The organism is Methylosinus sporium (assembly GCF_003113265.1).
GTDB classification, from domain to species: Bacteria; Pseudomonadota; Alphaproteobacteria; order Rhizobiales; family Beijerinckiaceae; genus Methylosinus; species Methylosinus sporium.
This window is the reverse complement of record NZ_PUIV01000008.1, coordinates 1-57,671: the sequence shown is the minus strand read 5'-3', so window position 1 is coordinate 57,671 and position 57,671 is coordinate 1. Positions and strand designations below refer to the sequence as shown.

The 57,671-nt window shown below is 64.1% G+C and carries 37 protein-coding genes and 1 pseudogene (1 of these 38 running past the window's edge); 21 read left to right on the top strand and 17 right to left on the bottom strand.

Annotated elements, in window-relative coordinates:
* The 11 genes from pvdQ to C5689_RS18835 form a co-directional block, all read right to left on the bottom strand.
* Positions 1-670 carry the beginning of a bifunctional acylase PvdQ gene (gene pvdQ, locus C5689_RS07875; protein ID WP_108916725.1) on the bottom strand. Its footprint begins 1,718 nt before the window's first position, so 670 of the gene's 2,388 nt are visible here — the first part of the coding sequence; it begins with the start codon at positions 668-670; its stop codon lies beyond the left edge, outside the window.
* 20 nt (positions 671-690) lie between these two features.
* Positions 691-2,313, bottom strand: coding sequence for a cyclic peptide export ABC transporter (locus tag C5689_RS07870; protein WP_108916769.1), 1,623 nt, complete (start codon positions 2,311-2,313; stop codon positions 691-693).
* Positions 2,314-2,411: 98 nt separating this feature from the next.
* Positions 2,412-6,620: a non-ribosomal peptide synthetase gene (locus C5689_RS07865; protein WP_108916724.1), complete on the bottom strand. Its 4,209-nt coding sequence runs from the start codon at positions 6,618-6,620 to the stop codon at positions 2,412-2,414.
* Complete coding sequence (locus C5689_RS07860) at positions 6,617-13,147, bottom strand: non-ribosomal peptide synthetase (protein WP_146188357.1); 6,531 nt, start codon at positions 13,145-13,147, stop codon at positions 6,617-6,619. The genes C5689_RS07865 and C5689_RS07860 overlap by 4 nt, the downstream gene beginning before the upstream one ends.
* A 39-nt stretch (positions 13,148-13,186) precedes the next feature.
* A complete protein-coding gene (locus C5689_RS07855) occupies positions 13,187-14,785 on the bottom strand; it encodes an MBL fold metallo-hydrolase (protein WP_158271785.1) in 1,599 nt (532 codons plus the stop codon).
* Entirely contained in the window at positions 14,778-18,158 is a 3,381-nt protein-coding gene (locus C5689_RS07850) for a non-ribosomal peptide synthetase (protein WP_108916722.1), read from the bottom strand. The genes C5689_RS07855 and C5689_RS07850 overlap by 8 nt, the downstream gene beginning before the upstream one ends.
* Positions 18,159-18,222: 64 nt before the next feature.
* Positions 18,223-26,868: a non-ribosomal peptide synthetase gene (locus C5689_RS07845; RefSeq protein WP_158271784.1), complete on the bottom strand. Its 8,646-nt coding sequence runs from the start codon at positions 26,866-26,868 to the stop codon at positions 18,223-18,225.
* 51 nt (positions 26,869-26,919) lie between these two features.
* A complete protein-coding gene (locus tag C5689_RS07840) occupies positions 26,920-27,810 on the bottom strand; it encodes a cupin-like domain-containing protein (RefSeq protein ID WP_108916720.1) in 891 nt (296 codons plus the stop codon).
* Positions 27,811-27,953: 143 nt separating this feature from the next.
* A complete protein-coding gene (locus C5689_RS07835) occupies positions 27,954-28,178 on the bottom strand; it encodes an MbtH family protein (RefSeq protein ID WP_108916719.1) in 225 nt (74 codons plus the stop codon).
* 14 nt (positions 28,179-28,192) lie between these two features.
* Positions 28,193-29,680, bottom strand: coding sequence for a diaminobutyrate--2-oxoglutarate transaminase (locus C5689_RS07830; RefSeq protein WP_108916718.1), 1,488 nt, complete (start codon positions 29,678-29,680; stop codon positions 28,193-28,195).
* A 186-nt stretch (positions 29,681-29,866) separates the two neighbouring features.
* Positions 29,867-30,019: a hypothetical protein gene (locus tag C5689_RS18835; RefSeq protein ID WP_244594627.1), complete on the bottom strand. Its 153-nt coding sequence runs from the start codon at positions 30,017-30,019 to the stop codon at positions 29,867-29,869.
* Positions 30,020-30,469: 450 nt separating this feature from the next.
* Between C5689_RS18835 and dusA the strand changes: the two genes are divergently transcribed.
* Positions 30,470-31,471 carry a tRNA dihydrouridine(20/20a) synthase DusA gene (dusA, locus tag C5689_RS07820; protein ID WP_108916717.1) on the top strand — a complete coding sequence of 334 codons (1,002 nt, stop codon included), beginning with the start codon at positions 30,470-30,472 and terminating at the stop codon, positions 31,469-31,471.
* 4 nt (positions 31,472-31,475) lie between these two features.
* On the opposite strand, the gene cobS is transcribed toward dusA, so the two are convergent.
* Positions 31,476-32,249, bottom strand: coding sequence for an adenosylcobinamide-GDP ribazoletransferase (gene cobS, locus C5689_RS07815; RefSeq protein ID WP_108916716.1), 774 nt, complete (start codon positions 32,247-32,249; stop codon positions 31,476-31,478).
* Positions 32,250-32,470: 221 nt separating this feature from the next.
* Between cobS and C5689_RS07810 the strand changes: the two genes are divergently transcribed.
* The 12 genes from C5689_RS07810 to C5689_RS07755 all read left to right on the top strand — a co-directional run bounded on the left by C5689_RS07810 (position 32,471) and on the right by C5689_RS07755 (position 43,810).
* Entirely contained in the window at positions 32,471-33,451 is a 981-nt protein-coding gene (locus C5689_RS07810; RefSeq protein WP_108916715.1) for an SPFH domain-containing protein, read from the top strand.
* A 7-nt stretch (positions 33,452-33,458) separates the two neighbouring features.
* Positions 33,459-33,926, top strand: a complete 468-nt coding sequence (locus tag C5689_RS07805; protein WP_108916714.1) for an NfeD family protein — start codon at positions 33,459-33,461, stop codon at positions 33,924-33,926.
* A gap of 257 nt (positions 33,927-34,183) precedes the next feature.
* A complete protein-coding gene (lnt, locus tag C5689_RS07800; RefSeq protein ID WP_108916713.1) occupies positions 34,184-35,875 on the top strand; it encodes an apolipoprotein N-acyltransferase in 1,692 nt (563 codons plus the stop codon).
* A 122-nt stretch (positions 35,876-35,997) separates the two neighbouring features.
* Positions 35,998-36,441 (top strand): helix-turn-helix domain-containing protein, encoded by a 444-nt coding sequence (locus tag C5689_RS07795; protein WP_108916712.1) that lies wholly within the window; start codon positions 35,998-36,000, stop codon positions 36,439-36,441.
* Positions 36,442-36,594: 153 nt separating this feature from the next.
* Positions 36,595-37,782, top strand: coding sequence for a methionine adenosyltransferase (metK, locus tag C5689_RS07790; protein WP_108916767.1), 1,188 nt, complete (start codon positions 36,595-36,597; stop codon positions 37,780-37,782).
* Between the two features lie 51 nt (positions 37,783-37,833).
* Positions 37,834-38,568: a tRNA (guanosine(46)-N7)-methyltransferase TrmB gene (gene trmB, locus C5689_RS07785; protein ID WP_108916711.1), complete on the top strand. Its 735-nt coding sequence runs from the start codon at positions 37,834-37,836 to the stop codon at positions 38,566-38,568.
* 22 nt (positions 38,569-38,590) lie between these two features.
* A complete protein-coding gene (trxA, locus tag C5689_RS07780; protein ID WP_108916710.1) occupies positions 38,591-39,484 on the top strand; it encodes a thioredoxin in 894 nt (297 codons plus the stop codon).
* A gap of 46 nt (positions 39,485-39,530) precedes the next feature.
* Positions 39,531-40,199: an LON peptidase substrate-binding domain-containing protein gene (locus C5689_RS07775; protein ID WP_108916709.1), complete on the top strand. Its 669-nt coding sequence runs from the start codon at positions 39,531-39,533 to the stop codon at positions 40,197-40,199.
* Positions 40,200-40,363: 164 nt separating this feature from the next.
* Positions 40,364-40,588, top strand: a complete 225-nt coding sequence (locus tag C5689_RS07770) for a Trm112 family protein (protein ID WP_108916766.1) — start codon at positions 40,364-40,366, stop codon at positions 40,586-40,588.
* Positions 40,589-40,594: 6 nt separating this feature from the next.
* Positions 40,595-41,458, top strand: a complete 864-nt coding sequence (locus C5689_RS07765) for an acyl-CoA thioesterase (RefSeq protein ID WP_108916708.1) — start codon at positions 40,595-40,597, stop codon at positions 41,456-41,458.
* Positions 41,459-41,934: 476 nt separating this feature from the next.
* On the top strand, positions 41,935-42,273 hold the full coding sequence (locus tag C5689_RS07760) for a P-II family nitrogen regulator (RefSeq protein WP_108916707.1): 339 nt from the start codon (positions 41,935-41,937) through the stop codon (positions 42,271-42,273).
* A 31-nt stretch (positions 42,274-42,304) separates the two neighbouring features.
* Positions 42,305-43,810, top strand: a complete 1,506-nt coding sequence (locus C5689_RS07755; RefSeq protein ID WP_108916706.1) for an ammonium transporter — start codon at positions 42,305-42,307, stop codon at positions 43,808-43,810.
* A 109-nt stretch (positions 43,811-43,919) separates the two neighbouring features.
* Here C5689_RS07755 and hrcA read toward each other — a convergent pair whose 3' ends face one another.
* Positions 43,920-45,008 (bottom strand): heat-inducible transcriptional repressor HrcA, encoded by a 1,089-nt coding sequence (gene hrcA, locus C5689_RS07750; RefSeq protein ID WP_174800252.1) that lies wholly within the window; start codon positions 45,006-45,008, stop codon positions 43,920-43,922.
* A gap of 123 nt (positions 45,009-45,131) precedes the next feature.
* On the opposite strand from hrcA, the gene C5689_RS07745 reads away from it, so the two are divergent.
* The gene (locus C5689_RS07745; protein WP_108916704.1) at positions 45,132-46,148 is read left to right on the top strand and encodes a patatin-like phospholipase family protein; all 1,017 of its coding nucleotides are present in this window, start codon (positions 45,132-45,134) and stop codon (positions 46,146-46,148) included.
* Here the strand turns inward: C5689_RS07745 and C5689_RS07740 are convergent.
* Together C5689_RS07740 and C5689_RS07735 are read right to left on the bottom strand one after the other, a co-directional pair.
* Positions 46,139-47,383, bottom strand: coding sequence for a glycosyltransferase (locus tag C5689_RS07740; RefSeq protein ID WP_108916703.1), 1,245 nt, complete (start codon positions 47,381-47,383; stop codon positions 46,139-46,141). The genes C5689_RS07745 and C5689_RS07740 overlap by 10 nt on opposite strands.
* On the bottom strand, positions 47,380-48,567 hold the full coding sequence (locus C5689_RS07735; protein WP_108916702.1) for a glycosyltransferase: 1,188 nt from the start codon (positions 48,565-48,567) through the stop codon (positions 47,380-47,382). The genes C5689_RS07740 and C5689_RS07735 overlap by 4 nt, the downstream gene beginning before the upstream one ends.
* A gap of 282 nt (positions 48,568-48,849) precedes the next feature.
* Between C5689_RS07735 and C5689_RS07730 the strand changes: the two genes are divergently transcribed.
* Both C5689_RS07730 and C5689_RS07725 read left to right on the top strand, forming a co-directional pair.
* The gene (locus C5689_RS07730; protein ID WP_108916701.1) at positions 48,850-49,749 is read left to right on the top strand and encodes a hypothetical protein; all 900 of its coding nucleotides are present in this window, start codon (positions 48,850-48,852) and stop codon (positions 49,747-49,749) included.
* 81 nt (positions 49,750-49,830) lie between these two features.
* Positions 49,831-50,994 carry an LptF/LptG family permease gene (locus C5689_RS07725; RefSeq protein WP_108916700.1) on the top strand — a complete coding sequence of 388 codons (1,164 nt, stop codon included), beginning with the start codon at positions 49,831-49,833 and terminating at the stop codon, positions 50,992-50,994.
* Positions 50,995-51,049: 55 nt separating this feature from the next.
* Here C5689_RS07725 and C5689_RS07720 read toward each other — a convergent pair whose 3' ends face one another.
* The gene (locus C5689_RS07720; RefSeq protein WP_108916699.1) at positions 51,050-51,790 is read right to left on the bottom strand and encodes an ABC transporter ATP-binding protein; all 741 of its coding nucleotides are present in this window, start codon (positions 51,788-51,790) and stop codon (positions 51,050-51,052) included.
* Entirely contained in the window at positions 51,780-52,520 is a 741-nt protein-coding gene (locus C5689_RS07715) for an ABC transporter permease (protein WP_244594625.1), read from the bottom strand. The genes C5689_RS07720 and C5689_RS07715 overlap by 11 nt, the downstream gene beginning before the upstream one ends.
* 258 nt (positions 52,521-52,778) lie before the next feature.
* Here C5689_RS07715 and trxA (C5689_RS07710) point away from each other — a divergent pair, with 258 nt between their 5' ends.
* From trxA (C5689_RS07710) to C5689_RS07690, 5 genes and pseudogenes are all read left to right on the top strand, one after another.
* Entirely contained in the window at positions 52,779-53,105 is a 327-nt protein-coding gene (trxA, locus tag C5689_RS07710) for a thioredoxin (protein ID WP_108916697.1), read from the top strand.
* A gap of 40 nt (positions 53,106-53,145) precedes the next feature.
* The gene (modB, locus tag C5689_RS07705) at positions 53,146-53,865 is read left to right on the top strand and encodes a molybdate ABC transporter permease subunit (protein ID WP_108916696.1); all 720 of its coding nucleotides are present in this window, start codon (positions 53,146-53,148) and stop codon (positions 53,863-53,865) included.
* Positions 53,862-54,956, top strand: a complete 1,095-nt coding sequence (gene modC, locus C5689_RS07700) for a molybdenum ABC transporter ATP-binding protein (RefSeq protein WP_108916695.1) — start codon at positions 53,862-53,864, stop codon at positions 54,954-54,956. The genes modB and modC overlap by 4 nt, the downstream gene beginning before the upstream one ends.
* A 287-nt stretch (positions 54,957-55,243) precedes the next feature.
* Positions 55,244-56,461, top strand: a complete 1,218-nt coding sequence (locus C5689_RS07695; RefSeq protein ID WP_158271783.1) for a tetratricopeptide repeat protein — start codon at positions 55,244-55,246, stop codon at positions 56,459-56,461.
* A gap of 460 nt (positions 56,462-56,921) precedes the next feature.
* Positions 56,922-57,671 (top strand): annotated as a pseudogene (locus C5689_RS07690) (hypothetical protein); the annotation flags it as partial.

The following is a 57,671-nucleotide window of genomic DNA, read 5'->3' as shown; positions in this document are numbered from 1 at the left end:
CGTCCCGCCCTTCGACAAACCGTATGCGCTCGCTCGAAAGCTCGCCCGAACGGGATTTGGGGAGGTCGCTTCGACGCGGCGGCGCCGCGGCGACGATGGCGCTGGCAAAACGCCCGAGCCCGCTCCGCACGAGCAGACGGCGCATGTTTTTCAAGAGGTCGACATCGAAGATCGGCCGCACCCAATTCTTGTCCCGGCACGCCGAAGGCAATCCGGCGGCTCCCGTATCGCGCAGATAGCGATTGTACCCCGACGCATATCCTGCGAGCAGGTCGCGGATCTCTCTCGGCTGCGCCTCCAGCGTCGCCGTGATCGCCTCGTCATTGTTCAGCCATCGAAAGAAGAAATCGCTGTCGAGATTTGTGACCGTTGCGGACGCCATCGCATCCGCCCCGAGATATTTCGAGCGTTCGCCATTGACGGTGAGAATCTCTTCCGCCAGCAAGCAGACATTGTCCTGCGCATAGGCGTAGCCGATTCCAAAGCCGAGCCCTTTCTCGTCGACCGCCCTGATGTGTGGAACGCCATAGGACGTCCGACGGATTTCGACGGCCGCGTCCGAATGGGGAGTTCCCGCCCGATAAAATGTCGCGCCGCCGACGAGAACCGCGATCCCGGCGAATGCCGACAGTCCGGCTCGCGTGAAAGGGCCTTTCCAATTTCCCGACATCGGTCCATCCCCTCGAACAGTCATGCGGAGGCCGCTAAAGCCGGCCGCAATTCTTCTATTTGTCCCATCGTCAGCCGCAGCAATCGATCGGACATGTGAAAATACCGGTCGTCATGGGTGATCACAATGACCGTCTTGCCGCGCGCTTTCAGCTCCGGCAGCATCCGGCTATAAAAAAAGTCGCGAAAGACCGGGTCCTGCTCGGCCGCCCATTCGTCGAAGAGATAGAACGGCCGATCTGCGAGATAGGCGGAGAGCAAGGCAAGTCGCTTGCGCTGGCCGCGGGACAGGTCGACCGTGGAGCAGCGCCCGTTTTCGATCCGCAGCTTGTCGTCGAGCTGGAGAAGGACGAGCAATTCCTCGACGCGGGCCTGCAACTCGTCGTTCGAATAGCCCAAAAGCGAATCGAAGACGTAGGCGTCGGCGAAAACCGCGGAAAAATTCTGACGATAGGCGTCTCGCTGCTGCTGCGTGATCGGCTGTCCGCCGAGCCGGAGCTCGCCGGAATCCGGCGAGAACAGGCCGAGGATGATGAGCGCCAGCGTCGTCTTGCCGCTGCCGTTTCCTCCGGTCACGAAGACGAGCTCGCCAGGCGCGATGCGCAGGTTCAAAGGTCCCAGATGTTGACCTCTGCTCCCCTCGGCCTCCGGGTAGCGGTAGCTTACGTTCACGAGCTCGAGCGTGGAAGGCGTGGAAACGAGATCGATCGCTTCGGCGCCGGTTCCGACATCGGCCTCCGCCGAGGCGCCGAGTCCCAGTTTCTCGATGTTTTTGAGAGCGGCGACGCCTTTTCCGAGGGCGGGAGTCACATTGACGATCGCGGCGAGAGGAGCGCCGATGAAGAGGACCGTGAGCGTAAAACCCGTCAGGCTCTCTCTTTCGACCTGCTCGCCGAGCAATGGCAGAAAGAGGATTGCGCCGATCAGCAGGAAATACAGCGATTGGCTCCAGCGTCCGGCCAGAGCATAGATCAATGACGCCTTGTTGCGCCGTGTTCTGATCATATTCGCCGTCTCGCGCAATTCTCTATCGAGGAACGCGCGACGCCGGCGCGCATCCATCTTCAATTCCTTGAAGCCCTCGGTAATCGCCCGATAATGGCCGAACAACGCGTCGTCGGCCTCCCGCGCCAATTTCAGCCATCGCCGCGCCCATCTCTGTAAGAGATGCCAGCTCGTGAGACCAAAGACGAGAAAGCCGAACACCAGAATCAGCAATTTGTAGGAGATGAATCCCAGATAGACGAGCGCCGCCACGAGCTTCGCCCCTTCGACAAACAGCAGAGGTATCGCATCTTGTGCTTGAACGATGCTGCCGATGTCGTCCGTCAAGACCGCCATGAGCCTCTGCGGGCCGCACGAATACAAATCTTTCAGAGGCGTGGAGAGGATGCAGCGACTCAATCGGAGACGAAGATTGTAGTGATTGTCCTGCGCTATCCGCGACAACAGCGTCACGGACAGCACGCCGGAGAAAAACACCAGAAGACAGAGGCCGAAGAAGGAGACGGCGAGCGCCGAGGCGTTGCGTTGGCCGTCCTCGAGGGACCGATTGATGAACACCAGAAGGTAGGCCTGACTGGCCCCGGCGACGACGCCGGCGAGAGCCGACAGCGCGAACTGCGCCTTCGAGCCGCTCGTCATATATAAAAATCGCTTCGGCGAAACGCCGAATAGGTCCTGTGCGATGTTGCTTGTTTTCATCGATTCTTTTCCCTGCGCGCGCCTCGGCCGGCGCCTGCTCATCCGTTGACGCGGACATCCGCGCGAATGTTTTGGATGGATCGCAGGGCCGTTCTCAAGCTTGCGTGAAGCTCCGGCTTGCGAACGATTTCGTCGTGGTCGCCATCGATCACGTCGATCGTGACAGAGCCTCGCGTAAACGACCGCCAGTCGACGGGAAAGCCTCCTCCGTCCGCGAGCGAGCGACGCGCCCACCAGACGTGCATGGAGGCGCAAATCGGACGCAGCGCCGAGCCACGCGTCAATTCTTTCGCATTCTCGGCGTCCGAATAGAGAAAATTCACGAGATCGGCGGAAATGTTTCGCCAAAATCCCCGTTCCTGCCCCCACTGCGCGGCATAAACGAAGCGCTCTCGTTCGGACAGATCCGTCGAAACGCCTCGAATATGTTCATAGTCGTCGGGAGCGAGGAGGCCCTCTATCTCCTTGCCTTCGAATTTTGCAAACTGATCGAGATAATCGAGAACGGTACGGCTCGCCCTCCGCCTCTCGGACCAGAGCTGCGTATCGAGGAGACCCAGGAAGGCGACGTCTTCTCCCAGGTCTTCGAGCCTTGCCGTCATGGCCATGGCGATGACGCCCCCCATGCTCCACCCTAATAGATGATAAGGCCCCCGCGGCTGACGCCGGCGAACGGCGTCGACGTAAATCGCCGACATGTCTTCGATCGACGTGTCGAAATGGGTCGGATCGAAGATGGTTCTGGATTGAATTCCATAGACCGGAAGCACCCCGTCCAGTGCTTCGGCCAGGGCCTGATAGCGAATGATCGACCCTCCCGCGGGGTGAATGCAGTACAATGGCGAAACATCGTGGCCACGGCGCATCAGAACCAACGGGACATATCCTTGCTCTCCCGAAATCCAGCTCGACAGTTGCGCGATCGTCGGAGCCTGGAAAATCGCGGTGACGGGAAGGCTGCTGCACACAGCGCTTCTGATGCGGTCGACGAGCTTGACTCCCGATAGGGAGTTGCCTCCGAGATGGAAAAAATTGTCGTCGATCCCGATGGGAGAAACGTGCAGGACCTGTTCGAACTCCCGGGCGATGAGCCATTCGACCGGCGTTCGCGGCGCGACATATCGGCTGCTCGCCAGCGCCGCCGCGTCCGGAGCCGGCAGAGCCTTGCGGTCGATCTTGCCGTTCCTCGTCAAAGGCAGGGCGTCGAGGACGACGAAGGCCGAAGGAATCATAGGATCAGGCAAGGCCCTCCCCAGCGCCGCCCGCAGTTCGCCCGCCGACAGGGCGGCATTCTCCCGCCCCGCCACATAGGCGACGAGCCGCTTCTCCCCGGCATTATCCTCGCGCGCCATCACGACGGCGTCGCGCACGCCCGGAATCCGAGACAACGCCGTCTCGATTTCGCCGAGCTCGATCCGAAATCCGCGAATCTTCACCTGATTGTCGACGCGGCCCAAAAACTCGACGTTGCCGTCCGCTCGATAGCGGGCCAGATCGCCCGTGCGATACAGCCGCTCTCCCGCCGCGCCGAACGGGTCTGGAACAAACCGCTCCGCCGTGAGATCCGGTCGCCCGAGATAGCCCCGCGCCAATCCGACGCCGCCGATGTAGAGCTCGCCCGCGACGCCGATGGGCGACGGGCGCATATGCGCGTCGAGGAGGTAGACTTCGACGTTCCGAATCGGGCGGCCGATGGGCGGCGCGAGCGTCGACCGCCGCTCGGCGTTCAACGGCGACATCAAGGCCCCGATCGTCGTCTCGGTCGGTCCATAATGGTTGAATATTCGGCATTCGGAGCCGTTGAAAGCCACGGATTCCGCAAGCTCGCCGGATAGGGCCTCGCCTCCGAAAATGAGGGCTTTCCGCGGCTGAAGACGCGCGGCGCCGCCAGAATGCGTCAAGGCGCCATAGTGAGACGGCACGATCTTGAGCACGTCGATGGCGTGTCGCCGCATATAGTCCGCCATCGCGTTCGCGTCGGTCGCGGTCTCATAACCGATGACGTGCAGACATCCGCCGCTGGTCAGGGAGGGAAACAGCGCCGTGTTGCCGAGATCGGCGGCGAGCGTCGAGACCATTGCAAACCGAAGACGGCTTCCGTCCGCAAGCCGTTCGTTGATGGCCTGCGTGTAGTTCACAACGCCGCCATGCGCGACGGCGACTCCCTTCGGCTGTCCGGTCGAACCGGAGGTGTAGATGACGTAAGCGAGGTTCTGCGGCGTCACGCGCGCGGCGGGATTGTCCCGCGGCTCGCGCGCGATCGAGGTCCAATCGGCGTCGAGACGCAACGTCTGGATCGATTCCGGCAGACGCGCGCGCAGACGCTCCTGCGTCAGGACCAGCGCGGGACGCGCGTCCTCGATCACGTAAGCGAGACGCTCGCTCGGATAGTCGGGATCGAGCGGCAGATAGGCCCCGCCGGCCTTCAGCACGCCGAGCAGACCCACGACCATCTCCAAGGATCGCTCGACGCATATGCCGACCACTGTCTCCGCGCCGATCCCCAGGCCGACGAGGCGATGCGCCAGTCGGTTGGCTCTGGCGTTCAGCTCGTCATAGGTGAAATGCGTGTCCTCGAACGCCACGGCGACCGCGTCTGGCGTCTTCGCCGCCTGCTCCTCGAACAGTTGGTGAAGGCATTTGTCGCGCGGATCGTCCGTCGCCGTGTCGTTCCATTCGACCAGCAGCCGCCGCCGCTCGGCCTCGCACAGCATCGGCAGCTCGCTCGCGCGACGGTCGGGATCGGCGACGATCCCCGCGAGCAGGGCGCAATAGTGCCGCGCCAGCCCTTCGATGGTCTGCGGATCGAATAGCGCCGTCGCATAGTCGATCCGTCCGCTCAATCCGCCATCGGCCTCGACGAGAGAGAGGGTGAGATCGAACTTCGCCGTCCCGCTGTCCGTCGCCAGCGGCTCCACCTGCAGCCCGGGAAGCGTCAACTCGCGTCCCGGCGCGTTCTGCAAGACGAACAGCGTTTGAAACAACGGCGAACGGCTCATGTCACGCAGCGGCTGCAGCTCCTCGACCAGCCGTTCGAACGGCGCGTCCTGGTTTTCCTGCGCCCCCAGAGCCGTTTTGCGCACCCGGGCCAGCAGAACGCGAAATGTCGGATCTCCGAAAAGATCCGTCCGCAGCACGAGCGTGTTGACGAAACATCCGATCAGCCCTTCGAACTCCACTCGGCGGCGGTTCGCGACAGGCGTTCCGACGCAAATGTCGCTTTGGCCGCTGTATCGCGCCAGCAGAAGCTGAAACGCCGCCAATAGCGTCATGAACAGCGTCGCGCCCTCCTTTCGGCCGAGGCGGCGCAATCCTTCGGTCGTTTCTTTCGTCACGGCGAAACGACAAACCGCGCCCGCATGGTCCTGCGCCGCCGGTCGTGGACGGTCCGTCGGCAAATCCAGCGAGGGCGGCGCGCCCGCCAGCTCGTTCCGCCAATAGGCGAGCTGCCGTTCCAGAACCTCGCCTCCCAGCCAGTCGCGCTGCCATGCCGCGTAATCGGCATATTGGAGCGCGAGAGGCGGCAATGACGACGCGCCTCCTCCGACGACGGCCTCGTATAGAGCGGCGAACTCGCGAACCAGAATATCCGTCGACCAGCCGTCGGACACGATGTGATGCAGCGTGAAGGCCACGATATGTTCGCGCTCTCCCGTATCGGCGCGCGCTCCCAGATCGATCACCAATGTCCGCAACAACGGCCCCGTCGCCAAATCGAACGGACGACGCGCCTCCTCGTCCACCAGACGGCGCGCTCCCGCCTCGCGAGCCGTGGCGTCGACGCCGCTCAGGTCGATCATCGGAGCGGCAATCTCCAGCGCCAGCGCAACGGTCTGAACCGGCTCCCCGTCCCGCATCGTGAAAGTCGTTCGCAAGACCTCGTGACGCCGAACGAGCTCGTTGATCGCGGATATGAAGGCGGCGGAGTCGAAGCGTCCGGTCAGCCGCAGCGCCGCCGGCACGTTGTAGGAGGCGTTTCCGGGGTCGAGGCGATCCAAGAACCATAGTCGCCGTTGACCATACGAAAGCGGCGCCGGACGAAGTCGCGAATGCGGCTGGATCGCCGGAGGCGCATGCCGATGCGTCTGCGATAGGGCGGCGACGATGCTGCCTTTGTGCGTCGCCAACGCCTGGCGTATCTCTTCGGTGACGGCGCCGGCCGGAGCGGCGCAACGCACCCGCCCGTCGTCCAGATAGACCCGGATGCCGCGAGACTGCATTTCGCTCATGAGCTCCGCCGCGTTCATATCTCGAACTCCTCGAGTTCGACGGACGGCGCGTGTTCAGGTCGCTCGGGAGCATCGAGGCCGCGCAGAATTTCGACGGACTCGGCGACCGCCGAAAGCGTGTCGGCCTCATAGAACACCGACATCGGGAACGACACCCCGAGGTTCTGCCATATTCTGGAGATCGACTGCAGCGCCTTCAGCGAATGGCCGCCCAGCTCGAAGAAATTGTCCTCTATCCCGACGCGCTCCAGCCCCAGGACGTCGGCCCAGATATGACACAAGGCCTCCTCGGTCGGCGTGCGCGGGGCCACGTAACGGCGCGCGGACCGCGCCTCCGGCGCCGGCAGCGCCTTGCGGTCCGCCTTGCCGTTCGTGGTCAAAGGCAGGGCGTCGAGAACGACGAAAGCCGACGGCACCATATAGTCGGGCAAATCCCGTTGCAGAGCCGCCCGCAGCTCGGCTGTCGACAACTCCGCTCGATCGCGCCAGACCACATAGGCGACCAGCCGCATGTCGCCGGCCGCATCCTCGCGCGCCACGACCACCGCTTCGCGAATCTCGTCGAGGCCCGACAGCGCCGCCTCGATCTCGCCGAGCTCGATACGAAAGCCGCGGATCTTCACCTGATGGTCGATCCGACCCAGAAACTCGATGTTCCCATTCGCTCGGTAGCGCGCCGAATCTCCCGTGCGATACAGACGTTCTCCCGCCTCCCCGAACGGGTTCGGGACAAAGCGCTCCGCCGTGAGATCTGGACGACCGAGATAGCCGCGCGCCAGTCCCACGCCGCCGATATAGAGTTCTCCCGCCACGCCCATGGGCGCAGGCTCCAAATCGGCGTCGAGAAGATAAATCTGCGTGTTCCATATCGGCCGGCCGATCGGGATACGCGTCTGCGCCGTGTCGCGTCGGCACGCGTAGGCCGTCACGTCGATCGACGCCTCGGTCGGACCATAGAGGTTATGCAGCTCCGACGATTGCTGGAGATGAAACTGCTCCTCGAGTCCCGCCGGAAGCTCTTCTCCGCTGCATAGCACGCGGCGCACTGTCGTCAGCGGCGGCAAATCTGGAACGTTCAGGAAGGTTTGCAGCATCGAGGGCACGAAGTGCAGCGTCGTCACCTGCTCGCGCTCGATGATCGCTCTCAAGCTCCGCGGATCGCGGTGATCGTTCGGCGGCGCCAACGCCAATCGGGCTCCGACCGTCAACGGCCAGAAAAACTCCCAAACCGACACGTCGAACCCATAGGGCGTCTTCTGCAACACTGTGTCCGACTCGGTCAGCTCGTAACGAGCCTGCATCCACTCCAGACGATTGACGACGCCACGATGAGGGACGGCCACGCCCTTGGGTTTACCGGTCGAGCCGGATGTGTAGATGACATAGGCGAGATTGTGCGGAGCGGCGCGCAGGACGGGATTGCCGTCGCTCTCGATCGCCGTCCGATGGGCGTCGAGACACACTGTCTGGATCGTCGCCGGCAGACGCTCGCGCAAGCGCTCCTGCGTCAACACCAGCGCCGGGCGCGCGTCGGCAATCATATAGGCCAGCCGCTCGCTCGGATAATCCGGATCGAGCGGCAGATAGGCTCCGCCGGCCTTCAAGACGCCGAGCAGGCCCACCACCATTTCCAAGCAGCGCTCGGCGCAAATGCCGACGATCGTCTCGGCCACGACCCCCAGGCCGACGAGGCGATGCGCCAGCCGGTTGGCGCGCGCGTTCAATTCGCCATAAGTGAGACGCTCCTTTTCGAACACGACGGCGACCGCTTCGGGCGAACGCGCCGCCTGCGCTTCGAACAGCCCATGCAAGCATTTGTCTCGGGAATAATCCGCAGCCGTCGCATTCCATTCGACGAGCAGCTTTTGCCGCTCGGCCGGCGGAAGAACCTCGAGCTCGCGCGCCGGCGTCTCCGGCGCCGTCTCCAACGCCTCGACCAGTTCCTTCAGCGTGGTCCGCATGTAGACGCAGACCTGCGCCGGATCGATCGCCCCTCGCGTCTGCACGGCGAGATGAAAACCCTCGCCGAGATCGTCCACCGACAGCGTGAACGGATAATTGGTGCGTTCCTCGGCGTGGAGCGTTGTCACGCCCTCGACGATCGCGGATGCGTGTCGGGCGGCGTCGGACGAGGCCGGGTTGTGACGATAGTTCAACAGCGCCGAAAACAACGGCGCCGGGGCCTCGACTCCGCTGCAGCGCTGCGCCAGCGACAGGGAGGCGTGTTCGTGCCGCAACAGAGCGGTCAGCAGGCCGTGCATGCGCCGCACGCTCGCGGCTATTCCCTCCGCTCCGATCCGAACCCGCAACGGCAGGGTGTTGATGAACAGGCCCAGCGCCCGATCCGTTCCGACGCCGCCGTGCATGCGCCCGAACAGAACCGTGCCGAACACCACGTCCGAACGGCCCGAAGCCCTCGCCAGAAGCTGCGCGAAGGCCTGATGGCAAAGGCTCGCGGCGCTCACCCCCAGCCCCCGCGCGCGCGCGCGTAGCCGACGCGCCAAATCCGCATCCAGGGCGAGGCGCGCTTCCGCGACGCCCGAGCTGTCGCCTCGCACGTCCAAAAGTCCGAACGGCGCCGTCACCTCTTTCACATCGCCGAGCATCGCCTCGAAAAACGCCTCATGCTCCTCCCGACTCACTCCGAGCCGCGCCTGCGCCACGAAATCGCGGAATGGCGTCGCCGCCGGCAGGAGCGCCGATTTCCCCATGAGATGCGCCCGAGCCTCTTCGGCGGCGATCTCCAGCGTCGTGTGGTCCAACGCCAGATGATGCGCCAGTAACAGCAGGACCCAGCGCTCCCCTGCCGCGTCATGCGCCGCGAAGCCGCGCATCAGCGGCGCATGACGCACGTCGAGCCGGAACCGACGCGGATCGAAGCGCGCCCGCAGCTGTTCCGCGACATCGCCGGCCGCCGGGTCCAGGCGGACGTCCTCGACGCGCAGCGGCGCCTCGCGCCAGACCACCTGCATCGGCTCAGCCGAGCCCTCCCACGCGATCGACGTGCGCAAAATGTCGTGCCGCGCGACCACCGCCTGCAACGCCGCGACAAAACCGTCCAATCGCTCGCGCAGGTCGAACGAAAGCACATACGACAATAGATAAGGATCGCCTTCGAGCGCCATCAGATGATGGAACAGAATGCCTTCCTGCAGAGGCGCCAGAGGATAGATGTCTTGGACGTTTGCTGCTCCACCGGGAACCGCGCCGACGATGCGGTCGATTTCCGCTTGCGTCAGCGCCGCCAGCGGCAGCATCGCCGGCGTGATCGCCTCGCAACCACGCTCGATGAGGTTCGGCGGAACCACGACGGCGCGCTGGTCCCCGATCGCCGCCGCGAGCCTCGCCGGCGTCGGATGACCGAACAGCGCGCGCACGTCGGTCTGCAGCCCCTGCCGCCGCAGGCGTTCCAGCAACCTCACCGCCAACAGGGAATGACCGCCGAATTCGAAGAAATCGTCATCTATCCCGACGCGTTCGAGACCGAGCACGTCGGCCCATATTCGGCACAGCGTCTCTTCGACCGGCGTCCTCGGCGCGACATAGGCGCACGCGATCTGCGCCTCCACATCGGGAGCGGGCAGCGCCTTGCGGTCCACCTTGCCATTTTTGGTGAGAGGCAGGGCGTCGAGAACCACGAAGGCCGAAGGGACCATATAATCCGGCAGCTCTCGTTGCAGCGCCGCCCGCAATTCGGCGACGGACGCATCCGCTCCGACGCGCCCGACCACATAGGCGACCAGTCGCTTGTCGCCGGAAGCGTCTTCACGCGCGACCGCCACGGCTTCACGCACGCTTTCGACGCCCGACAGCGCCGCCTCGACCTCGCCGAGCTCGATGCGAAAGCCGCGGACTTTCACCTGGTGGTCGATCCGGCCCAGGAACTCGATGTCCCCGTCGGCCCGGTAGCGGGCCAAATCGCCCGTGCGATACAGTCGCTCTCCCGTATCGCCGAACGGATTTGGAACGAAGCGTTCCGCGGTCAGATCGGGGCGGCCGAGATAGCCGCGCGCCAAGCCGGCGCCGCCGATGTAGAGTTCGCCCGCCACCCCCGCCGGAACCGGCTCCAGCCCGGCGTCCAGAAGATAAATCTGCGTGTTCGAAATCGGCCGGCCGATGGGAGGATTCCGCCGGTCGTTCTTGTCCAGCACGGCGAAACTGGAATAAGTCGTGCATTCGGAAGGACCGTAGAGGTTGAACACGGCTTCCACACCTCGACGGTGGTTCAGCGTTCGCGCCAAGGATCGCGGCAAAGGCTCGCCGGCGAGATTGATAATTCTGGCGGAGGCCGGCACGCGATCGAGCCGGAGCAATTCGGCCATTACGGACGGAACCGTGTTGATCAATATGCCGTCGTGACGCTCGAACCGTCCCAGCTCGGTAATATCCTTCAACACGAATAGTTTTATGCCTCGGCACAAAGGCAGGAATATTTCGAACACCGACAAGTCGAAGCTCAAAGACGTCGCGGCGGCCAGTCCTTCTATCCGCTCGTCGCCGAACAGACCTTTTGCCCAATGCAGCATCGCCACGGCATTTCGATGCACAATAAGCGCGCCCTTGGGTCTTCCCGTGGAGCCGGAAGTGTAGATCACATAGGCGAGGTTTTGGGCGGTGGCGCGCGAGACGGGATTGGCTTCGCTCTCTCCTTCGATCGACGCCCAATCCGTATCCAGACACAGCGTCTCGACCGTGTCCGGGAGCCGCTCTCGCAGGCTCCGCTGGGTCAGCGCCAGCGCGGGCGAGGCGTCGTCGATCATATAGGCGAGCCGCTCGCTCGGATAATCGGGATCGAGCGGCAGATAGGCCCCGCCGGCCTTCAAGACGCCGAGCAGCGCCACGATCATCTCCAAGGACCGCTCGACACAAATGCCGACGACCGTCTCCGGTCCGACCCCCAGGCGGCAAAGACGATGCGCCAATCGATTGGCTTTGACGTTCAACTCGCCATAGGTGAGGCGGTCGCCCCCGAAGGCGACCGCTACCGCCTCCGGCATGCGCGCCACCTGTTCCTCGAACAGGTCGTGAATGGGCTCGTCGCGCGGATACGCCGCCGCCGTGTCGTTCCATTCGACGAGGAGCCGGCGACGTTCGTCGTCGCTCAGCATCGGCAATCGGCTGACACGACTGTGCGGATCTGCGACGATTCCTTCGAGTAGGTTCACATAGTGATCCGCCATTCGCGCAATCGTCTGCGCGTCGAACAGGGCCGTCGCATATTCGAACGACGCGATCAGCCCGTCGTCGCCTTCCTCCAGCGCCAAAGTGAGATCGAACTTCGCCGTCCGCCCTTCCAGCGCCACAGGCTCGACTCTCAGGCCCGGAAGCGCCAGCTCCCGGGTCGGCGCATTCTGCAGAACGAACATCGCCTGAAAGAGCGCACTGCGGTTGTCCCGCGCAGGCTGCAGCTCTTCCACGAGCCGCTCGAAGGGCAGGTCCTGATGCTCCTGCGCGCCCAGCGCGGTCTCACGCGTTTGCGCCAGAAAGGCGAGGAATGTCGGATCGCCGGAGAGATCTGCGCGCAACACTAGAGTGTTCACGAAAAACCCGATCAGTCCCTCGAGTTCCGCCCGGCGGCGATTCGCGATCGGCGTTCCGACGCAAATGTCGCGCTGACCGCTGTGTCGCGACAGCAGAAGCTGGAACCCCGCCAACAGAACCATGAACAAGGTCGCCCCTTGCCGACGGCCGAGACTGCGCAGCCGGTCGGCAAGCTCTTTCGAAACGCCAAAACGATAAGTCGTTCCGCCATGGTCGAGCGCCGGCGGACGTGGACGATCCGTCGGCAGATCGAGCGCCGACGGCGCATCCGCCAACCGATCCCGCCAATAGTCGAGCTGCCGCTCCAGAACCTCTCCTTGCAGCCAGTCCCGCTGCCACGCCGCATAGTCGGCGTATTGGATGGCGAGGTCCGGCAGCGGCGACGATCGTCCCGCGACGAAGGCTTCATACAAGGCGACGAACTCGCGGATCAGAATATCCGTCGACCAGCCATCCGACACGATATGATGCAAAGTGAATGTCACGACATATTCGCGCTGTCCCGTCACAGGATGCGCGCCGAGATCCAACACCAGCGTCCGCAACAACGGCCCTTTCGTCAGGTCGAACGGCCGAAGCGCCTCCTCGTCGACGAGGCGCCGCGCCTCTTCCTCGCGGCGTTCCGCGTCCAGCCGGCCGAGGTCGATCACCGGCGCCGCAATCTTCAGTTCCGAGTGAACAGCCTGAATCGGACCGCCGTCTCGCATCACGAAAGTCGTTCGCAAGACCTCGTGCCGGCGTATGATCTCGTTGATCGCCGCCACGAAGACGCCGAGCTCGAGCTCGCCCGACATGCGAAACGCGCCGATGTTGTTGTAGTGAGCGCCGCCGGGCTCGATCTGATCGACGAACCACAGTCGCTGCTGCGCGAAGGACAGGGGCTTTGCGGAGCCGCTCGTCCTGGCGCCGATCGCTTCGGCGGCTGCCTTCTCCCCCAAACGCCTCATCAACAGCGCACGCTTTTCCGGAGAGAGGCGCGCCATGCGCTCGACGAACTGATCCATTTCGATTTCCTCGAACAATTCTTTCGCCGGATGACGAGGTCACATGTAGAATTCGGCCTTGCCGAACAGCCGCCGGGCCTCGACTTGAGCCTCTTCCTCGAGACGTCGAGCGAATGATCCGATCTCGGTCATGTAGACGTCGTCGTCGGACGGTTCGAGCGCCAGCAGATATCTGACCCACGGCTCCCGTCCCACCGCATAGACGAAGGCCCGCCGACATTGGATGGCTCGCGCCAGCTCGAAGGCCGCCGCCGAATTGCAGCCGTTAGAACGGCGATCCTTGCTGTGGCGATGATCGGGCTTGATCGGCAGGATCGGCCCGTAGACCCAAGCGAGCGGCGCGCCGACGCACTCCATTCCCACGAACAGCGTATCGATCGGGCCGGTGATCCGACAGACATGCGCATAAATGGCGGGATCGAGGCAGTTGGAATCGGCGGCGAACAGCAACGTCTGCCCGCATATTCGAATGAAATACGCCGATTTGGCGCTCGGCAGATCATTGTGCTCCCCGAGGAACGGAATGGCGATGATCTGTCCGTCGGCGATGGCGAGCTCGTCGAGACACTCCACCTCGCGCACATCGCGAAAACCAAGCTGCCTCGCCAGAAGGCGCAACGACATATCTGCGAAGAATGCGTCGCAGTTCTTCGGCACGACCAGCGTTTTGATCTTGTGACGCAGCCGCAGAAGCGTCTCTATGACGAAATGGTCGTGGTGGCCGTGAGTTATGAGCGCATAGTCGATCTGGTCGGGAAGGTCGTCGTAGCTGAACCGCTCGATGTCGCAGCTTTCCGGCCGGACAGCGATCAAGGGATCGATCAATATCGAAACATCGGCGCTTTCCACCAGGACGCAGGCGTGGCCGAAATAGCGGATGCGAACTCCACTCCCGCGCCAACCCTCCCGCCGCTCCGGACGGACCTCCTGCAACAGCCCCGCCAACCGCCCCTCATCCTCGGGCGACAGATCCAACAGCTCTCTGATTTCTCCAAAGCTCCGCGGCCGACAATCCAATCCGAACAGCTCGTCGACTCTAGGATCGTCGAAACGCACATGCCAATCGATGGCGTTCTCGTCGACAAGCCTCGGCGTGCTCATATAATAGGGGCGGGAGTGATCATGCTCTTGTCGAAACAGCCGAAACGATTGCAGATCTCTCTTATAGTAAGGACTGTTGTAGAGCATTCCCTCCAGGCACCGCACGATCGGCCGGTTGTAATAATCATACACGAGTTCGACATATCCGCGCAGCGCGGAAGGAAGCCGGCGATAATAGCCCTCGAGACTCTCCCCCTTCGCCTCTCTCACGAGCCAATTGTGGAACTCGGTGAGCGCATTGGCGAAATCGACATTTTCTTTGAGAGAGTCTTCCATGTCCCGCAGCAGCGCCGCGACCTCGGGCGTTCTCTCGCTCGGAATATCGACGAATGCGCCGCCCAGGAGTCGCGGGTCGCGGCACGATTTCTCATGTAGACCGGGATTGTCCAGATAGGACCGCAATGTCTTTACCTGATAATTCACCAGATGCAGGCTGAAAGCCGCCGGCGCCATCACATGCGCCCATGCCGGCCAGCGCCCGACCAGCGGCTCGACGCAGGCGCTTCCCGCCAAAGCGAACACCACGCCGTCAGACATGGCGAACCTCCTCGTCGAGCCCGCGGCCCGAGACCACCGACAATCCCGGTTCCGGAGCCTCTTCGATTTCCGCCAGCAGCGCGTTCAATTCATCGTCGGCGAATTCTCCTTTGGCGCACAGCTCGACTTCCAGAACGAATGCTCGAAACGCGCCGTCGTCGAAAATGCTGGCGATCGGAATGTCTTTGCCGAGCAGTTGCTGGGCGCGCGCGATCACCCGGATCGCCGATAAGGAGTTGCCGCCGAGATCGAAGAAATTGTCGTCATCGCCGACGTCCTCGATCGAGAGCACCTCGCGCCAGATTTCAGCCATCAGCGCCGCAATGGCGCTCGACGGCTCGCTCGCTCTCGCCGAGCTGTTCGACGTAGGCGATGTCGCCGGCAATGCGCCGCGGTCGATCTTGCCGTTGGGCAATCTCGGAAGAGAGTCCAATATGACGACGCTGTCTGGAACCATATAGTCCGGCAGATGTTCCGACAGATATTGTTTGAAAACGGCGTCGCGCTCCTGCGCGCCGGCGGCCGTGACGAGATAGGCGAGGAGCTTCGCGCCGCCAGTCTTGTCGGATGACGCGATGACGACAACGTCTCGCGCGGAGGGATGACGCAGAAGCGCCTTCTCGATTTCGGCGGGCTCGATGCGATAGCCCCGCACCTTGACCTGACTGTCGACGCGGCCGAGAAATTCGATGTCGCCGTCGGCGCGGAGACGAACCCGATCGCCGGTTCGATACAGCCGCTCGCCCGCCTCGCCGAAAGGGTTCGGCAAAAAGCGCTCCGCCGTCAAATCCGCGCGTCCGCGATAGCCTCTCGCCAGCCCTTGTCCGCCGACATATAGCTCGCCGGGCACGCCCGGCGGCAGCAAAGTCCCGCCCGGGCCGACCACGAACGCTTGCGCGCCGGGTATCGGCCTTCCGATGCTTATCGGCGCATCCGCTCGATCCTCGGATTTGATCTCGTGAACCGTGCTCCAGACCGCGCATTCGGTCGGTCCATATTCATTGAATAGAGCCGCGCGGGGGACGCGGTCGAAATGACGCGCCACCACCTCGCCTTTGCATTCTTCGCCCGCGACGATGACACATTCGAGAGATGCGCAATTCGTCGGCGACGCGAGGCTCGACAGGACCGAATACAGCGACGGAAGGCACAAGAGATGAGAGACGGCCTCTTGCTCGATCATCCGGATCAACGCGCTCGGGTCGCGCCGGATCTTCTCGCCGGGAATGCAGAGCCGGCCGCCCTCGAACAAGGTCCAGAAAATGCCCGCGACCGAACTGTCGAATGCGATCGACGACAATAGGAGATAGGTCTTTACGGGCGCGGCGTAGAATTGCCGGCGCGCGAGGGTCGAGGCGACCGCGTTGCGATGCGAGACCATCACGCCCTTCGGCAACCCCGTCGAGCCGGACGTATAGATCAGATAGGCCAAATTGTCCGGCCCAGCGCGGCTGGGAGCGGCGCGCGTTGGATTGGCGCCGATAATCGCCGCGTCCGTATCCAAAAAAACGACGGGCGTCGAAATGTCGGGGAGACCGGCGGCCGTCCGCCGCGTCGTTATCACCGCCGCAGCGTTGGAGTCCGCCAAAATATGCTGGATGCGGGCCGCCGGATAGGAGGGATCGATCGGAACATAGGCGCCATCCGCCTTGAGCGCGCCGAGGATCGCGACGATCATGTCGATGGACGGCTCCAGGAAGACACCCACCGGAACATCGGGGCCGACGCCCATATTCGCGAGGTGATGCGCGAGCCGATTGGAGCGCTCGACGAGTTCGCCGTAAGTGAGGCTTTCTCTGCCCGCGGTCACGGCGATGGCGCCGGCCTCGGCGGCGATGTCTATCGACTGGTGGAGAAGCGGTCGATCGGGGAAAATCGTCAGCTTTGCGCTCGACTTGTCGATAAGCTGCCGCTCCTGCTCCGGAGCCGATAGGGAGTGCGCCGAGATTCGAGAGCCGGGATGCGTCATGACGCTTAGCGCCAGCGCGTCGAAATGTGACGCCATTCGAACGATTGTCGCGTGATCGAAGAGCTCCGAATCATATTCGAGCCTCGCCTTCAATCCCGGACGTTCGTCGAAGATGTGAAGCACGAGATCGAATGTCGCCGAGTCCGTGCTCGTCTCCTCGACGCGGATCGTCAGTCCCGGCAGCTCGAGCTTCTCCGAAGGAAGATTGTGCAGAACGAAGGCGATCTGAAACAGCGGATTGTGGCTCAATCCGCGTTTGGGAGCCAATTCCTCGACCAGCTTCTCGAACGGCATATCCTGGTTCGATTGCGCGCCGAGGGCAGTCTCGTGGACGCGCGCAAGCAATGTCTCGAACGATGGATCATCGCCGAGCTGTGTGCGAAGGACCAAGGCGTTCGCGAAAAATCCAAGCAGGCTTTCCAGTTCCGATCGCGTACGGAACGCGATAGTCGTTCCGACCGCGAGGTCGCTCTGGCCCGTGTAATGGAACAGGAGCGCCTTGAATGTCGCGAGCAAGACGACGAACAACGTCGTGTCGTTGCCGCGGGCCAAATTCGTAAATCCATCGCGCAGGCTCTCCGACAAACGCCATGAATGGGTCGAGCCGCGATGAGCTTGCTTCGCCGCGCGCGGCCGGTCTGTCGGCAAAGCCGACATATCCGGCAGGCCTTCGAGGCGCTTTTTCCAGTAGGCGATTTGCTCGGAGCCGCTCTCGCTCTCCATCGTCCGCCGATGCCAATAGGCGAAATCGCCATATTGAATCGGCAGCGGCGCCAACGGACTGGGCGAATGAGACAGCGTCGCCGTATAGAGCTGACAAATCTCCCGGATCAGCAGTCCGCTCGACCACCCATCCCAGACGATGTGATGCACCGTCAGGAGGAGCGCGTGTCGCGCCGGGCCGAGCTTCAACAGCATCACCCGAAGGAGCGGCGGATGTGCGAGATCGAACGCCTTGCGCGCTTCCACCCCGGCTCGCGCTCGAACTTCACTTTCTTGCGACGCAGGATCGATGTCCTGAAGGTCGACATGCCCGATCGCCAGCTCGACATGCGGCGATATGATCTGGACCGGCGCGCCGTTCTTTCTCTCGAAGCCGGAGCGCAGAACCTCATGGCGGCGGATCACTTCGTTCAGACCGGCTTCGAGCGCTCGCACATCCAGGTGTCCGTCGAGCCAAGCCAGCAGCGGGATATGATACAATGCTGCGTTCGACGTCACCTGGCATTGGAACCAAATGCGTTCCTGGCCGAACGACAGCGGATTTTGTGATGGCGGGCGAACCGATATTTCGTTGCGCGTGACGTTGGGACGACGTCCCCGCAGCTTTATTTCGAGAAGTTCTCGCTTGGCTGGGGACAATCGTCCCTTTCTATCCTCGCCGGCGATGGGGGTCGCGCTCATTTCTTCCACACTCCAGTCGTGGGCGATTGCTTCGACTCGGCGAAGCGACAGGCGTTTTGCGAGACTATTCCGCCATCTGCTCACGGAGGCTCGCGGCCTCCTCGTCGCTGACGGCTTCGAGGGTCGCGATCAGAGTCTCCTCGATCTGTTCCGCGAGCGCGGCGATCGTCGTGGCTTCGAATAAATTGCGAAGCGGAATCTCGACGTCGAACGCCGCTCTTATTCTCGATCGCACCTGGATGGCGAGAAGCGAGTGGCCGCCGAGCTCGAAGAAATTGTCTTCGACGCCGACGCGCTCCACCCGGAGCACGTCCGACCATATCTCACACAACAGCTCCTCGGTCGCATTGCGCGGCGGCGCATATCGTTGCGCAAGCAGGCGAGCGGCGTCGAGGTCGGGCAGCCGTTTGCGGTCGACCTTGCCGTTCGGCGTCAACGGCAAGGCCTCGAGGAACAGGAACGCCGCGGGCGCCATGAACTCGGGCAGGGTCTGGAGAATATACTCGCGCAACGCGCGCTCGTCCGACGCGCTCCCGACGACATAGGCCACGAGACGGTAGACGCCTTTCGAAACTTCCCGCGCTACGACGCAGACGTCCTCGACCGTGGGGTGGTTCAGGAGGCAGGCTTCGATCTCTCCCGGCTCGATGCGATTGCCTCGTATTTTCACCTGGTGATCGACTCGTCCAAGAAATTCGATGACCCCGTCGGAGCGATAACGGCCGAGATCGCCGGTGCGATAGAGTCGTCCGCCCGCCGGACCGAACGGATCGGGCAGAAACGCCGCGGCGGTGAGATCGGTACGATTCAGATAGCCGCGTCCGACCTGGACGCCCGCGACGCATATTTCGCCGGCCACGCCGATGGGCGTCGGTTCGAGCCAACGGTTGAGAATATAGAGCTGCGTGTTGTCCACCGGCCGGCCGATCGGAACGCTCAGATCATTGCCTTGCGGCGGCGCTTCGATCGGATAGTAAGAAACATCGTCCGAGCATTCAGCAGGGCCATAGGCGTTGAGCAGACGCACATGCGGATAGCGTTCCATGAAGCGCCGGCAGAGCTCGGGAGCGAGGGCTTCACCGCAGGGCAGGAGCCATCGCAGGCTCGCAAGCTCCTCGCCGGTTTCGGACGCGTCGAGCAGCGCCCTTATCATCGACGGAACCGCTTCGAGAATGGTGACGCCATTGGCTTCGATCTCTTTCAGCAAGCGCTGCGGATCACGAGAAATGTCGTCCCGAAAAACTTCGACGCGCGCCCCCAGCGCCAGAGCTGTCAGGAATTGCCACACGGATATGTCGAAGCATTGAGACGCCGTCTGTGCGATGACGTCGTCGGCCGTGAGGCCGAGCGCTCTCTCCTTGGTGATGAGATTGTTGAACATCCCGCCGTGTTCCACCACGGCTCCCTTCGGCTTGCCGGTCGAGCCGGAGGTGTAGATCACGAAGGCGAGATTGCTCGGGCCATGGCGGCGAGCCGGAACGGCGCATTCGCCCCCGCGCGCCTCCAATGCGGCGAGGTTCAGAAGGCGAGGCGCCACCGTTTCGAGAATAGCGAGCACGGCGCGGGCGCGTTCATGGTGAGCCGATCCGGCGAGCGCCCAGCCGACCTGCGCCTCTTCGAAAACCTGGGCGATGCGACCGTCCGGATAGGCGGGATCGAGCGGAAGATAGCCGGCGCCAGCCTTGAAGACGCCCAGCATCATCACGAGAAAATCGAGACCGCGCTCGTCTAGCAGAGCGACGATGTCGTCCGGCTTCACGCCTTCGTCGATCAGAGCGGAGGCGATGCGATCGGCGCGTCGGTCGAGTTCACGATAGGTGAGCGTCGCGCCGTCACAGCGCACCGCGACCGCGTCGGGCCGTCTTCGAACCTGCCCTTCGAATCGTCCGATAATGTCGCGCGGCTCGGCGTAGGCGTGAGCTGTTTCGTTCCAGTCCTCGAGAAGCAGGCGACGCTCCTCGTCGCTCACCACGGCGAAGTCGCCCAATCGGGCCTCTGGACGCCGGATCATTTGTTCGAGGAGCCCGCGATAATGGGAGAGAAGTCGTCGCGCGCCGGCCGCATCGACACGATCGCGCGCATAGGTGATCTGCAAATGGAGACGCGGTCCGGGAATGACCACGAAGGTGATCGGATAGTTCGTATGCGTGCGGTGCCAGCAATCCGTGAACCGCCAGCTTCCTCTCGATTCCAGCAGGTCCGGATCGACGGGCGCATTTTCGAAGGTCAGGAGATATTGGAACAGCTCCGTCCCACGCGGGATCTCGCTCCATTCCTGAACTTGCGTGAGCGAAACATATTCATAGTCCCGGATCGCATAATTGCGCTCGAGCACCTCTTTCAGAAATGACGACAGGGATTGCTTCATGTCGACGGCGACGCGCAGCGGCAAGCCGTTGATGAACAAGCCGAGGATGGATTCGACCTGCGGAAGATCCGCGGGACGTCCCGAAACGGTGACTCCGAACACGACCTCCGCACGACTGGCGTATTGCGCCAGCAGCAGAGCCAGAGCGGCTTGCGCGAAGGTGTTGGGCGTCACTCGAAAGCGCTGGGAGAGCTGTTTCAGCTTCGCCGTATCGTCCGCCGAAAGATGCAGGACGACGTCCTCGATCTCCGCGCCATCGAGGCCTCCATCGCCGCTCGAACGGCTCGCGAAAAACGGCGTCGGCTCGTCGAAGCCTCGCAGATAGTCTCGCCAGAACGGTTCCGCGGCGCCGGCGTCCCGGCGCCGTAGCCAGGCGATATAGTCTCGAAAGCCTCGATGAGCCCGCTCCGGCAAGGCGCGTCGCGCGACCAATGCCTCGTAATTCGATTGAAGCTCTTTCAAGATGAGCGAGGTGCACCAAGCGTCGAACAGGATGTGATGGTGACTGCGGACCAATAGATAGCGACGTGTCTCCAAACGGAAGAGTCGAATTCTGACGAGCGGAGCGCGGCCGAGATCGAATCCCCGCGACCTTTCTTCCGCCAGCAGCGCGTTCAGGCGGCTTTCCTGCTCGGCTTCATTCAGCTCCCGCCAGTCGAAAAAATCGAATGGCAATTCGATCCGCCGATGGACGAGCTGTTGGGAGCTCGACAAATTTTCCCAAGCGAATGACGTCCTGAAAATCGGGTGGGCATCGGCGACGGCCTGCCACGCGCGCCGAAACACGTCGACGTCGATCTCTCCCTCGATCCAATACCGATGTTGCATCACATAGACGCCGGAATTGGGCAGCGACAGCGTGTGAAACAGAAGGCCCTCCTGCAGCGGCGTCAGCGGATAGACATCCTCTATCTGCGATCGGGCTACGCCGAGTCGGTCGAGTTCGCCCCCGCCGAGGCTCGACAGCGGAAAGATTTTGTCGGCGTCGGCGGTATCGAAAGGCGGCTCGCCGTCCGAGTTTGCGTCATAGGACGTCAGCGCCGACGCCAGTTCCACTATGCTCTGATAGCGGAAGATTTCACGCGGCGTGACGGAGAGACCGGCGGCATAGGCACGACTCGCGGCCTGAATGCTCAATATCGAATCGCCGCCCAGCGAGAAGAAATTGTCGTCGATCCCGACCCGATCGACCGCGAGGAGATCAGCGTAAATGCCGGCGAGCAGCGCTTCGACCTCGTTGCGCGGCGCGCGATACACACACGAGGAAGTCGCTCCCATGTCCGGCGGGGGCAGACGGGCGCGATCGATTTTGCCGTTCGACGTGACTGGAAGCGCCTCGAGGAAAACGAAAGCCGAAGGGATCATATAATCCGGCAGCGATCGATGGAGATGCGCGCGCATCGACACGCTCGAAGCGTCCGGCCCTTTCGGACCGACGACATAAGCAACGAGGCGGTTCTGTCCCGACGCCTCCTCGAACGACGCGACCACGGCCTGTTCGACGCCGACAAGCTCGCGTAACCGCGCTTCGATTTCGCCGAGCTCGACACGGTAGCCGCGGATTTTGATCTGCTGATCGATGCGACCGAGGAACGTCACGACGCCGTGGTCGTCGACGCGGCCGAGATCGCCGCTACGGTACAGCCGTTCGCCGGCGGCGCCGAAGGGATCGGGAACGAAGCGCTCCGCCGTCAAATCCGGCCGTCCGATATAGCCGCGCGCCAGCCCGGCCCCACTCACACAGATCTCGCCGCTCACGCCCAGCGGCGTCGGCGTCGAATTGGGGCCCAGAATATAGGCGGTGGCATTTCCGATGGGGCGGCCGATCGGCGCACACTCGGCAGACGCGCCATCAAGCACCTCTTCGGTCAAGTGAAGCATCAGCGCGCCGACCGTCGTTTCGGTCGGACCGTAATGATTGAACAATCGGAATGACGGTCCTGTCGACAAGAGCCGCTTCGCCAATCGCATCGGCAATGCCTCCCCGCCGAAGATCAGCGCTTTGCGAGGCAATGGGTCCCTGCCGCCCGCCAGCGGCAGGAGCGCGCTATAGTGCGACGGCACGATCTTGAGCACGTCGATCGGGTTCGCCGTCAGATAGGTCCCGAACGCGTGAGGATCGGTCGCCGCGTCATAGCTCAGCACATGCAGACAGCCGCCGCTCGTAAGGGATGGAAAGAGCGCCGTATGGCCGAGATCGGCGGCGAGCGTCGAGACGAGCGCGAAATGAAGTCCGCTCTGGTTTCCGAGCCGTTCGAGAATGGCGTGTGTGTAATGGACGAGGCTCCCGTGGGAGACCGCCACGCCCTTGGGCTGGCCGGAAGACCCGGATGTGAAGATGATATAAGCGAGGTCGTGGCGGTTCGTGACGACGGGCGGGGCGGTGCTCGGCTGCGCCGCGATCTCCGCCGCGTCGCCGTCGAGAAAGATCGGCCTGTCGAAATCGATTGTCGAGCGTTCGAACCACTCCTTTCGGCAGAGCAGCGTGCGCGCTCCCGCGTCCTGAAGCATTTGGGCGATCCGTGCGGGCGGCAATTCCGGATCGAGCGGCAGATAGGCGCCGCCGGCTGCGAGAATTGCGAGGATCGCGACGATCGTCTCGGCGGAACGCGTGACGCAAAGGCCGACCGGCGCATTGCGATCCACGCCCTCGCCGCGAAGAAAATGCGCCAGTCGATTCGCTTCCGCGTTCAACTCGGCATAAGTCAGTCGCCTCTCCTCGGCGACGACCGCAACGGCGTCGGGCGCTTTGTCGGCCCATCCCACGACGACACGAGGGATGGTCGAGGCTTCCGACCACATGATCGGCTCCGGCGACACCCGCGCGAGCAGGCGCTGCATTTCCGTCGGGGTGAGCAATGGCAGCGCCGCAATTCTCGTCCCCGGATCCACCACGACCGCGTCGAGCGCCGACTCGAAGCACCCGGCCAGACGCGCGATCGTCGCGTCCTCGAACAGGTCACGCCGATATTGGAACGACAGAGCCAGGCCGTCGCGAGTCTCGGCCGCCATCAGCTTGAGGTCGAAGCGCTCGATCCGAGCCTCGAGCGGCAAGCCGGAGATCGTCAATTCTCCCCAAGGCAACGGCTCGCTGTCCTCGCCGAGCGCCAGTTGCGCATAACCGCTCTCCGCGTCCGATTGCGCCTGTTGCAGCGCGAACCAGGTCTGGAAAATCGGCCATTGGCCGGCGACGCGCTCGGGCTGCAGACGCTCGACCAGTTCCGAGAACGGAAAGTCTTGATGCTCCAAGGCCTCGATCACGCATCTGTGAACGTCGCGCAGATATTCCGAAAACGGCTTTTGTGGCGCGAGCCGCGTTCGCAGAGCCAGAGGATTGACGAAATTTCCGACGACGTTTCTGAAACGACCTTGGCTGCGTCCGCTGCTCGCCGTGCCGACGATCAGGTCCTGCTGATGAGTGTAGCGATAGAGAACAATCTTATACGCCGCGAGCAAGACGGCAAACAGCGTGACGCCATTCGCATGCGCCAGCGTCTTCAGAGCCGCCGTCGTTTTCGCGTCGAGTTGCGTGCGGAACGTCGATCCGAGGCAGCGCGGTTCGGAGGATCGCGGATGATCGGCGGGAAGAGCCAATACCGGAAGTTCGTCTCCGAGCCGTTCTCGCCAATAGCGCCATGCGCTCTCGCTCGCCTCGCTCCGCATATATCGTCGTTGCCAAGAGACGAAGTCCCGATAGCTCGTCGAGAGAGCGGGAAGGTCGGCCTTTCGATGGGCGCAGCGAGCCGCATAGCCGAGTCGAAGCTCATCCAAAACGATCAGCAACGACCACAGGTCCAGCGCGATGTGGTGCGCGCAGAGCAGCAAGGTCGCGCCATGGTCGTCATGGCGATACAATGTCGCCCGCAATATCGGTCCCGCTGCGAGATCGAAAGGCTTCCAGGCTCGCAGACCCATGTCGTTCTGCAACTGATCGCGCGTCCAGCCGGCGGCGTCGACGATGGAAAAACAGTCGCCGATCGACCGCAGCGGCGTCGCCGACTGGACGACGTCGTCGCCTTCCAGCCCGTAGACGCCGCGCAAAATCGGACGCCGTTCGAGCACATCGGCCAGAGACATGCTCAGCGCCGCGCTGTCCACCGGCCCCTCGATCCGCAAGGCGAGGTGCAAATTATAAGCGACGCTCGACGGCTCCAATTGGTGGACAGCCCACATCGCCCGTTGCGTATAGGACAGACCGCGGTCGCTCGCGTCCTCGGCCCGCATCGGTTCGGCGGCCCGGGGAGACGCCGACTCGCAAAGCGCTTCCGCCACTTGTCGGAATGTCATGTCGGACAATAGGGGAGAAAGAGGAACCTCCACGCCGAGCAACGCGTCGAGCGCGTGCTTGAGCTCGACTGCGCGCAAAGAGTCGAGACCGCTGGCGACGACCGGCGCATCCTCGCTCAACCCGCTCTCTGGCATACGCAACAGCCTGGCGGCGGTGGAGAGCAGAAAGCGCGTGAGCAGCGCGATTCTCTGCGGAGAAGCGAGCAGACCCAGAGCATCGCGCAAGAGCGCGTCGCTTCCCGCCAGCGCCGGCGCGATGGCATTTTCCTGCCGATCAGCGGCAATGATTCTCTCCTCGCGTGTCCGTGCGAGAATTGGAAGCCTTCCTTCGAGATAACCCCGCCGGCATTCGGCGCGGCGGATCTTGCCGCTCGACGTCTTCGGGATAGATCCCGGCTGAACCAGAACGATTTCCGAAGGCGCGATGTCACATCCGCTCGCCAGCCGTTCACGAATTTTCTGGAACAGCGCCTGCTGCGCTCCATTCTCACGCAACGACGGCAGCAGCGAACGCTGAGGCTCCACGACGACGACGAGCGCCTCTCGCTCCTCCATCGTCACCGAGAAAGCGGCGCTGCAACCGGGACGAACTTCATCCACGTCGTCGTCGATTGCATTCTCGAAATCTTGCGGATAGTAATTTCGGCCGCCGACGATGATGAGATCTTTCAGCCGTCCCGTAATATAAAGCTCGCCTCGGTCCAGAAAGCCGAGATCGCCCGTGCGCATGAAACGTCTCGTGTCCTCGCCTGCGAGCTGCGCGCGAAATGTGCTTTCGCTCGCCGAGGGGCGATTCCAATAGCCTTGCGCGACGCTCGGTCCCGTCACCCAAATCTCGCCGACCGTCCTATCATCGCAAGGACTGGTCGTATGCGGATCGACGATCAGAACCTCGTGTCCCGGCCAAACGCGCCCGCAGCCGACCACTGAGACGGCGTTCCCGGCGCCGGCGTCCACTATTCGGTTCGCCTCGAGCTCTGTCCGATCCACACGACGCAGAGCGGCGGCCCTCCCCCGCGTCGGAGCCGTCACCACCAGAGTCGCTTCCGCCAGACCGTAGCACGGAAAGAAGCTATCGCGGCGGAATCCGCAATCGGCGAAGGCGGAGGCGAAGCGATCATGCGTAGCGGCCCGCACCGGCTCCGCTCCGTTGAAGGCGATGCTCCAGCAGCTCAAATCGAGATCGCGCTTCTCCTCCGTCGTGATCTTGCGTGCGCAGAAATCATAGGCGAAATTCGGCCCTCCGCTCGTGTGTGCGCGATAGGTCGAGATCGCCCGCAGCCATCGTATCGGCTTTTCGAGAAACGCCATCGGCGACATCAAAATCGCCGTCGCGCCGACGTAGAGCGGCTGTAGAATATTTCCGATCAATCCCATGTCGTGATAGAGCGGCAGCCATCCGACGAGCGTCGACCGCTCATTGTGCCGAAAGCTCTCCTTGATCAACGATTGATTGGCGATCAGATTGCCGTGGCTGACCATCACGCCGCGCGGATCGCCCGTCGAGCCGGAGGTATATTGCAGGAATGCGAGACGATCGGGATCGATTGCGATCGGCCGCCAGTCCGCGCCGTCCGACTCGACGCCGTCGGTCAGGCTCCATCGCCATTTTCCGGGTCGCAGCTTTTGTTCGGCGTCGCCGCCGAAACGCGCGTGGAGCGCGGAGGTCGTCATGACCGCCGCCGGCTCCGCATCGGAAAATATCGCCTGCAGCCGCTGGATATGTCGACCAGACGGCGGATAGGCGGGAACAGCGGCGACGCCCGCATAGAGACATCCGAAGAACGCTTCGATATAGTCCAGTCCCGGCGGATACAGAAGCAACGCCCGCTGGCCTTGCGCGTCGAGATCCTGAAGATTTGCGGCAATAGACCTGGCGCGGCGATCGAGTTCGGAAAAGCTCAGGCGAGCGCTTTCTTTCTCTCCGTCATCCAGAAAAACATAAGCCGTCTCGTCTGGCTGCCGGGCGGCCCGCATACGCAGCAGCGCCACCAGATTGGTTACGCTTTCCAGCGACCGGTCGTCCGCATGAGCGTGCTCGAATATCGAGATCATGATCGTTGCATCTCCAGGCCTTTTCGACACGACGCTCGAGAACAGAGTCATTCAAGAGACGTAATTCAGATAGGGTCGATAGTACGGCAGCAGCCGCTTCGCGGAGACGCCGCTCCACAATCCAAATGCGATGATCATGTTGTAGTAGACATTCTTTGCCGGCATTCCGCGCGCGAAGGCCAGCGCTCCACGCAGAGCGCTGGCCTTCGTATGCCAGTCCACATTGAACGAGAAAGCGCAATCGAGGCTGCGCACATGATGGAGCACGCCCGGCGGCATGTATAGGACGTCGCCAGGTTCGACGACGACTTCCGTCGGATTCGCCAGTCGATAGAGTGGATGCCGAATGCAATCTGGCCTTTCGACGTCGACCGCGCACCATCGCCAATTATAGGGATAGCAATATTCGATTTGCTCGTGAGGAAGGAGCGTGAATTTTTTTCTGCCCAGCACTTGGAAGAACAAATTATGAGTCAACAGGCAATCGAAATGCAACGGCGTCATACTTCCCGAGGGTCCGAGAAAGAGCTGCGCGAATGTCGACCACTCTGCGCCGTACCACGCCGGAAAGAAATCTGCGGGAAACCCTTCGAGATCGGCGCCCGCTTCTGGCAATATGCTCTCGAGCGGCACATCGTGCAGATAGGCCGGTCTTTGCGCCGTCGAGTCGCTTTCGCGTCGCGATTCATAGAACTCCAGAGCGTCGACATAGTCGCCCAGCAGCGCCTGGTCGAGACATATTCCTGAAGGCCCCCACTTCTTGAGGATCACGTTCCGGTCGCCGGCGCGGCGTCGTAGATGCTCCAGATTCCAGAGCGAGAACGCCGCGCAGCCCTTCAGTCCGCCCGAGACGACCACCGGTCGTCGCAAACGAACGTAGTTCTCGACGAACTCGTCGGGAGACAACTGGTCCAGCCGATCGACGCGAAATGCCATCGTCATCTGTCCAACCCTTGATCGGATTACAATCAGGCGATCGGCCGGATCATGGGCCGTTCGAAAACAACGAATTCTGCTCGCGGCGAAGTCGCAAGGGCGGCGGTCGACCGGCGATCGTCGAAACCCGCAGCGCGTCGGCGCCCCGCTCAGGCTTCTCGCGCTTCGGCTTTCGCCATCTGCTCACGTAGACTGAGAGGACGCATGTCGGTCCAGACCTCATTGACGTAGGCGAGACATACGGCCTTGAGCCCTGTCTTGCCGACGGCTCGCCAGCCTTTCGGAATGTCCTTGTACTCCGGCCAGATCGAATATTGTTCTTCGTGATTCACGACGACGGTGTAGATGGCGTTTTCGTCTTCTTCCCAAGCCATGATGAAAGGCCTCCCTAGCATACCGTCTCCGCGGCTCGGACGGCTTCCTGAAAGCGATCGACGATCGCGTCGACGTCGGCCTCGGACGCGATCAGAGGCGGCAGAAACCGCACGACCGCGCCGCGCCTTCCGCCCAATTCCACGATCAATCCGCGGCGCAGACATTCATGCTGAATTTGACGCGCGAGGTTTGGAAATGGCGGCGGCGCGTGGCCAAGGGAGCCGACAGCATCCCTGTCGACGATTTCCACGCCGATCATGAGGCCACGCCCTCGGACGTCCCCGACGCAGCGCGCCTGCGTCGCGACGGAGCGGAGCGCCGCCAGCATATTTCGACCCATTTCCGCGGCATGGCGATCCAAGGCGCGATCGCGAATATGGCGGATCGTCGCCGCGCCGGCGGCAAAGGCGAGCTGGTTGCCGCGAAACGTCCCGGCGTGCGCGCCGGGCTTCCAATCGTCGAGATCGCGATGATACACGATGGCGGACAAGGGAAGTCCGCCGCCGATAGCCTTGGACAATACCAGCACGTCGGGCGTTATGGCCGCATGTTCGAATGCATAAAAACGCCCTGTGCGTCCGAGACCCGTCTGCACCTCATCCATGATGAGCGGAATGCCGCGACGTTTGGTCATGCTGCGTATTTTACGCAGCCACTCGTCCGGAGCCGGATTGACGCCGCCCTCGCCCTGCACCGCCTCGACGATCATCCCGGCCGGAAGCAAGACTCCGCTGTTGGGATCGTCGAGCATCGTCTCGATATATCGCGCTCCCATATCTGCGCCGGCGCTCCCGCCCAATCCAAAAGGGCAGCGGTAGTCCAAAGGATATGGAAGAAACTGAACCTCCGCCGACAATCCGCTGAGCGCGATCTTTGGAACGCTTTCGCCGCTGACGCTCAAAGCGCCATGGGTCATGCCATGATAGGCGCCATGGAACGCGACGATGCCTCTGCGGCCCGTCGCCGTCTTGACGAGTTTCAACGCCGCCTCGATGGCGTCGGCCCCCGACGGTCCGCAAAATTGTATCTTGAAGTTCTTCGCGAACTCCGGCGGCAGACTCTCGAAGAGGTCGCCGATGAAGCGATCCTTGAGAGGCGTCGGCAGATCGAGCGTCTGAAACGGGATCTCTTCGCTCAATGCGCTCTGAATCGCGTCGACGACGACCGCGTGATTATGACCGAGCGCGAGAGCGCCGGCTCCCGCCAGACAGTCGATATACTCCCTTCCCTCGACGTCTCGAACCCTCACGCCGCGACCCGATTTGAGCGCCAAGGGAAGCCGGCGCGGATATGTCCGCGCATTCGATTCGATCGCCTCCTGACGATCGAGATAGGCATTCCCGAAAGTCGGATAGAATGGACGCCACGCCGGTTCGGGGCTAGAACCGACGTCACTCGCGTTCAACGGCTCCGACGACTGCACGACATTGATCTTGCTCTGCGCCGCGATCGCGCCCGCGTCTATGAAATTTCTCTCGGAATGCAGCGATTCTTGCGACATCAGGCAAAGTCCTCTCACGGTGAGGTCGATGGCGACCTCACTTCGTCCGACGCAATCGCGTTCAAAATCGGTTCTTTCCCTTAGACGTATGAGATAGGCGAAACATGCCAATAAAGATCGGCGCATCGCGGTCGCGAAGCGCACGATCCTTTCCAACAGAATTGTCGGCTGTGGCGTCAAATCGGATCATGCGACGACGCGATCGATTTCGTCCTGCGTCGGCCGGCGATCACGCTCGTTTCCTTTCCCGACCAACCCCATACGGTTCAGCGCGATGCGTGCGAGATCGGTCGGCTCCGTCGAAAGCTGGATGCCGTGGACCGCCGCTGCGTGCGACATTTTCGTTTTGACGTCGCCGAGATCGATGCCGAGCGTGACGGGACCGGCTCCTTCCTTCGCTCTGTCTCGACCGAATTGAATGAGCCGCTATCGATCCAGCTCTGAAATATTCAATCGCCCGAGGCGAGATCCTCTCTATGGAGCCGGACGAGGTCTCCGAAGTTCGCGCCTCTTTGCGCGCCCGCTTCGACGACGGCGACTCGCCACGGTCGATCCGGCGCTCTATGTCGAGCGCCCACTCCTTTAGCGTCGCGCCGGCGGAGAAACGTCTCGTTGACGTATTTCCCCTTGCGCCGAACTCGAGCGCGCCAGGAGCCGGCCTCGAGCCTCGTGAAGGTCGCCATTTCGTGTGCGCTCTGTGTGCGCTGAGAAGTCGAAAAGGAGCGAAAAGTGTCGTATCGAGGCGTACCGGAAAGTGCGCACGACCCGACCCAGGGCCTCGAGAGCAGAATGAAATCGCTTACAAAACAAGATATTAGATTCTCTACCGCGCCTATGATGGAGTGGACGGACCGTCACTGTCGGTTCTTCCATCGGCTGATGTCGCGCCGCGCCCGGCTCTATACGGAGATGCTCACCACCGGCGCCGTGATCTTCGGCGATAGGGATCGGCTGCTCGGCTTCGACGCGGCGGAGCGGCCGCTCGCATTGCAGCTCGGCGGGTCCGATCCGGCCGATCTGGCCAAGGCGGCGCGCATCGCCGCGGCCTTCGGCTATGCCGAAATCAATCTCAATGTCGGATGTCCATCCGACCGCGTGCAGAATGGCGCTTTCGGCGCCTGTCTGATGCTGCGGCCCGATCTCGTGGGCGATTGCGTGAAGGCGATGAAGGACGCGGTCGATCTCCCCATCACCGTCAAATGCCGCATCGGCGTCGACGATCAGGAGCCGAGAACGGCGCTGTTCACACTCGCCGAGCGCGCCGTCGCAGCGGGCTGCGACGCGCTGATCGTCCATGCGCGCAAGGCTTGGCTCTCCGGCCTCTCGCCCAAGGAGAATCGCGACGTTCCTCCGCTCGACTATGGACTCGTCTATGAGCTGAAGCGCGCCTATGCCGATCTGCCCATCGCCATCAACGGCGGCATAGCGACGATCGAGGACATGCGCGCGCATCTCGCCCATGTCGATGGCGTGATGATCGGCCGCGCCGCCTATCATGAGCCGGAGCTTCTGCTCCGCGTCGACCCGGAACTCTTCGGCGAAGCGGCGCCGCTCGCGGACGGATTCGCCGCGGTGGAGGCGTTCATCCCCTACGTCGAGGCGCAATTGCGGCGCGGCGAGCGGCTCTCCAACATGACGCGGCACATGCTCGGCCTCTTCGCCGGCAAGCCCGGCGCGCGCGCCTTTCGTCGTCGTCTCGCCAGCGAGGCGGCGCGCCCCGGCGCCGGCGTCGAGACGCTGCTGTCGGCCGTCGACGAGGTGCGGCGCATGGCGGAGGCGGCGAGCGCCTGAGCGCTCAGCCGCCGCTCGAAAACACGAGCAGCGCCGCGATCTCGGCCGTCTGTTGCGCGCCGCCCAGCACGTCGCCGGTGAGGCCGCCGATCTGCCGCTCGGCGAGCTTGGCCGTCGCATAGGCGGCGCCGACGGACAGCGCGCCCGCGAGCAGCGCCGTCGCCGGCGAGACGCCCATTGCGATCGGCAGAATGGAGAAAGCGCTCGCCAGCAGCGCCGCCGTTTGCAACGCCTCCTTGAAAGGCCGCATGGCGGCGTGGCCGGCGCCGTCGGCGCGCGCGGGCGCGAGGACCATGATCGGCGTCAGCCCCGCCGTCCGGGAGAGCGCCGCGACGAAGACGAGGATCGCCGCCGCCTCGAAGGAGCCGCGCTGCGCGATCGCCGTCAGCGCGCCGATCCGCAGCGCCAGCGAGAGCGTCAGCGCCAGCGCGCCATAGGAGCCGAGGCGGCTGTCGCGCATGATCTCGAGCTTTTCTTCCCGCGACGCGCCGCCGCCGAAGCCGTCGGCGAGGTCGGCGAGCCCGTCCTCATGCAGCGCGCCGGTGGCGGCGATGAGCGCCGCCAGCGCCAGCGTGACGGCGAGGAAAGGCGGCAGGCCGAGTGCACGGGCGGCGAGCAGCGTCCCGGCCGGCGCAAGGGCGATCAGCGCGCCGGCGAGCGGCAGCGCCCGCACCGCCGTGCGGAAATCCGGCATCTCATGCCCGCGCGGCGCCGGAACCGGCAGGCGGGAGTAGAAACGCAGACAGGCGAGGAAGTCGTCGACGAAGGGGCGGAACATGGGGCTCCCTCATGACGCCAAAGCGGGGATTTGTCGAGAAGGGGCGATGTCGCCTCCCTTCGCGGCGCGGCGGCGCACGCCGTGATACTCTCGCCTCGTCGTCGTCGACGCGCGTTCACGCGATCGGCTGTGCGCCGACGCACGGCAAATTGCGCGGGAGCCGTTAGAACCCGAGCCGCCGCACACACGCGATTTCACGGAAGATACAAAGGAAAATCCCCATGGGCCTGCCTCTCCTGATCGCCGGCGCCGTCGCGCTCGCTCTGCTCGTTTTCGATCGCAATCTCGGGCTCGGCCTGCCGCTCGACCTCCTCCATAACCCTCTGTTCTGGCTCGCCTATGTCGTGGCGCTCACGCTCGCGACAATGGTGCGCTTCGTGCGCCAGCAGACCGTGCTCGTCATCGAGCGGCTCGGCCGCTACAATCGCACGCTCGGCGCCGGCATAAATTTCGTCTGGCCGATCGTCGAGCGCGCCGCCTACACTTTCGATCTGCGCGAGCAGGTGATCGACGTGCCCGAGCAGGACGCCATCACCAAGGACAACGCCACGGTGACGATCGACGGCGTGCTCTATTATAAGATCGTCAACGCCAAGGACGCCGCCTATGGCGCGCAGGACATCAGCCGCGCCATCATCAATCTGGCGCAGACCAGCATGCGCTCGGCGATCGGCTCCATGGAGCTGGACAAGACATTCGAGAATAGAAGCGAGATCAACGAGCGCGTCGTGCGCGCCGTCTCCGACGCCGCGCAGCTCTGGGGCGCGCATGTGACGCGCTACGAGATCAAGGACATAAAGATGCCCGAGTCGCTGCGCCAATCGATGGAGCGGCAGATGAAGGCCGAGCGCGACAAGCGCGCCGCCGTGCTCGAGTCGGAGGGCGTGAAGCAATCCGAGATCAACCGCGCCGAGGGCGAGAAGCAGGCCGCCATTCTTCGCGCCGAGGGTCAGGCGCGCGCCATCGAGCTCGTGCGCAAGCAAATCACCGAACAGGGCGGCGATCAGGCCGTGCAGCTCGAAGTGGCAAAATCGGCCATAGAGCAATATGGCCGCCTCGCCAAGACCGGCACCTCTCTCGTGCTGATGGGCGAGGGCGCCGACCCGGCGGGCTGGATCGCCAGGGCCATGGCGGTGCTGAAATCGGTGAACGCCGGCGCTGCGCCGCAGAGCCGCGCACAGCCTTGGCAGAAGAGCGAGTGAGCCGCCGATGGAGTTGTTGTACGACCCCGCCAATGCGAGCCTCGTCGTCGGTCTCGCGCTGCTCGCCCTCGACATAGCGGTGATCGGCCTGTCGCCGCTGATGTTCTTCGCCATCGGCGCGCTGGCGACGAGCGCGCTGCTCTATCTCACCGGCCTTCGGCCCTCTCTGCTGGAGACGGCCGCGCTCGCCGCGACGCTGAGCCTCGCCACCGCGCTCGTCGGGCGCAAGCCGCTGCAGCGCTTCCAAAATGCGGAAGTGCAGGAGGACACGAGCAGCGACCTCATCGGCCGCGAGCTGACGACGACGCATGAGGTGACGAAATCGGGCGGCGTCGTCTATTGGTCCGGCGTCGAATGGAGCGCCCGCCTCGCCGCGGACTCACGCGCGGACAGCCTCGCGCCCGGCGCGCGGGCGCGGGTGACGGCGATCGAAAATCTCGAGCTGGTGCTGACGCCGTCCGCGCCGGAGCGGTAGAGCGAGAAGCGAACCTGAAGGCTCGCGGTCCAGGGACGGCGCTGGGACCGCGAGCCCCGTTCTCTCAAAGCCCCTTCGGTTCCGATGAAGCGGTCCACGAGAGTCTTTCCGTGTTTCATTGAAACGCGGAAAGACTCTAGGCCTTTGTTTTGACGGGTTTCCAACGTCGAATCGGTGTCCACTTCGGCTGGAGACGCTAGGGCATAGCCGTCGGACGGGCTAAAGTCCGGCGCCACTTTCGAATCGAACGGATGCCCATGGAGCAGCAATTCCTCACCAAGACCTTCTCCGACGGCGCGCGGACGGGACCGACCCTGCCTCAGCGCATCATCCTTTCCGAGGGCTGGACGCGCCGCGCCATCGCCTTCGCGGCGGGGGCGGTGGGGGCGCTGGCGCTGGCGCCGGTCGATTTCGCGCCGGCCATGTTCGTGACCCTGTGCGTCGCGGTCTGGCTCATCGACGGCTCGGCGGCGGCGCGCGGCGATGGCGGATTCGCCCATCTCGCCGCCTCCATGCGCCGCGCGGCGGGCGCCGGCTGGTGGCTCGGCTTCGGCTATTTTCTGGCCGGGCTCTGGTGGCTCGGCGCGGCCATGCTGGTCGAGCCCGATCAATTCGCCTGGGCGCTGCCGCTCGCCGTCATCGGCGCGCCGGCGGTCCTGGCGCTGTTCCCGGCGCTCGGCTTCGCCCTGGCGCGGGCGCTGTGGTCGGGCGGCTCGGCGCGCATATTCGCGCTGGCGGCCGGCCTCGGCGCCTCGGAATTTCTGCGCGGCTCGCTGTTCACGGGCTTCCCGTGGAATGATTTCGGCATGGCGCTGGCCGCCGTTCCCTATCTCGATCAGACGGCCTCGCTCGTCGGGCTGCATGGGCTCGATATTCTCGCCGTCATTCTCTTCGCCGCGCCGGCGACGCTGATCGACGGCCGTCGCCGACCGACGCCGGCGCTCGCCCTCGCCATCGCCATCGCCGCCGCCATGGCGGGCTATGGCGGTCTGCGGCTCGGCGCCGGCGAGACCGAATATGTCGAGGGCGTGAAACTGCGGCTGATGCAGCCCAATCTCCCGCAGGACGCCAAATTCAAGCCCGAGAACGGCCCGGCCATTCTCGGCCGCTATCTCGAGCTCTCCGACCGCGCCGTCGCACCCGGCCGCTCCGGCGTCGCCGACGCGACCCATCTGATCTGGCCGGAATCGGCCTTTCCTTTCATTCTCTCGCGCGACCCGGACGCGCTCACGCGCATCGCGGCGACCATGCGCGGCGCTATTCTCCTCACCGGCGCCGCGCGGGTGGAGGAATCCGCTTCGGATGCGCGCCGCGCGGACGGCGAGCGGCGCACGAAAATCTTCAATTCGATTCTCGCCATTCGGGACGGCCGCATCGTCGCCGCCTATGACAAGACACATCTCGTGCCGTTCGGCGAATATCTGCCGCTCTCCAAACTGCTCGCGCCGCTCGGCGTCACCCAGCTCGTCCCCGGCGTCTGGGACGAAGGAACGGGCCCGCGTCGCTTCGCCGCTCCGGGCCTGCCGCTCGCCGCGCCGCTCGTCTGCTATGAGGCGATCTTTCCGGGCGAGACGGCGGAGCCCATGGGCGAGCGGCCGCAATGGCTGCTCAATGTCACCAATGACGGCTGGTTCGGCGCGACCAGCGGCCCCTATCAGCATTTCGCCCAGGCGCGTCTGCGCGCCATAGAGGAAGGGCTGCCATTGGCGCGCGTCGCCAATACCGGGATTTCCGCGCTCGTCGACCCCTATGGGCGCGTTCTCGAGCGCCTGCCGCTCGGCGTCGACGGCGTCATCGACGCGCGCCTGCCGCGAGCCATCCAATCCCCGCCCTTTGCCGCCCATCCTTTTCGCTGGACTTCAACGCTTTGGTTCTTCACAATAATTTTTGCCCTGTGCGGACGCTTGCGCGGCCGCTCGGGTTTGACCGCGTTTCGAGCCGGCTCCTGATAGGGCGCTCCTCGACAGCGCGGCGAATGCGCCCGCGCCAGCCATCGGCTCGGCGTAGCCCTATCGAGATCACCCCCTTCGACAAAAGGCCGGAGCGTCATGAGCAAAAGGAACCAGTCGCAGTGAAAAAGGCGCCCGATCCGATCGACCGGCATGTCGGAAGTCGCGTGCGCATGCAACGCATCCTTATGAAAATGAGTCAGGAGAAGCTCGGTGAGGCGCTGGGACTGACCTTCCAGCAAGTGCAGAAATACGAAAAAGGCACGAATCGTATCGGCGCCAGCCGATTGCAGCAGATTTCCAAGACGCTGAACGTGCCGCCCTCCTTCTTCTTCGAGGGCGCGCCGAGCGCCCAGCCCGCCACGGGCGAGGGCTTCGCGGAAGAGTCCTCCTCACAATATGTCGTCGATTTCCTCTCGACCGCCGAGGGGCTGCATCTCAATCGCGCCTTCGCCCGCATCAAGGATCCCAAGGTGCGCAAGCGCGTCATCGACCTCATCTCGACACTGGCCGAGCAGGAGAACGTCGCCAAGGAGCCGGAAGCCGGAGACGCGGCCTCCAAATGAGCCGCATGTCGGCGCGACGCCGCCCGAGTTCTCTATAAAGAACATTTCGGCACATACGGCTTGACGAAACGAACGCCGCCTGTACTGATTTGGGCGAATGGACGGGTCTGTCCGCCGGCGAACGGCGGAGCGGCGATTGGACGGAGATTGGATGTGACGCGACAGAACTATCTTTTCACCAGCGAGTCGGTTTCGGAAGGCCATCCCGACAAGGTCTGCGACCGCATTTCGGACGAGATCGTCGATCTGTTTTTTCGCGAGGGCGCCAAATTCGGCCTCGACCCCTATCAAATTCGCGTGGCCGCGGAGACGCTCGCCACCACCAATCGCGTGGTGATCGCCGGCGAGGTGCGCGGCCCGGCCATTCCCAAGGAGCAGATTGTCGACGTCGCCCGCAAGGCGATCAAGTCGATCGGCTATGAACAGGCCGGCTTCCATTGGCAGAACGCCGATGTCGAGGTCCTGCTGCACGCGCAATCCGCCGATATCGCGCAAGGCGTCGACGCCGCCGGCAACAAGGACGAGGGCGCGGGCGATCAGGGCATCATGTTCGGCTACGCCGTGCGCGAGACGCCCGATCTGCTGCCGGCGCCGATCTATTACGCGCACAAGATTCTCGAGAAGCTCGCCCACGCCCGCCACTCCGGCAAGGAGAAGGGCCTCGGCCCCGACGCCAAGAGCCAGGTCACGCTGCGCTATGAGAACGGCAAGCCGGTCGAGGCCACGCAGATCGTGCTCTCGCATCAGCATACCGACGAGAGTCTGACGCCGCAGGACGTTCGCGCCATCGTCGAGCCCTATATCCTCGAGGCGCTGCCGGCGGGCTGGGTGACGAAGGAGACGGTTTGGCACGTCAATCCGACCGGCAAGTTCCACATCGGCGGCCCGGATGGCGACGCCGGCCTCACCGGCCGCAAGATCATCGTGGACACCTATGGCGGAGCGGCCCCCCATGGCGGCGGCGCCTTCTCCGGCAAGGACCCGACCAAGGTAGACCGCTCGGCCGCCTACGCCGCCCGCTATCTGGCCAAGAATATCGTCGCCGCCGGCCTCGCCGATCGCGCGACGCTGCAGCTCTCCTACGCCATCGGCGTGGCCGAGCCGCTGTCGATCTATGTCGATCTGCACGGCACCGGCCAGGTTCCCGAGGACAAGCTCGAGGCCATTTTGCCGCAGGTCGTCCGCCTGTCGCCACGCGGCATTCGCGAGCATCTGCAGCTCAACAAGCCGATCTACGCCCGCACCTCGGCCTATGGCCATTTCGGCCGCACGCCGGACGAGGAAGGCGGCTTCTCCTGGGAGCGCACCGATCTCGTCGACGCGCTGAAGGCGCATTTCTGATCGACGAACGGCGGAAGAGACGAAGTCGAAGAAAACGCCGAAGACAAGGCCATGAACGATGAAATCGGCGGCGCGGCCCCTGTGGCGCGCCGCCTCTACGGCCGCAGCAAGGGCAAGGCGCTCCGCGCCGGTCAGGCGCGCCTGCTGCAAGAGCTTTTGCCGAAGCTGACGCTCGATCTTTCGCAGCCCTGTCCCTGCGCGAAGACCCTGTTTTCGACGCAGGTCGAGGACGTGTTTCTGGAAATCGGCTTCGGCGGCGGCGAGCATCTGATCGCCTCCGCGGCCGCCCGGCCCGATGTCGGCTTCATCGGCTGCGAGCCTTTCGTCAACGGAATGGCCAAGCTGCTCGCGCGGATCGACGCGCTCGGCCTCGCCAATATTCGCCTTCACCAGGGCGATGCGGCCGAGGTCGTCGGCTGGCTGCCGCAGGCGAGCCTCGGCCGAACCTTTCTCTTTTATCCCGACCCCTGGCCCAAGCGCCGGCATCGCAAGCGCCGCTTCGTCTCGAATGAGACATTGGCGGCGCTCGCCCATGTGCTGCGACCCGGCGGGGAATTGCGTTTCGCCACCGATATCGACGATTATGCCGGCTGGACGCTGGCGCGCGTCCGAGAGTCCACGGATTTTGCATGGACCGCGGCGGCCGCGGCGGACTGGCTGACGCCCTGGCGGGGCTGGACACAGACAAAATACGAGGCGAAAGCGATGGCGGCCGGACGCAAACCGGTCTATCTGACTTTCGAAAGGCGTCGAGGACGCGAACGAGGCCGAGCGAGCGACGCCTAGCTCTACGGCGGGAGACGGTGCGATGGCGGCGGAACTGACGGCGCAAGACGACGCCCGAACGACCGAAACGACGACGGCGAATTTCCGCGCCGATGTTTTGGAAGCGTCGCTGCGCCAGCCCGTGCTGGTCGATTTCTGGGCGCCCTGGTGCGAGCCCTGCAAGCAGCTTGCGCCCGTCCTGGAGCGGGCGGTGAAGGCCGCCGGCGGGCGCGTGAAGCTCGTCAAGATGAACATCGACGAGCATCCCGAGATCGCCGGCCAGCTCGGCGTCAAATCCATTCCCGCGGTCGTCGCCTTCCAGCGCGGACGGCCGGCGGACGGCTTTGTCGGCGCGCTGCCGGAAAAGCAGCTGCGCGGCTTCATCGAGCGGCTCGCCGGCCCGCTCGAGGACGAGGGAACCGACGATTTTCTCACTGCCGAGGCGCTGATCGGCGACGGCCAGATCGAGGCCGCCGAAGCGATCCTGTTGGAGCTCGTCGCGAGAACCCCGCCTTTCGCCAAAGCGGCGGCGGAACTCACCAGACTCTATGTGGAGCAGGATCGTCTCGCCGATGCGCAGGCGCTGCTCGACGGCCTCGCCGCCGCGGTCCGCGCCGATCCGCTGGTCGCAGCGGCGGCGGCGTCGCTCGAAAATGCGCTCGCCGCCTCCGATCTCGGCGAGATCGACGAGCTGCAGAAGCGCGTCGCTTTCGACCCCGACGACCTGCAGGCGCGCTTCGATCTCGCCCTCGCGCTCAACGCCAAGGGCGAGCGCGACGAGGCCGCCACCGCGCTGCTTGACATCATCCGAAAGGACCGTAGTTGGAGCGACGACGGGGCGCGGAAGCAGCTCATCCAATTCTTCGACGCCTGGGGGCCGCTCGACAAAGCGACAATAGGCGCGAGGCGACGCCTGTCGTCGCTGCTGTTCTCCTGATGCGAGCGAGTTTCTCGAGGAGTAGCGGCGAGCGCCGCTGACCGACATGAGCGTCAATCACCCCTATAGAGATTCGAGCGCGCTGCCGGGCGTCATTCCGGTGTTTCCGTTGACGCGCGCGCTGCTGCTGCCGCGCGGCGAGCTGCCGCTCAACATATTCGAGCCGCGCTATCTGGCCATGGTCGACGACGCCATCGCCTCGCAGCGCGTCATCGGCATGATCCAGCCCCTGCCCGGCCAGGACGAGCACGAGCAGACGCCCGTGCTGCATCGCATCGGCTGCGCCGGACGGATCACGCGCTTCTCGGAGACCGGCGACGGCCGCTATCTGATCTCGCTCACCGGCATAGCGCGCTTTCGCATAGAGGAGGAACTGCCGAGGACGCTGGCCTATCGGACCTGCCGGGTCGCCTATGACGATTTCCTCATCGACCTCGAGCCGGGCGCCGGCGAGGACGACGTCGATCGCACAGGGATGATCCGAATGCTGCGCGAATTCGCCGACGGATCGCAGCTCGACGTGGACTGGACCAGCATAGACGCCGCCCCCAATGAGGCGCTGGTCAATGCGCTCGCCATGATGAGCCCCTTCGGCTCGGACGAGAAGCAGGCGCTGCTCGAGGCAGTCGATCTGCGCTCGCGCGCCGAGATTCTCGTCGCGCTGGCCGAGCTCGATCTGGCCCAGAACAGCGACGATCCGCCGCAATTCCATTGAAAGTGCGCGAATTTCGATCATTGAACGTTTCCGTTCGATGGAAACGCGTCGAAACAAGAGCTTGGGATTTATCTGTCGTTCATCGACGCACGGAAAAATCCTGGAGACTTTTCCCGCCGCTGCGGCATATACCGCTTCTCTCTCGCCAGCAGAAAGGCGCCATGATGAGCGACAAATCCGAGAAGCGCGAGGGCGAGGACGCCTCCGCCTCCGAAGCGACCAAGGTCGATCCGCGTCTTTTGGAGATTTTGGTCTGCCCGCTGACCAAATCGACGCTCGAATATGATTCCGAACGCCAGGAGCTGATCTCCCGCTCCGCGCGGCTCGCCTATCCGATCCGCGACGGCATCCCCATCATGCTGCCGGAGGAGGCGCGGCAGGTCGACTGAGCCCTCATGGACGCGTCAAACCCAACGCGCGAATTGCTCGCGCTTCTCGACATAGAGCCGATCGGCGAGGACGCCTTCCGCGGCTACAGCCGCTCCAGATTTGCCCGCGTCTACGGTGGACAAGTGGTGGGTCAGGCGCTCGTGGCCGCGCAGCGCACCGTGCCCGCCGCCCGGCCCGCCCATTCGCTGCACGCCTATTTCATCCTGCCCGGCGACCCGAGGACGCCGATCGATTTTTTCGTCCAGCGCCTGCGCGACGGCAAGAGCTTCACGACGCGGCGGTGCGAGGCCAAGCAGAACGGCAGGACGATTTTTTCGATGGAGGCCTCGTTCCAGATCGACGAGCCCGGCCTCGAGCACGCGTTTGCGCCGCCGCAGGTCCCTGCGCCCGAAGGCCTGCCGACGAAAAGCGCTCTGGCCGAGCGATTCGCCGAATTTCTGCCGCTCGGCGCCTCGGAGTGCATCGCCGGCTCGCCCTCGGTGGATCTGCGCGTCGTCGATCCACACGGCTTTTTTTTGAACGACGCCGTAGCGGATACGCGGCAGTTCATCTGGTTCAGAATCGTCGATCGCATCGGCGACGATCTGGCGGAGCATCAGGCCCTGCTCGCCTATCTTTCGGACATGACGCTGCTCAATACGGCGCTCGTCAAGCACGGACGCACGATTTTCGACGAGCGGCTGCAGGTCGCGAGCCTGGACCACGCCCTATGGCTCCATCGGCCGTTCCGCGTCGACGAATGGCTGCTGTACACGCAGGACAGCCCGACCGCCGCCGGCGCGCGCACGCTGACGCGCGGGATGATCTTCAGCGCGGACGGGCGCCTGGTGGCCTCGGTCGCGCAGGAAGGTCTGATCCGCGACCACTAGTCGTCAGCCTCGGACGTATGCCTCGAGAAGCGACCTGAGGCTCGCTCTTCGCAACCCCCTCGACTCGTTCGGTCATGTTTCTTCAAGCGAAGCCGGCCCCACTTCGCTCGCTCGAAAACACTGCAATCGAAACTCGAGCAGGCTGCTGATTATTTAATAGGCGCCTGCCGCCTTTTTCCGGGCGCCTCCGCTTTCGCGCAATGAGGCCCCGCATATGAAGGCCTCCGGCAAAACGCCCCTCCCCCATGCGCGGCCGATCACTTCCGACGCCCTGCGGCGCTTCGCCACGGATTTGATTCGATTTGACGTTCTTTTCTGAATTGGCGCGCTCGGCGAAACCGGGCGAGAGCTGGCACGGCATTTGAAGGCTGGCGGCATGAGCACAACGGTGCTCGTCATGGCCCTCGCCACATTGGGCGCCGTCTCGCGATGCGAGCCGTCACAGCCATGTAGGTCCAGAACAACAGGATAGGCAGATGAAAATCGTGACAGCGATCATCAAGCCCTTCAAGCTCGATGAGGTCCGAGACGCGCTGACGAACATCGGCGTCCACGGTCTCACCGTGACAGAAGTCAAGGGATACGGGCGTCAGAAGGGTCATACCGAGATCTACCGCGGCGCGGAATACGCCGTCAGCTTCCTGCCGAAGCTGAAAATCGAGGTGGCCGTGACGTCCGAGCTCGTCGCCAAGGCCATAGAAGCGATCACGGCGGCCGCCCATACCGGCCAGATCGGCGACGGCAAGATTTTCGTCCTTCCCCTCGAGCAGACGATCCGCATCCGCACCGGCGAGCGCGACGCCGACGCGCTCTGACCCACTCACGAAAAATCACCAGGAGTTCCAAATGAGACTTCGTCTGCCTCGGAGCCTGTCTGCGGCTTCGACTCTCGTCGGCGCGGCGATCGCCGTGGGCCTCGCCGATCCCGCCCTCGCCGCGGGCAATGCGCCCGTCCCCAATCCCGGCGACACGGCCTGGGTGCTCATTTCCGCGGCGCTGGTGCTGATGATGTCGGTGCCGGGCCTCGCTCTGTTCTACGGCGGCCTGGTGCGCTCGAAGAACATGCTGTCCGTGCTCACGCAGACCTTCGCGATCGTCGCGCTGGTCGGCGTCGTCTGGACGCTCTACGGCTATTCGCTCGCCTTCGGCGACGGCGGCTCGCTCAACGCCTACATCGGCGGCTTCAACAAGCTGTTCCTGAAGGGCGTCGACGCCTCCTCCAACGCGCCGACCTTCACCCCCGGCCATGTGATTCCGGAATACGCCTATTTCGTGTTCCAGATGACCTTCGCCATGATCACGCCGGCGCTCATCATCGGCGCCTTCGCCGAGCGCATCAAATTCTCGGCGGCCTTCGTGTTCGTGCTGCTGTGGGTGACGATCATCTACTTCCCGGTCGCGCATTGGGTGTGGGGCGTCGCGGATCCGAACGCTCTCGTCGATGCGGCCACCAAGCTCGCCGCCGCGACGACCGATGAAGCCAAGACCGCCGCTCAGGGCGAGATCGACACGCTGCTCGGCTCGGTCGGCTGGATCGCCGGCGGCCTCGCTCCCTGGATGAAGGGCACGGGCGCGCTGGACTTCGCGGGCGGCACCGTCGTCCACATCAACGCGGGCATCGCCGGCTTCGTCGGCGCGCTGATCCTCGGCAAGCGCATCGGCTATGGCAAGGAGGCGCTGCCGCCTCACTCGCTGACGCTGTCCATGGTCGGCGCCTCGCTGCTGTGGGTGGGCTGGTTCGGCTTCAACGCCGGCTCCAACCTCGAGGCCAATGGAACGACGGCGCTCGCCTTCGTCAACACGATGGTGGCGACCGCCGCGGCGGCGCTCTCCTGGCTGCTGACGGAATGGGCGCTGAAGGGCAAGCCCTCGCTGCTCGGCCTCATCTCTGGCGCCGTCGCCGGCCTCGTCGCGGTGACGCCGGCCTCCGGCTTCGCCGGTCCGATCGGCTCCATCGCGCTCGGCTTCATCGTCTCGCCGATCAGCCTGTTCTTCGTCTCCAAGGTGAAGAACCTCTTCGGCTATGACGACTCGCTCGACGTGTTCGGCGTGCACGCCATCGGCGGGATCACCGGCGCTCTGGCCACCGGCATTTTGGTGAGCCCGGACTTCGGCGGCGTCGGCATCACCGACTACACCAACATCGGCGAGAATTTCGCCGGCAAATACGACATGGCGCAGCAGATGATCTCGCAGGCGACGGCCGTCGGCGCGACGATCCTCTACTCGGGCATCGGCTCGGCGATCCTCTACAAGATCGTCGATGTGGTGATCGGCCTGCGAGTCGCTCCGGATCAGGAGCGCGAGGGCCTCGACATCGCCGAACACGGCGAGCGCGCCTACAACTACTGAGACCTTCGGTCTCGCGAAAGCAGAACGGCGCCCCTCGGGGCGCCGTTTTTGTTTTGGGCTTTCGAATTCACGACTCTGGCCGCCGGACCTTCTCTTTCAGGCGCCGAGATCACCCCCCGACGACGCGCGCCACCACCTTCGCCGTATAATCCACCATGGGCACGATGCGCGCGTAATTGAGCCGCGTCGGGCCGATGATGCCGAGCGCGCCGACGATGCGCTTATTGCCGTCGCGCAAAGGCGCGGCGATCATGGACGAGCCGGAGAGCGAGAACAGCCGGTTCTCCGAGCCGATGAAGATGCGCACGCCCTCGCCGGTCTCGGCGCGCTCCAGAAGATCGATGACCTCGGTCTTGGTCTCGAGATCGGAGAACAGCAGGCGAATGCGGTCGAGATCGGCCATCGCCGTCAGATCCTCGAGCAGATTGGCCTGGCCGCGCACGATCAGCTGACGATGCTCCGCCCCCGCCCCTCCCCAGCTGGCGAGCCCGGCGTCGACGAGCCTGGCGGTCAATTCGTCGAGCTCGGTCTGCGCGATCTTGCGCGCATCCTCTATCTCCGAGCGGACCTGGCCGAGGGTGAGGCCGCGAATGCGGGCGTTGAGATAATTGGCCGCCTCGATCAGCGAGGAGGCCGGCAGATCGCGCGGCACCTGCAGCACGCGATTTTCGACCGAGCCATCCTCGCCGACGAGAATGGCGAGCGCGCGCTCCGGCTCCAAACGCACGAATTCGATCTGCTTGAGCCGCGCATTGTCCTTGCTGGTCACCACCACGGCGGCGCCGCGGGTGAGGCCGGAGAGCAGGCTCGTCGCCTCGGCCAGCACGCCTTCGAGGTCATGGTCCTTGGAGGCGGCCTCGACCTGCGCCTCGATCTGCGCGCGCTCGTCTTCCGCGATGTCGCCGATTTGCAGAAGCGAATCGACAAAAAAGCGCAGGCCGAGCTCGGTCGGCAGGCGGCCGGCGCTGGTGTGCGGCGCATAGACGAGGCCGAGCTCCTCCAGATCCTGCATCACATTGCGCACGGAGGCGGGCGACAGCGCCATGGGCAGCAGCCGCGACAGCTGGCGCGAGCCGACGGGATCGCCGCTCGACAGATAGGTGTCGACGATCTGGCGAAAGATTTCGCGCGGCCGATCGCCGAGATTGGCGAAGCTCTGCGCGCCGGCGGGAGGGATCGGATTGCCCATGCGGATCATGACGGAAGAATGGCGCCTCGGCGGCGCGGGTCAAGCCCGCGCGCACGGGAGCGGGAAAATACGCTACGCTTTTGCCCCGCCTCCTCTATTTCCTTGGCGTGATATGGGGGCGGGACAGGCGCGATGCGAGACGAAATCCTCGTCGATCTGGCTTTGCAGGGCGGCGGCGCGCATGGCGCCTTCACCTGGGGCGTTCTCGAACGGCTGATCGAGGAGCCCTGGCTGCGGATAGACGGGGTCTCCGGCACTTCCGCAGGGGCGATGAACGCCGCCGCGCTCATCCATGGGTTCTCGCAGAGCGGCGTCGAGGGCGCCCGCGCGGCGATGGAAGAGTTCTGGCGGCGCGTCGCCGCCGCGGCGCGCTTCAGCCCGCTGCAGCGCAGCCCGCTGGATGTGCTGCTCGGCCGCTGGACGCTCGACAATTCGCCGGCCTTTCTGGCGATGGACATTTCCTCGCGTTTGATCTCGCCCTATGATCTTCATGCCGCCGGCGCCAATCCGCTGCGCGACATATTGTGCGAGACCATCGATTTCGAGCGTCTGGCGCGCTCGCCGATCAAGCTCTTCGTGACGGCGACCAATGTGCGCACCGGCCGCGCGCGCGTCTTTCGCAACGCCGATCTAAGCGCCGAGGCGCTGCTCGCCTCCGCCTGCCTGCCGACCATGTTCCAGGCGATAGAAATCGACGGCGAGGCCTATTGGGACGGCGGCTATGCCGGCAATCCGACCATCACGCCGCTGGTGCGCGAATGCGCGTCGCAGGACACGATTTTGGTGCAGGTCAATCCGATCGAGCGCAAGGAGACGCCGCGCAGCGCGATCGATATTTTGAACCGGCTGAACGAGATTTCCTTCAACTCGCCATTGCTCAAAGAGCTGCGCATGATCGCGCTGCTGCGCGAGGTCGCCGATCCCGGCCATAGCGAGGGCGCGCGCTGGGCCTCCATGCGCATTCACGCCATCACCACCGATATGGCGGCGGAGCTGTCGGCCTCCTCCAAGCTCATCGCCGAATGGGATTTCCTGCTGATGCTGCGCGAGGAAGGACGGCGCCGCGCAGAGGAGTTTCTCGAGCGCTATGGCGATGCGCTGGGCAAGCGCTCGAGCTTCGATCTCGCGGCTATGCTGGACTATGTGTGACGCGCGCCGATGAGCGTCGGCGCCAGGGCGGCGAGATTGGCGCGATAGGCGTCGAGCGAGAAATGCGCGTCATAGAAGCGGCGCATCTCGCTCGCCGCGCGCTGCGCCTCGCTGGGAACGCGCACATCGGCCACGGCGGCCTTCAACGCGCGCGCGAAATCCTCCGCGCTGTCGGCGATCGTCACATCGGGAAAGCGCGCGAGATCGACATGCATTCCGCGAAAGGCGTGGCTCGTCGAGAGGAGCGGTAGGCCGCTCGCCAGCGCCTCCACCGTCTTGATGGAGAGGCCGTGGCCGCTGATCGTCGGCAGCAGCACGAGCCGCGCCGTCGCATAGGCGGCGCCCGGATCGTCGATGCGGCCGACGAAAGATGCGCGATGCGCCGCAAAGAGCGCGGGATCGCGCGCCTTCACGCCGGCGTCGACATTGCCGACGATGCGTAAATGCGGAATTTTCGTATCGCCGAGAACCTCGCGCAGGAACCAGCAGACGCTGTCGACATTGGCGCTATTGTTGCTGGCGACGAGCAGAATGTCCTCGCCGCCGGGGCCGAGCGGCGCTTCCGGCGCGCTCGGATAGAGCAGCGCATGTTGCTTTTCCGGCAGCAGCGCGCGGAAATCGTCATATTCCTGCGCGTTGAGATGCAGCAGAAGATCGGCGCCGCGCATCAGCTCCAGCTCGCGGGCCAGCATTTGCTCATAGGTCACGCGCGGCGGCAGCCAGGGCATATGCTCGTTCATCAGCGCGAATTGGCGCGCTTGCAGATCATGGCTGTCGAGCAGCACGGGCGCGCCGCGCGCGAGGCGCCTCGCTGCCGACATCAGGAAAAAATGATTGCAATGGACGAGATCGAAGCGCCGATCCATGAGGCCGAGCGCCAGCTCCGCGCGCTCGGCGACGCCGGCGCGAATAACGGCCTGATCGCCATGCAGATAAGGCCACAGAACATCGCGCAGAAAGCGCGGCGCCGCGAAAGCATGGAAAGGCGCGCCGCCGAACCAACGCTCGCCTTTCGAGAGTTCCGGCGTCGCCTCGACGAAAGCGCGCCAGCGCCAGGCGCGCTCCGGCGTGAAGCCCGGCATGTCGCATATGGCGACCGGCGCGACGCGGGCGCCGAGCGCGCGATAGGCGGCGACCTGCCCCAGCACGACGCGATACGTGCCGCAGGAATGCCAGGCCGGATGCACAATGGCGACATGACGCCCGGCGAGCGGAAGAGAAGCGGCGTCGTTCATCGCGCGAGCAGCGGCGCGGCCGCCTCGTGCAGGGCGCGCGCATAGGCGGCGGGGCTGAACATTTCATCATAGAGACGGCGCGTATCGGACGAGCCACGCGCGCCTTCCTCGCGACGGCGGCCGGCTTCGCGCAGAGCGGCGGCGAAATCGGCGGCCTCATCGGCGAGAATGACATTGCCGAGCCGATCGGGCTCGATCGCCATGCCGCGAAACGCCCGCCGCGTGGCGATGAGCGGCGCGCCGCTCGCCATCGCCTCCACCGCCTTCACCGAAAGGCCATGCCCTTCGATCGTCGGCAGCAGCACGCAGGCGGCCTGCGCATAGACGGCGCCGATATCGTCGACGCGCCCCTTGAACAGCGCGCGGTGGGACTCGTAGAGCGATTTGTCGAGGCGCTTCACGCCGGAGTCGATATTGCCGTAGATCTCCACCTCGACGCTAGGGGCGAGCGGCGCGACCTCGCGCAGGAACCAGCGCAGGCTGACGAAATTTCCGTAATTGTCGCTAGCGACGATGATAATGCGATCGCCGCCCGGCCCGCAGGGAACCGGCGCGATGGCGGGATAGACGAGGCGATGCCGCGCCTGCGGCAGCAGAAGCGCGAACTCGGCCCGCTCCTCCTCATTGAGGTGTATGCACAGATCCGCCGCGCGCATCCACTCGAGCTCTATCGACAACATGTCGTCATAGGTCGCATAGGGCGGCAGAAAGAAGCCGCCCTGATTACGCAGAATATATTGCCGCGCCTGAATATCCTGCGTCTCGACCACGACCGGGACGTTTCGCCCCTGAAGCAGTCGAGCAACAAATGGCAGGGTGAAATAATGATTCGCATGAACGAGATCGATTTGCTCGTCTGCGAGCCCCGGAGGCGGAGCGGCGAGCTTGGCGAGCTCGACGAGCCAGGTCGCCTGATCGCCGTGGATCAGCCGCCACCACGCATGGGCGAGAAAGGACGGCGAGAGCGCGGCGAGCCGGCTCGGACCACAGAAATAGCGCTTGTCGGCCGGCAGATCGGCGGAGGCGGCGAAATAGGCCTCCCAGCGCGGCCCACGCGGCGGCCGTGGGGCCGGCGCGTCCATCAGAGCGACGGAGATCGTCCGCGCGCCGAGCGCGCGATAGGCCTCGAGCTGGCTGACGTTGACCTGATAGCTGCCGCAGGAATGCCAGGCGGCGTGAACCACTGCGACCGTCTTCCCCGCGAGCGATCCTGCGGCGACGGAAGCGTCGTTGGAAACAAGCTGCTCTATCGCCCCCTCCCGTTGCGCGCGACTTTAGGACGCACAGCGCGCTCCCACTGGCCGGGCGCGCCCCGAGACTCGGGGCGTCACCCCCGCCCGAGCGCCTTCGGCGCTCGACCCCCCTCTCGAAGGGGGAGGTGGAAACGCCTCGTCCTGCATGGGTCTTCCCGTCCCCGTATCGGCGACGGCTTGCCCTGCGGCGGCGTTTCCAAGTAGACGGGGTATATGAGCCTTCGACCCGCAAATCCAGATTTTTCCCCGCCACGCGCCGTCCCGGACCAGAGCGGGGCCGCGGCCGGCAAGCGCTATGGGATCGCCATCGTCGGCAATGACAAAATCATCGACTGGCTGCTCCCCTTCCTCGAGAGCTATGCGCAGACCAACGCGCATCTGCCGCTCTATCTCGTCCCCTATGACGAGAATGTCGCACAGACGCGGCGCGCGGCGGACCTCTATGGCGCGCATTTCATCGAGGAGGTTCCCGAGGCGATCGATAAGCTCGCCGCCGAGCTCTATCCAGGCCCGTTCAATGGCAACCGCCGCCGACTGCGCAAGCTGCAGGCGCTCGCTCTGCCGCTCGACGAGGTCGCCTATGTCGATGTCGATGTGGTGCTCTATCGCGATTTCTCGCCCATTTTCGGCCGGCTCGAGGCCGAGAAGACGGAATTCATCGTCGCCTCGCCGAGCTTCGAATATGTCTATAACGAGAAGAAAGCGAATTACCCCTTCCTGCGCGACGCGCTGCTGTTCAATGACGGCTTTTGGGTCACGTCCAACCAATATTTGAAGCTCGACCATTTCATCGAGACGATGCGCGAGGACGCCAAGCTCTTCCACGAGGTGCGCAAGCGCGGGCAGCTCTTCGCCCAGCCTCTGGTGAATTTCGTGACGCATCGGCGCGGGCTCGCCATCACGCTTTTGCCGCATTGCGTCGAGCGCGCCTCGCATGAGAGCTTCTATCAGGCGCCCGGAATCACCTTCTCCGAGGGCAAGCCGCTCGATCCCGACGGCAAGGAAATCTACTTCTGCCATTGGGCGGGGGCGACCGCCCTCCCCTCGACGGGCGTTTTCGACGCCTCGTGGAAGGAGTTTTCCAAAGCCGCCTGGGAAAAATTTCGCAAATAGGCCGAATTCCGCTATGAGACTGCCGTGCGGCGGCGGCCCTCCCTCCGGGACGGGTCGATTTCGTCGCACGGAACAGGACACATGCCTCGCCTACTTTTCCTCTATCTCGCACGGCGCATCCTGTTCAGCACGCTCGTCGTCCAGCTCGCGCTCATTGTGCCGGTCGTGCTCTCCTATCTGCTCTACACGCTGACGCCGGCGGCGATTCGCGCCGGCCTGCTGGCTCCGGCGCTGGTCGGCACCATGCCGACGGTCGGCTTCATCACTCTGCCCATGGCGATCGGCGTCGCGACGGCGCTCGAATTCGCGCGCATGTCCAATGAGGGGATGATCGCCGTGCTCTATGCGCTGCGGCTCTCGGTTTGGTCCTTGTGCCGGCCGGCGCTCGTCTGCGCTGGCGCGCTGGTGATCTTCGGCTATGGGATCGCCAATCTCATGGCGCCCTATTACGCCAGCGGCCTGCAGGACGTCATCAATGTGGTGCGCAATTCGCTCAATCACCGCATGTTGGACGCGGCACATTTCTACACTTTCGACAATGGGGTGAAGACGCTCTATCTCCAGCGCTGGGAGACGCCGGACGTCGCCGTCAATCTCTTCGTGCGGCAAATCTCCATCGAGAAGCGCCAGGAGGAGACGATCACAGCGGCGCGCGCCGAATTCCGCCGCCAGCCCTCCGGCGTCGTGGTGGCGCTGTCCAACGGCAGCATTCAGACCAAGCCCTTCGACACGGATGAAGTGCGCATCGCCAATTTCGACGAATACGCCATGGCGCTGCCGATGCAGGGCAGCGAGGCGCTGCCGCCGCGCAATTGGCGCGGCGTCTATGAGCTGACGCTGCCGGAATTCGTCGCCAATTGGCAGATCGCCAAGCTCGACCGCCGCCAGGCCGGCGAATGGATGGCGGAGGCGGCCAAGCGCTTCGGCGTGCCCTCGCTCGCCATCGCCCATACGCTGCTGGCCATGGCGCTGGTGCTGACCTTCGGCAATGTCACGGGACGGCGCGGGGGCATGAGCTCCTTCGTCATCATCGCCATTCCGGCGGCGCACATCTTCTTTCTGGTGGCGCTCGAATCGCTGCTGCGCGCCGATGCGCGTTTCGCTTTTCTTCTGGCCGGGGCGGCGGCGCTCGAGATCGGCGCGTCGATCCTGCTGATCCACCGCCGCAATCGGAGCACCAGCCCGATGCGCGAGCTCCCCGCCTTCGAGACCATCGCCGCCGAGCCGCAGACGGTCGCGGCCTGACCGAGCTGGTCGGAAGCGAGCCCGAAGGCTCGCCCTCCTCTCGACTTAGATGGAATCACGCCGCGGCGAGCACCACGTCGCGATAATGCGGGATGACGACATCCGGCGCGCCGGTCTCGCGCACCGCGCCCTCGTCGATCCAGATCACCCGATCGCAGAGATCGCCGAGAAAGCGCAGATCGTGCGAGACCATCAAAATGGTCCCTTTCTTCGCGAAATCGGCGATGAAGGCCTCGCATTTGGCCTGGAACACTTCATCGCCGACCGACAGCGCCTCGTCGACGATCAGAATATCGGCGTCGGCGTTGGCGCAGATGGCGAAAGCGACGCGGGCCACCATGCCGCTGGAATAGAGCCGCATGGGCTGATCGAAGAAAGGCCCGATATCGGCGAATTCGGCGATGGCCGGCAGGCGCTTCTCCACCTCCTTGCGCTTCAATCCGAGGATCGCGCCGCCGATCATGGCGTTCTCGCGCCCCGTCAACAGCCCGTCGAAGCCCGAGCCCAGCGCGAGAATCGGCGCGATGCGGCCCTTTACCTCGAAGGAACCGCGCGTCGGCCGCGTGATGCCGCAGAGAATTTGCAGCAGCGTCGTCTTGCCCGCGCCATTGCGGCCGATGATGCCGACCTTCTCGCCCTTGCCGACCTCGAAGCCTATGTCGTGGAGCACCCAATGCTCCTGATAGAACTTCTTCCACAGGCCGAACAGCACCTGCTTCAGCTGGTCGTTGCGGTGCAGATAGAGCTGGAAGGCCTTGCCGACGCTGTCGCAGCGGATGATGGGTTCAGATGACATCGACGATGACCGATTTGTAGCGCATGAAGAACTGATAGCCGAACAGGAATATCCCGTAGGACACCAGCGCCAGCGCGACATAGGCGATAGGATTGGGCAGCACGCCGTCGAGCGCCACGCCGCGGAGCATCTCTATATAGTCGCCGACGGGATTGAGGCGCAGCCAGATGGAGATATGCGACGGCATTTGATCCAGACGGTAGAAGATCGGCGTCGCGAACATCAGCACCGGCACGACCGACACCATGATATGCGCCACATCGCGGGTGAAGGCGCCGAGCGCCATCAAAAACCACACCACGCCCAGCATGAAGCAGGCGAAAGGCAGAATCAGCAGCGGCGCGAAGAAAATCGTCATCGGCAGTTCGCCGGCCGTCAGCAGGCGCAGCGCCACATAGACCGCGAGGCTGATGCCGCCATAGACGAAAGCGCGAATCGTCGCCACCCAGGCGATCGTCTCGCTGGGGAAGATCGACTTTTTCACGAAGGTCACATGCTCGTGCAGCAGGCCCGGAGCGCGATAGGCGAGCTCGCTGAACAGATTGAAGACGATGAGCCCGATGAAGACGCCAGAGGCGTAATCAATAGCGCTCATCCCCGCCGACAATTGTGGAACCGTCATAGAAAACAAGACGGTATAGGTCAGCAGCATGATCAGCGGGGCGAGCACCGCCCACAATGGCCCGAGCACGGAGCCGCGGAACCTCGAGGTGAGTTCCCGCCGCACCACGGCGCGGATGAGCTCCCTATGGTGCCAGGCCCGCTCGAAAGGGGCGACATAGGCGACGAGCGGCAGTTGAGCGAGCGACAGGCCGAACCTCCCTGGATCGAATGCGGCGGCGCAGCCGCATAGACCAGTTCGGCGCCGCCTCTGTCAACGGTCCGGCCGAGTCCGCCTCAGCGGGCGGCCTCGGCAATCGGCCTCGGCTTGACGCGCCGCCGCGCCGTTCCTACTCTTTCGACAAAGTTTCAATTCGAAAGGAACGCCATGTCTGCTGCGACCGTCAAAGTCTCCGATGCGAGCTTCGAAGCCGAGGTTCTGAAATCCGACCAGCCGGTCGTCGTGGATTTCTGGGCCGAATGGTGCGGCCCCTGCCGCACCATCGCCCCGGCGCTCGAGGAGATCGCCGCCGAGCTCAAGGACAAGCTCAAAATCGTCAAGCTCAACGTCGACGAAAATCCCAATGTCGCCGGAATGCTGGGCATTCGCTCCATCCCGACGCTCATCATCTTCAAGGACGGCAAGGCCGCCTCGCAGAAGGTGGGCGCCGCGCCTAAGGGCGAATTGCTGCGCTGGATCAATGGCGCTATATAAGCGCTCGACGTAACGCGAGCGAAGGCGTAAGCACACGAGCATGACGCTCTCGGATATTGCGCCTTCGCTCGGATTCTCCCCGCAGGAGATGACGGCTATCGTCCTCAGCCTGAAGGTCGCGGGGACGGCGACGGTATTTTCCCTACCGATCGCAGTATTCGCCGCCTATGCATTGGCGCGCTGGCGCTTTCCCGGCCATACGGCGCTCAACGCCCTCATCCATCTGCCGCTGGTGATGCCGCCGGTCGTCACCGGCTTCGCGCTGCTGCTGCTGCTCGGCCGCAAGACGCCGCTCGGCGCCTTTCTCGCGGAATATTTCGGAATCGTCTTCGCCTTTCGCTGGACCGGCGCGGCGCTGGCCGCGGCGGTCATGAGCTTTCCGCTGATGATTCGGCCGATTCGCCTCTCCTTCGAGAGCATAGACGAGCGATTGGCGCAGGCCTCGCGCTCGCTCGGCGCCAACCCTTTGTGGACCTTTTTCCTGGTGACTCTGCCGCTGGCGGCTCCCGGCGTCATCGTCGGCGCCATTCTCGGCTTCGCCAAGGCGCTCGGAGAGTTCGGCGCGACGATCACCTTCGTCTCCAACATTCCCGGCGAGACGCAGACGATTCCCTCCGCCATCTATAGCTACACCCAGACGCCGGACGGCGACGCCGACGCGCTGCGGCTCGCGGCCGTATCGGCGGCGATCGCCATAGGGGCGCTCGTCGTCTCGGAAATATTGCAAAAGCGCGCCGACGCGACGAGAGCCGGCAAATGATCGGCGTCGACGTCAAATTGCGCCGGGGCGATTTCACTCTCGCCGCCGCCTTCGCCTCCAAGGCCCGCATATTGGCGCTGCATGGACCGTCTGGCTCCGGCAAGACGACGCTCGCCCATCTCGTCGCCGGCCTCGCCGTCCCCGACGAGGGCCATATAGCGGTGAACGGCGCCACGCTGGTCGATAGGGCGCAGCGGCTTTTCGTTCCGCCGGAGAAGCGGCGCATCGGCCTCGTATTCCAGGACGCGCTGCTGTTTCCGCATCTCGACGTCAAGACCAACATTCTCTTCGGCCGCTTCTTCACGCCCAAGGCGGAGCGCCGCGTGCCCTTCGAGGCCGTCATCGAAACGCTCGGCGTCGCACATCTGCTGCGCCGCCGCGCCGGCGCGCTCTCGGGCGGCGAGCGGCAGCGCGTCGGCCTCGCGCGCGCGCTTTTGTGCTCGCCCCGCCTTTTGGCGATGGACGAGCCCATGGCCTCGCTCGACTATGACCGCCGCCAGGAGATCATGACGCTGATCGAGCGTCTGCGCGACGAATTCTCCATTCCGATCCTGCTCGTCTCACATGCGGCCGACGAGATATTGCGCCTCGCCGACGAAGTGATCTCGCTGGAGAAAGGCCGCATCGTCGCCAAGGGTCTGCCGTCGGAGACGCTGGCGGCGGCGAGCCGGCACATAGAAGGCGGGCGCTTCTCCGTGGTGAGCGCGCTGGAGGCGCATGTCGGCGCCTATGATACGCGCTATGGCGTGACGCGGCTCGCACATCCGGCGGGCGAGATCATCGTCGCGGCGCATGTCGCCAATGGCGACCGGCAAGTGCGCGTGCTGATCAACGCCACTGACGTGGCGCTCGCCTATCACAAGCCCGAGAACACCAGCATTCGCACCGTGCTGCTCGGCCGCATCGCCGCGATCGACGAGGACGAGAGCCCGCTCGCCTTCGTGCGGCTCGAGCTCGAAGGCGGCGGCAAGCTCGTCTCGGCGACGACGCGGCTTTCGGTCGCCGAAATGAATTTGAGCGTCGGCGCGCAAGTCTATGCGCTGGTGAAATCCGTGGCGCTGGACGAGAGAGAGCTCGGCGCCGGCGCGTGACGCATTGTGGGAAGCGGCCGAGCGCGGCGCCCCGCTGGCTTGCGAGACGATGAGCCGCGCAATAGGCTGACGCGAGGATATTCTATCCATTTTTCGCGGCGGGAGAAACGATGACCGACCTGGAAAAGCCTAGGAGCGACCGGGCCGCGCAAGCGTGGCCGAGCATCGTCAAATGGGATTTCGGTCAATCGAGGCAGAGTTTCCGCCTGGCTCTTTCCCTGCGAACGACAATTATCGTCTATTGCTGCCTCACGGTCGGCGGAGTTTTCCTCGGCAGGAATTGGCCCGTGATCGAAAGCCGGCTCGGACTCTGGGAGTTCGGCGACGCGTTCCGCGCTTGGCTCCATCCCATCGCCTGGACGCGTGGAGACAAAAGTTTCATCCGAGGCGAACGCGAGATACGAGCGCGACATTTCACCGAGGCGCTGTCGGCCTATGAAGACGCGCTGGCCGCATTCGGCGAAGCAGGCATCGAAAAAAGGCAAGCCGATGCGTTGGTCCGCATCGGCTTTTCCGAATATGGACGCGGACATTACGACGATGCGCGCACGGCTTTTCGCAAGGCTCTGCAGCGCTATGCCCAGATCGATAACCCGCTCGGGCGCTCCAACGCTTGGCTCGGCGTCGGCGAAGTCGAGCGTCTTCTCGAGCATGACGACGCTGCGCGAACCGCCTATCGCGAGGCCGCACGTTTCGCTTCCCTGTCTCAGCAATCTCTCGCGAGCGGCAACGCTCATTTGGGCATCGGGCGCATAGAGGCGCGGTCGGGACGCGAAGAAGATGCGAAGGCCGCGTATCGGGAGGCGCTGACGTCGTTCGAATTGGCGAAGAACCTATCTGGGCAGGCGAGCGCATGGGCCAGCCTCGGTGATCTGCACCGCCGCCACGGACGCGCCGATGCGGCCCATGAGGCCGATGAGAAAGCATTGGCGCTCTATCAAAAAGCCGATGATCGGCTGGGACAGGCCACGACGTTGTACGGCATCGGCGAATTCGCCACCGAACAGCGACGAGACGACGAGGCCCGCATCGCCTATCGCAGCGCATTGTCTCTATTCAGTCTGATCGGCGAACGCTCGGGACAAGCGAATACGCTCATTCGGCTCGGCGAGATCGAACGCTCGAATGGAAACGACGAGAAGGCGGGCGTGTACTTTCGTAACGCGCTGGCGCTCTTTGAACAGATCGACTCTCGGCGAGGGGGGGCCGGCTCTCTCCATGCTCTCGGAACCATCGAGGCTCGCTCCGGGCGCGAGGCGGAAGCCCGCTCTGCCTTTCGGGAGGCCCTGACGCTCTTCGAGCAGTCTGGCGACCGCCTTTGGCAGGCGATCGCTCTGAACGATCTCGGCGCGTCGGAGGCGCGATCTGGCCGTAAGTCGGAAGCGCGCGCCGCTTTTCTCGCCGCAGCAATGCGATTTGACGAGGCCGGCAAGAAGGATCGCGCCGACGCGGCGCGGAAATCAGCTGCGGGGCTGGAGCAAATCACGCCACGCCGGCGACGATGATCCCGGCGCAAAAATCGACGCCTCTCAGAACGTCTCTCCGCGATCGGAACGCGGCGCGCTCTAACCGAAACAATAGCAATTCATTAGCTCTTTCATTTAGATGTTTGTTAAGACCTCCATGTGATTATCCACACCGCGAAGCCTCCGATCCAAGACGGCCTCGCATTCGCGCCGAACAGGACAGATGATCTGTCCGCCGCCGGCCCGGCATTTGGACCCTCGAGCTCATTCGGCTCACGAGGATCCGCCGGAGGCACGGCCAGGCGCGACGGTGTTTTCCGAACCCATGTGACGACAGATTCAGCCGGCGGCGCTTTCGCGCCGGAGCGATCACTCGCGCGTCCCGCTGCATCTCGCGCTCACGCCCAATGCGGAACGAGCCCCTGCGCTCGGGCCGAGAACCGTAACGCCGTCCCCTTTCGTTTCTTCGTAAACAGCTTCATTGGAAGCGGAGCGCCCGATGACCTCGATCTTGACCTCCCTCACCGCGACTCAGGTTGCCGGGCTCACCACCACCATCATCTCCAATCTGACGACGACAGACATCGCCGCGCTCAGCACCACGCAGACGGCGGCGCTGACATCGACGCAGCTCAACGTCCTCAACTCGACCGATCTCCAATATTTCGCGCAGACGCAGATCGCGGCGCTTTCGGCCAACGCCATCGCCGGCCTCTCGCTCACGCAGATCGGCAATCTGACGACCACACAGGCCGACGAATTCACCGCCACCCAAGTCGCGGCGCTCACCGCGTCGCAAATCGGCGCCCTCACCTCCACAGAGCTGGAGGGCTGGGACGCCACCCAGCTCGGCGCGCTCACCTCCACGCAGATCGGCAGGCTCACCACGACCGCGATCAGCAATCTGTCGACGACGCAGATCTCCTCGTTCAGCCAGACGCAGGTGCGCGGTCTCACCACTTCCCAGCTCAATGCGCTCAGCACCGATGATCTGATCGCGATCAATCTCGCCAATCTGACCACCTCCCAGATCGCCGGCCTCGACGCCACCGCCGCCGGCAATCTCTCCACCACTCAGGCGGAAGACCTCGCCGCCACGCAGATCGGCGCCCTCTCCGCCACCGCATTCGGCAGCCTTGCCTCGACTGAAGTCCAGTCCTGGAACACGACCCAGCTCGCCGGCCTCACCGCAACGCAGCTCGGCCGCCTGACGACGACGGCGCTCGGCAATCTCTCCACCACCCAGGTC

Excerpts from the sequence above, each read along its gene's own strand:
- C5689_RS07870 (WP_108916769.1), bottom strand. The coding sequence starts at position 2,313 with ATGACGAGCGGCTCGAAGGCGCAGTTCGCGCTGTCGGCTCTCGCCGGC.
- C5689_RS07865 (WP_108916724.1), bottom strand. The coding sequence starts at position 6,620 with ATGAACGCGGCGGAGCTCATGAGCGAAATGCAGTCTCGCGGCATCCGG.
- C5689_RS07860 (WP_146188357.1), bottom strand. The coding sequence starts at position 13,147 with ATGGATCAGTTCGTCGAGCGCATGGCGCGCCTCTCTCCGGAAAAGCGT.
- C5689_RS07855 (WP_158271785.1), bottom strand. The coding sequence starts at position 14,785 with ATGTCTGACGGCGTGGTGTTCGCTTTGGCGGGAAGCGCCTGCGTCGAG.
- C5689_RS07850 (WP_108916722.1), bottom strand. The coding sequence starts at position 18,158 with ATGAGCGCGACCCCCATCGCCGGCGAGGATAGAAAGGGACGATTGTCC.
- C5689_RS07845 (WP_158271784.1), bottom strand. The coding sequence starts at position 26,868 with ATGATCTCGATATTCGAGCACGCTCATGCGGACGACCGGTCGCTGGAA.
- C5689_RS07840 (WP_108916720.1), bottom strand. The coding sequence starts at position 27,810 with ATGACGATGGCATTTCGCGTCGATCGGCTGGACCAGTTGTCTCCCGAC.
- C5689_RS07835 (WP_108916719.1), bottom strand. The coding sequence starts at position 28,178 with ATGGCTTGGGAAGAAGACGAAAACGCCATCTACACCGTCGTCGTGAAT.
- C5689_RS07830 (WP_108916718.1), bottom strand. The coding sequence starts at position 29,680 with ATGTCGCAAGAATCGCTGCATTCCGAGAGAAATTTCATAGACGCGGGC.
- C5689_RS18835 (WP_244594627.1), bottom strand. The coding sequence starts at position 30,019 with ATGTCGCACGCAGCGGCGGTCCACGGCATCCAGCTTTCGACGGAGCCG.
- dusA (WP_108916717.1), top strand. The coding sequence starts at position 30,470 with ATGAAATCGCTTACAAAACAAGATATTAGATTCTCTACCGCGCCTATG.
- cobS (WP_108916716.1), bottom strand. The coding sequence starts at position 32,249 with ATGTTCCGCCCCTTCGTCGACGACTTCCTCGCCTGTCTGCGTTTCTAC.
- C5689_RS07810 (WP_108916715.1), top strand. The coding sequence starts at position 32,471 with ATGGGCCTGCCTCTCCTGATCGCCGGCGCCGTCGCGCTCGCTCTGCTC.
- C5689_RS07805 (WP_108916714.1), top strand. The coding sequence starts at position 33,459 with ATGGAGTTGTTGTACGACCCCGCCAATGCGAGCCTCGTCGTCGGTCTC.
- lnt (WP_108916713.1), top strand. The coding sequence starts at position 34,184 with ATGGAGCAGCAATTCCTCACCAAGACCTTCTCCGACGGCGCGCGGACG.
- trmB (WP_108916711.1), top strand. The coding sequence starts at position 37,834 with ATGAACGATGAAATCGGCGGCGCGGCCCCTGTGGCGCGCCGCCTCTAC.
- trxA (WP_108916710.1), top strand. The coding sequence starts at position 38,591 with ATGGCGGCGGAACTGACGGCGCAAGACGACGCCCGAACGACCGAAACG.
- C5689_RS07775 (WP_108916709.1), top strand. The coding sequence starts at position 39,531 with ATGAGCGTCAATCACCCCTATAGAGATTCGAGCGCGCTGCCGGGCGTC.
- C5689_RS07770 (WP_108916766.1), top strand. The coding sequence starts at position 40,364 with ATGAGCGACAAATCCGAGAAGCGCGAGGGCGAGGACGCCTCCGCCTCC.
- C5689_RS07765 (WP_108916708.1), top strand. The coding sequence starts at position 40,595 with ATGGACGCGTCAAACCCAACGCGCGAATTGCTCGCGCTTCTCGACATA.
- C5689_RS07760 (WP_108916707.1), top strand. The coding sequence starts at position 41,935 with ATGAAAATCGTGACAGCGATCATCAAGCCCTTCAAGCTCGATGAGGTC.
- C5689_RS07755 (WP_108916706.1), top strand. The coding sequence starts at position 42,305 with ATGAGACTTCGTCTGCCTCGGAGCCTGTCTGCGGCTTCGACTCTCGTC.
- hrcA (WP_174800252.1), bottom strand. The coding sequence starts at position 45,008 with ATGATCCGCATGGGCAATCCGATCCCTCCCGCCGGCGCGCAGAGCTTC.
- C5689_RS07745 (WP_108916704.1), top strand. The coding sequence starts at position 45,132 with ATGCGAGACGAAATCCTCGTCGATCTGGCTTTGCAGGGCGGCGGCGCG.
- C5689_RS07740 (WP_108916703.1), bottom strand. The coding sequence starts at position 47,383 with ATGAACGACGCCGCTTCTCTTCCGCTCGCCGGGCGTCATGTCGCCATT.
- C5689_RS07730 (WP_108916701.1), top strand. The coding sequence starts at position 48,850 with ATGAGCCTTCGACCCGCAAATCCAGATTTTTCCCCGCCACGCGCCGTC.
- C5689_RS07725 (WP_108916700.1), top strand. The coding sequence starts at position 49,831 with ATGCCTCGCCTACTTTTCCTCTATCTCGCACGGCGCATCCTGTTCAGC.
- C5689_RS07720 (WP_108916699.1), bottom strand. The coding sequence starts at position 51,790 with ATGTCATCTGAACCCATCATCCGCTGCGACAGCGTCGGCAAGGCCTTC.
- trxA (WP_108916697.1), top strand. The coding sequence starts at position 52,779 with ATGTCTGCTGCGACCGTCAAAGTCTCCGATGCGAGCTTCGAAGCCGAG.
- modB (WP_108916696.1), top strand. The coding sequence starts at position 53,146 with ATGACGCTCTCGGATATTGCGCCTTCGCTCGGATTCTCCCCGCAGGAG.
- modC (WP_108916695.1), top strand. The coding sequence starts at position 53,862 with ATGATCGGCGTCGACGTCAAATTGCGCCGGGGCGATTTCACTCTCGCC.